Source organism: Reyranella sp. (assembly GCF_004296935.1).
Taxonomy (GTDB): domain Bacteria; phylum Pseudomonadota; class Alphaproteobacteria; order Reyranellales; family Reyranellaceae; genus Reyranella.
Map to the genome: position 1 here is coordinate 1 of NZ_SCVH01000147.1, position 51,647 is coordinate 51,647.

General features: G+C 66.6%; 45 protein-coding genes. 12 read left to right on the top strand and 33 right to left on the bottom strand.

What is annotated here, in order from left to right; all coding sequences use genetic code 11:
- Nucleotides 1–986: 986 nt before the first annotated feature.
- Both EPO55_RS21050 and EPO55_RS21055 read right to left on the bottom strand, forming a co-directional pair.
- On the bottom strand, nucleotides 987–1,943 hold the full coding sequence (locus EPO55_RS21050) for an aldo/keto reductase (protein WP_296339226.1): 957 nt from the start codon (nucleotides 1,941–1,943) through the stop codon (nucleotides 987–989).
- 173 nt (nucleotides 1,944–2,116) lie between these two features.
- Nucleotides 2,117–2,428: a monooxygenase gene (locus EPO55_RS21055; RefSeq protein ID WP_296339227.1), complete on the bottom strand. Its 312-nt coding sequence runs from the start codon at nucleotides 2,426–2,428 to the stop codon at nucleotides 2,117–2,119.
- 39 nt (nucleotides 2,429–2,467) lie between these two features.
- Between EPO55_RS21055 and EPO55_RS21060 the strand changes: the two genes are divergently transcribed.
- From EPO55_RS21060 to EPO55_RS21070, 3 genes are read left to right on the top strand one after another with little or no spacing between them, the layout of a single operon-like run.
- The gene (locus EPO55_RS21060) at nucleotides 2,468–3,154 is read left to right on the top strand and encodes a haloacid dehalogenase type II (RefSeq protein WP_296339228.1); all 687 of its coding nucleotides are present in this window, start codon (nucleotides 2,468–2,470) and stop codon (nucleotides 3,152–3,154) included.
- Nucleotides 3,154–4,140 (top strand): threonine/serine dehydratase, encoded by a 987-nt coding sequence (locus EPO55_RS21065; protein ID WP_296339230.1) that lies wholly within the window; start codon nucleotides 3,154–3,156, stop codon nucleotides 4,138–4,140. The genes EPO55_RS21060 and EPO55_RS21065 overlap by 1 nt, the downstream gene beginning before the upstream one ends.
- A complete protein-coding gene (locus tag EPO55_RS21070) occupies nucleotides 4,137–5,165 on the top strand; it encodes an adenylate/guanylate cyclase domain-containing protein (RefSeq protein ID WP_296339231.1) in 1,029 nt (342 codons plus the stop codon). Before EPO55_RS21065 ends, EPO55_RS21070 begins: the two co-directional genes overlap by 4 nt.
- 151 nt (nucleotides 5,166–5,316) lie before the next feature.
- Here EPO55_RS21070 and EPO55_RS21075 read toward each other — a convergent pair whose 3' ends face one another.
- From EPO55_RS21075 to EPO55_RS21115, 9 genes are all read right to left on the bottom strand, one after another.
- On the bottom strand, nucleotides 5,317–6,915 hold the full coding sequence (locus EPO55_RS21075) for a GMC family oxidoreductase N-terminal domain-containing protein (RefSeq protein WP_296339232.1): 1,599 nt from the start codon (nucleotides 6,913–6,915) through the stop codon (nucleotides 5,317–5,319).
- Nucleotide 6,916: 1 nt separating this feature from the next.
- Nucleotides 6,917–7,792, bottom strand: a complete 876-nt coding sequence (locus EPO55_RS21080; RefSeq protein WP_296339274.1) for a branched-chain amino acid ABC transporter permease — start codon at nucleotides 7,790–7,792, stop codon at nucleotides 6,917–6,919.
- A gap of 86 nt (nucleotides 7,793–7,878) precedes the next feature.
- Nucleotides 7,879–8,751, bottom strand: coding sequence for a branched-chain amino acid ABC transporter permease (locus tag EPO55_RS21085; RefSeq protein ID WP_296339233.1), 873 nt, complete (start codon nucleotides 8,749–8,751; stop codon nucleotides 7,879–7,881).
- Between the two features lie 12 nt (nucleotides 8,752–8,763).
- Nucleotides 8,764–9,468 carry an ABC transporter ATP-binding protein gene (locus EPO55_RS21090; RefSeq protein WP_296339275.1) on the bottom strand — a complete coding sequence of 235 codons (705 nt, stop codon included), beginning with the start codon at nucleotides 9,466–9,468 and terminating at the stop codon, nucleotides 8,764–8,766.
- Nucleotides 9,469–9,507: 39 nt separating this feature from the next.
- On the bottom strand, nucleotides 9,508–10,275 hold the full coding sequence (locus tag EPO55_RS21095) for an ABC transporter ATP-binding protein (protein ID WP_296339234.1): 768 nt from the start codon (nucleotides 10,273–10,275) through the stop codon (nucleotides 9,508–9,510).
- 27 nt (nucleotides 10,276–10,302) lie between these two features.
- Nucleotides 10,303–11,616 (bottom strand): ABC transporter substrate-binding protein, encoded by a 1,314-nt coding sequence (locus EPO55_RS21100; protein ID WP_296339236.1) that lies wholly within the window; start codon nucleotides 11,614–11,616, stop codon nucleotides 10,303–10,305.
- A gap of 91 nt (nucleotides 11,617–11,707) precedes the next feature.
- The gene (locus tag EPO55_RS21105) at nucleotides 11,708–13,663 is read right to left on the bottom strand and encodes an alkyl sulfatase dimerization domain-containing protein (RefSeq protein ID WP_296339237.1); all 1,956 of its coding nucleotides are present in this window, start codon (nucleotides 13,661–13,663) and stop codon (nucleotides 11,708–11,710) included.
- Between the two features lie 10 nt (nucleotides 13,664–13,673).
- On the bottom strand, nucleotides 13,674–14,648 hold the full coding sequence (locus tag EPO55_RS21110; protein WP_296339238.1) for a tripartite tricarboxylate transporter substrate binding protein: 975 nt from the start codon (nucleotides 14,646–14,648) through the stop codon (nucleotides 13,674–13,676).
- 79 nt (nucleotides 14,649–14,727) lie between these two features.
- Nucleotides 14,728–15,915, bottom strand: a complete 1,188-nt coding sequence (locus tag EPO55_RS21115) for an MFS transporter (protein ID WP_296339239.1) — start codon at nucleotides 15,913–15,915, stop codon at nucleotides 14,728–14,730.
- Nucleotides 15,916–15,986: 71 nt separating this feature from the next.
- Between EPO55_RS21115 and EPO55_RS21120 the strand changes: the two genes are divergently transcribed.
- The 6 genes from EPO55_RS21120 to EPO55_RS21145 all read left to right on the top strand — a co-directional run bounded on the left by EPO55_RS21120 (nucleotide 15,987) and on the right by EPO55_RS21145 (nucleotide 22,805).
- On the top strand, nucleotides 15,987–16,802 hold the full coding sequence (locus tag EPO55_RS21120) for a helix-turn-helix transcriptional regulator (protein ID WP_296339240.1): 816 nt from the start codon (nucleotides 15,987–15,989) through the stop codon (nucleotides 16,800–16,802).
- A gap of 171 nt (nucleotides 16,803–16,973) precedes the next feature.
- Nucleotides 16,974–18,788, top strand: a complete 1,815-nt coding sequence (locus EPO55_RS21125; RefSeq protein ID WP_296339241.1) for an FAD-dependent oxidoreductase — start codon at nucleotides 16,974–16,976, stop codon at nucleotides 18,786–18,788.
- Entirely contained in the window at nucleotides 18,773–20,617 is a 1,845-nt protein-coding gene (locus tag EPO55_RS21130; protein ID WP_296339242.1) for a 2-oxoacid:acceptor oxidoreductase subunit alpha, read from the top strand. The genes EPO55_RS21125 and EPO55_RS21130 overlap by 16 nt, the downstream gene beginning before the upstream one ends.
- Nucleotides 20,614–21,669: a 2-oxoacid:ferredoxin oxidoreductase subunit beta gene (locus EPO55_RS21135; RefSeq protein ID WP_296339243.1), complete on the top strand. Its 1,056-nt coding sequence runs from the start codon at nucleotides 20,614–20,616 to the stop codon at nucleotides 21,667–21,669. Before EPO55_RS21130 ends, EPO55_RS21135 begins: the two co-directional genes overlap by 4 nt.
- Before the next feature lie 68 nt (nucleotides 21,670–21,737).
- Complete coding sequence (locus EPO55_RS21140; RefSeq protein ID WP_296339244.1) at nucleotides 21,738–21,899, top strand: hypothetical protein; 162 nt, start codon at nucleotides 21,738–21,740, stop codon at nucleotides 21,897–21,899.
- A 9-nt stretch (nucleotides 21,900–21,908) separates the two neighbouring features.
- The gene (locus EPO55_RS21145; RefSeq protein ID WP_296339245.1) at nucleotides 21,909–22,805 is read left to right on the top strand and encodes a hypothetical protein; all 897 of its coding nucleotides are present in this window, start codon (nucleotides 21,909–21,911) and stop codon (nucleotides 22,803–22,805) included.
- A gap of 13 nt (nucleotides 22,806–22,818) precedes the next feature.
- Here EPO55_RS21145 and EPO55_RS21150 read toward each other — a convergent pair whose 3' ends face one another.
- Nucleotides 22,819–24,150, bottom strand: coding sequence for a toll/interleukin-1 receptor domain-containing protein (locus EPO55_RS21150; RefSeq protein WP_296339246.1), 1,332 nt, complete (start codon nucleotides 24,148–24,150; stop codon nucleotides 22,819–22,821).
- A 9-nt stretch (nucleotides 24,151–24,159) separates the two neighbouring features.
- On the bottom strand, nucleotides 24,160–25,884 hold the full coding sequence (locus EPO55_RS21155) for an ABC transporter ATP-binding protein/permease (protein ID WP_296339248.1): 1,725 nt from the start codon (nucleotides 25,882–25,884) through the stop codon (nucleotides 24,160–24,162).
- A 79-nt stretch (nucleotides 25,885–25,963) separates the two neighbouring features.
- Between EPO55_RS21155 and EPO55_RS21160 the strand changes: the two genes are divergently transcribed.
- The gene (locus EPO55_RS21160) at nucleotides 25,964–27,253 is read left to right on the top strand and encodes a transcription antitermination factor NusB (protein WP_296339249.1); all 1,290 of its coding nucleotides are present in this window, start codon (nucleotides 25,964–25,966) and stop codon (nucleotides 27,251–27,253) included.
- Here the strand turns inward: EPO55_RS21160 and EPO55_RS21165 are convergent.
- From EPO55_RS21165 to EPO55_RS21200, 8 genes are all read right to left on the bottom strand, one after another.
- The gene (locus EPO55_RS21165; protein WP_296339250.1) at nucleotides 27,250–28,791 is read right to left on the bottom strand and encodes an amidohydrolase family protein; all 1,542 of its coding nucleotides are present in this window, start codon (nucleotides 28,789–28,791) and stop codon (nucleotides 27,250–27,252) included. The genes EPO55_RS21160 and EPO55_RS21165 overlap by 4 nt on opposite strands.
- A 35-nt stretch (nucleotides 28,792–28,826) precedes the next feature.
- A complete protein-coding gene (locus EPO55_RS21170; RefSeq protein ID WP_296339251.1) occupies nucleotides 28,827–29,654 on the bottom strand; it encodes an ABC transporter ATP-binding protein in 828 nt (275 codons plus the stop codon).
- Nucleotides 29,644–30,591, bottom strand: a complete 948-nt coding sequence (locus EPO55_RS21175) for an ABC transporter permease (protein ID WP_363719531.1) — start codon at nucleotides 30,589–30,591, stop codon at nucleotides 29,644–29,646. The genes EPO55_RS21170 and EPO55_RS21175 overlap by 11 nt, the downstream gene beginning before the upstream one ends.
- Complete coding sequence (locus EPO55_RS21180) at nucleotides 30,591–31,631, bottom strand: ABC transporter substrate-binding protein (RefSeq protein ID WP_363719543.1); 1,041 nt, start codon at nucleotides 31,629–31,631, stop codon at nucleotides 30,591–30,593. The genes EPO55_RS21175 and EPO55_RS21180 overlap by 1 nt, the downstream gene beginning before the upstream one ends.
- 441 nt (nucleotides 31,632–32,072) lie before the next feature.
- A complete protein-coding gene (locus EPO55_RS21185) occupies nucleotides 32,073–32,993 on the bottom strand; it encodes a DMT family transporter (RefSeq protein ID WP_296339253.1) in 921 nt (306 codons plus the stop codon).
- A gap of 115 nt (nucleotides 32,994–33,108) precedes the next feature.
- Nucleotides 33,109–34,245: an FUSC family protein gene (locus tag EPO55_RS21190; RefSeq protein ID WP_296339254.1), complete on the bottom strand. Its 1,137-nt coding sequence runs from the start codon at nucleotides 34,243–34,245 to the stop codon at nucleotides 33,109–33,111.
- Nucleotides 34,242–35,396 carry an HlyD family secretion protein gene (locus tag EPO55_RS21195; protein ID WP_296339256.1) on the bottom strand — a complete coding sequence of 385 codons (1,155 nt, stop codon included), beginning with the start codon at nucleotides 35,394–35,396 and terminating at the stop codon, nucleotides 34,242–34,244. The genes EPO55_RS21190 and EPO55_RS21195 overlap by 4 nt, the downstream gene beginning before the upstream one ends.
- Before the next feature lie 86 nt (nucleotides 35,397–35,482).
- Entirely contained in the window at nucleotides 35,483–36,382 is a 900-nt protein-coding gene (locus EPO55_RS21200) for a hypothetical protein (protein ID WP_296339257.1), read from the bottom strand.
- A 114-nt stretch (nucleotides 36,383–36,496) separates the two neighbouring features.
- Here EPO55_RS21200 and EPO55_RS21205 point away from each other — a divergent pair, with 114 nt between their 5' ends.
- Complete coding sequence (locus tag EPO55_RS21205) at nucleotides 36,497–36,871, top strand: hypothetical protein (RefSeq protein WP_296339258.1); 375 nt, start codon at nucleotides 36,497–36,499, stop codon at nucleotides 36,869–36,871.
- A gap of 23 nt (nucleotides 36,872–36,894) precedes the next feature.
- Here the strand turns inward: EPO55_RS21205 and EPO55_RS21210 are convergent, their stop codons facing one another.
- From EPO55_RS21210 to EPO55_RS21230, 5 genes are read right to left on the bottom strand one after another with little or no spacing between them, the layout of a single operon-like run.
- A complete protein-coding gene (locus EPO55_RS21210) occupies nucleotides 36,895–38,031 on the bottom strand; it encodes an NADH:flavin oxidoreductase/NADH oxidase (RefSeq protein ID WP_296339259.1) in 1,137 nt (378 codons plus the stop codon).
- 21 nt (nucleotides 38,032–38,052) lie between these two features.
- Entirely contained in the window at nucleotides 38,053–38,982 is a 930-nt protein-coding gene (gene nudC / locus EPO55_RS21215; RefSeq protein WP_296339260.1) for an NAD(+) diphosphatase, read from the bottom strand.
- Between the two features lie 60 nt (nucleotides 38,983–39,042).
- Nucleotides 39,043–42,006 carry an FAD-binding and (Fe-S)-binding domain-containing protein gene (locus tag EPO55_RS21220; RefSeq protein WP_296339261.1) on the bottom strand — a complete coding sequence of 988 codons (2,964 nt, stop codon included), beginning with the start codon at nucleotides 42,004–42,006 and terminating at the stop codon, nucleotides 39,043–39,045.
- The gene (locus EPO55_RS21225) at nucleotides 41,964–42,953 is read right to left on the bottom strand and encodes a tripartite tricarboxylate transporter substrate binding protein (RefSeq protein WP_296339262.1); all 990 of its coding nucleotides are present in this window, start codon (nucleotides 42,951–42,953) and stop codon (nucleotides 41,964–41,966) included. Before EPO55_RS21225 ends, EPO55_RS21220 begins: the two co-directional genes overlap by 43 nt.
- A gap of 2 nt (nucleotides 42,954–42,955) precedes the next feature.
- Nucleotides 42,956–43,639 (bottom strand): GntR family transcriptional regulator, encoded by a 684-nt coding sequence (locus EPO55_RS21230; protein ID WP_296339263.1) that lies wholly within the window; start codon nucleotides 43,637–43,639, stop codon nucleotides 42,956–42,958.
- A gap of 61 nt (nucleotides 43,640–43,700) precedes the next feature.
- Here EPO55_RS21230 and EPO55_RS21235 point away from each other — a divergent pair, with 61 nt between their 5' ends.
- On the top strand, nucleotides 43,701–44,894 hold the full coding sequence (locus tag EPO55_RS21235) for an aminotransferase class V-fold PLP-dependent enzyme (RefSeq protein WP_296339264.1): 1,194 nt from the start codon (nucleotides 43,701–43,703) through the stop codon (nucleotides 44,892–44,894).
- A 143-nt stretch (nucleotides 44,895–45,037) separates the two neighbouring features.
- On the opposite strand, the gene EPO55_RS21240 is transcribed toward EPO55_RS21235, so the two are convergent.
- The 7 genes from EPO55_RS21240 to EPO55_RS21270 form a co-directional block, all read right to left on the bottom strand.
- Nucleotides 45,038–45,484: a hypothetical protein gene (locus EPO55_RS21240; RefSeq protein ID WP_296339265.1), complete on the bottom strand. Its 447-nt coding sequence runs from the start codon at nucleotides 45,482–45,484 to the stop codon at nucleotides 45,038–45,040.
- A 47-nt stretch (nucleotides 45,485–45,531) separates the two neighbouring features.
- Entirely contained in the window at nucleotides 45,532–46,539 is a 1,008-nt protein-coding gene (locus tag EPO55_RS21245) for an ABC transporter ATP-binding protein (protein WP_296339266.1), read from the bottom strand.
- Nucleotides 46,536–47,552: an ABC transporter ATP-binding protein gene (locus tag EPO55_RS21250; RefSeq protein WP_296339267.1), complete on the bottom strand. Its 1,017-nt coding sequence runs from the start codon at nucleotides 47,550–47,552 to the stop codon at nucleotides 46,536–46,538. Before EPO55_RS21250 ends, EPO55_RS21245 begins: the two co-directional genes overlap by 4 nt.
- Entirely contained in the window at nucleotides 47,549–48,421 is an 873-nt protein-coding gene (locus EPO55_RS21255) for an ABC transporter permease (RefSeq protein WP_296339269.1), read from the bottom strand. Before EPO55_RS21255 ends, EPO55_RS21250 begins: the two co-directional genes overlap by 4 nt.
- 1 nt (nucleotide 48,422) lies before the next feature.
- Entirely contained in the window at nucleotides 48,423–49,364 is a 942-nt protein-coding gene (locus EPO55_RS21260) for an ABC transporter permease (protein WP_296339270.1), read from the bottom strand.
- Nucleotides 49,365–49,386: 22 nt separating this feature from the next.
- Nucleotides 49,387–50,973 (bottom strand): ABC transporter substrate-binding protein, encoded by a 1,587-nt coding sequence (locus tag EPO55_RS21265; protein WP_296339271.1) that lies wholly within the window; start codon nucleotides 50,971–50,973, stop codon nucleotides 49,387–49,389.
- A gap of 79 nt (nucleotides 50,974–51,052) precedes the next feature.
- Nucleotides 51,053–51,647: MlrC C-terminal domain-containing protein (locus EPO55_RS21270; RefSeq protein WP_296339272.1), on the bottom strand; the 595-nt coding region annotated here is incomplete at its 5' end.

A 51,647-nucleotide genomic window follows, 5' to 3' on the forward strand; every position in this document is an offset into this window, starting at 1 on the left:
GGGCCCAACTTTTGAAATTTGGCCCAACTCGGCATACAAAAATTCGGCTCTCCAGTCGCCTGGAAGCCAGCAAATCCAACCTTTCCGCGCGCTCGGCGGGCCCACCTGAAACGTGGGAGTGTTGGGCCCGAAGTTGGGCCCGGAGTCCCCCTCCGCCCCCTCCGGGGGCACCTCCCCCGAGACGGGGGAGGAGGAAGAGGTCGCAGTCATTTCCTCCCCCGTCTCGGGGGAGGTGCCCCGTCTTACGGGGCGGAGGGGGTCAAACCCCTGTGCCGGCCGTCGGTCTCCACATGCCCGTTGCGCTCGCTTGAAGCAGCGTCATTCAGTGCCTCGCCGACGGCCGTCGGAAAAGCGGGCTTGTTCTTATGTCTGTCCACGGGTCAGGACCCGCGGCGGCGACCTTGTGCTTCGAGCACGAACCCGCGGGCGGCCGCGGGCAGGTCTTTGCCGGAATGAAAAAGGCCGGCGCAAGAAGCACCAGCCTATCTAAAATTTGTAGCAGAACCTGCTGAACTTGTCGAACTTTCGTGGCACCTCACCATGCCAGCAGTGCTAGCGCATGACGACCGGCGAGGCGCGATGGACGGCGCCTTAGAGGTCCCGTCGCTCGATACTGGGCGGTGCCGGTAAGGATCGCAGTCTCTTGATCATCGCCGGAATGGATGTGGCAGCCGGGTAGATCGTCATCACGTCGCCGGAGCGGACGATCACGAGTTCCACGTCTTTACCAAAAGCGATGGCCTTCGGCAGGCGTATCGTCTCGCTGTTACCGCTCCTGAAGGTGCGCGTTCGGAAGACTGGCATGTTGCCCTCGGAGCAAATACGCCCCTGTAGTCAAAGTTCCCGATCCAGGCCGCTGCGTGCCGACTTTCCCCGACACCTGGATCAGGTCTGTTCGACCACTGATATCGTCATTAGCAACGTTCTGAGCATGCTCTCCCGAGTCGCAGTGGAGGACGCCGAATTTCATGTGCCTAATCGCGCCTCTACCCCATCCGCTTCAACACCGCCTCCGGCAGCGGCCCCTTGTTCACCGCGGCAATCGCCTCATCGAGATGTTGCAGCGTCGAATAGCCGATCAGCATCGTCGAGACGGCGGGATGGGAGATCACGAAGCGCTCGCCCAACTCGGTGAGGCTCGCGGCCACGCCTTCGCGCACCAGCGGCTCGAGCTGTTTTGCGCGCGCCACGTCGCCCGCGAAGTCCGGCGCTGAGCCGATCGGCGGGACGTCCTGCATGGCCAGCGGATGGCGGTCGGTGGTGCCGGAAAGCGCGCCGCCGGCCAGGGCGCGGATGATGATGGTGCCCATGTCGGCTGCCTTCGCCCTGTCGAGCAGGCGGCCATAGTCGAGGCCGGGCATGCCCTTGGGCGGCGGCCCGCCGGCGCTGGGGTTGAGCGCGTTGTAGACGACCTGGACGGTGTCGAAGAGCTTCGAGTCGACGGCGCGCAGGAGCATCGCGGGCTCGCCGACGCCGCTGAAGCCGATGAAGCGCGTCTTGCCGGCCTTCCTGAGTTTCTCCAGCGCCGGCACGACTTCGTTCAGCGCGATTTCGATGGCGAGCTTGTCGCCGGCATCGATGGCGGCCAGCGGATTGTGCAACTGCAGGAGATCGACATGGTCGCGGCCCATGCGCTTCAGGCTGTCTTCGAGCGATTGTGCAACGAAGCTCGCGACGTCGGCGCGGTGCTGGGCGGCCAGCCGGACTTTCGTGCCGACGATCACCTTGGCCTTCAGGCTGTTGAGCGCGCGGCCGAGGTTGCGCTCGGACTCGCCGTTGCCGTAGATCGAGGCGGTGTCGAAGTAGTTGATGCCGGCTTCGACGGCGCGCGCCGCGGCGCGCTCCTGGTCGGCCGCGGTGCCCTTGGTGAAGAGCCCACCGACCGCGCCGGCGCCGTAGCCGAGGACCGATACTTCCAGGCCGGTGCGGCCCAGTCTACGCATCTGCATCTCAGTTCCTTCCAGCTTGCTTTCATCTCCTCCCCAGCTTCGCTGGGGAGGTGTCAGCGTCTTACGCTGACGGAGGGGTCGGAAGCCTCAGTCGCGACTCACGACCCCTCCGTCGACGTAAGACGTCGACACCTCCCCTGCGCGGACTCCGCGCAGGGGAGGAGAAGCTAATCTTCTACCCGGACCTGGTCCGCTTCATTGTCCACGACGACGTGGTTGTCATAGTAGGTCACGGTCGGCCTGGCGCCGAACGCCGCTTCCATGCGCTTCTCCCAGTCGGGCGTGTACCAGGCGCGGGCCGCGGCTTCCGAGCTCCAGAGATAGACTCCGCCGCCGCCGGCGTCGCCGTTGAGGTAATACTTGCGCACCAGCCCCTTGGCGCCGAGCGCGGTGTAGGTCGGCGCCGATTTCGCGGCGGCCTCCACGGCGGCGTCGCGCGGCCGCCTGGCCATGGGGATTTGAACGATGGCGATGAACATGCTTGTTAGACTACGGTCTTCGATCCTTTGGAGCAATTCATGAGCGGAGCTTTTGCCGGCACCGAGATGTGCGTGTTCGACGCCTACGGCACGCTGTTCGACTTCAATTCCGCGGTCGCCCGCCACCGCACCGCGATCGGGCCCAAGGCCGACGCGCTGGCCGACCTGTGGCGCGCCAAGCAGATCCAGTACACATGGCTGCGCAACGGCATGGGCGCCTACGCCCCGTTCTGGCAGGTGACGGGCGAGGCGCTCGATCATTGCCTGGCCGCGCAGGGCATCACCGATGCCGGCGCGCGCGACAAATTGATGGGCGCCTATCTCGCCCTCGATCCCTTCCCCGAGGTGCCGGCGATGCTCGATCGGCTGCAGCGCGCCGGCCTGCGGCTCGCCATCCTGTCCAACGGCAATCCCGGGATGCTGGATCCCATGGTGGCGGCGTCGGGATTGGCGGACCGCTTCGAGGCGGTGCTGAGCGTCGATCCGGTCGGCGTCTTCAAGCCCGACGCCAGGGTCTACCGTCTGGTCGAACAGCGCTGCGGCGTGAAACCGGACAAGGTCTGCTTTCTGTCGTCGAACTGCTGGGACGCCCATGGCGCGGCGCATTTCGGCTTCCGCACCGTCTGGATCAACCGCGCCGGCGCGCCGGACGACGGTCTGCCCGGCGCGCTCGCGGGCGAGCTCCGCGATCTCTCTCAACTTCCATCGCTTCTTGGTGTTGCGTAATGACTTCGCTTCCGACTTTTGCCGATGTCCAGGCGGCGGCTCGCCGACTGGAAGGGATCACGCTCCGCACCCCGCTGCTCGAGAACGCGCGGGTCAATGCGATGCTCGGCGGACGACTGTTCCTGAAAGCCGAGTGCCTGCAGCGCACCGGCTCGTTCAAGCTGCGCGGCGCCTACAATTTCCTGGCGTCGATGAGCGAGGCCGACCGCAGGAAGGGCGTCGTCGGCTGGTCGTCGGGCAATCATGCGCAAGGCCTGGCCGAGGCCGCCCGCCTGCTGGGCACCAAGGCCACCATCGTCATGCCGGCCGATGCGCCGGCACTGAAAGTCGCCAACACGCGCGCATCGGGCGCCGAGATCGTGCTCTACGATCGCGTGAAAGACAGCCGCGAGGAGATCGGCCTCGGCATCGCCCGGAAGACCGGCGCCACGGTCGTGCCGCCCTACGATCATGCCTGGATCCTGACCGGCCAGGGCACGGCGGGCCTCGAGATCGTCGAGCAGGCCAAGGCGCTCGGCGTCACGCTCGATGCGGTGGCCGCGCCGTGCTCCGGCGGCGGCCTGTCGACCGGCATTGCGCTCGCCGTAAAAGGCCTCAGCCCGACGACGACCGTTCATGCGGGCGAGCCGGCGGGCTTCGACGACCTCGCGCGCTCGCTCAGGAGCGGCAAAAAGGAGACGAACGACAAGCTCACCGGCTCGATCTGCGACGCCCTGCTGGCGCCGACGCCGGGCGACATCACTTTCGCACTGGCCAAGACGCTGCTGGGGCCAGGACTCGTCGTCACCGACGAGGAGGTGCTCGATGCCATGGAAACGGCCTTCCGCGAGTTCAAACTGGTGGTCGAACCGGGCGGCGCCGTGGCCCTGGCAGCGGCGCTCACGGGCAAGCTGCCGGTGAAGGGCCGCACCGTCGCCGTGGTCTGCTCGGGCGGCAACGTCGACCACGCGACCTTCGCCCGCGCGCTGGCGCGCCACACCGCATGAAATTCACGCGGCGCGACCGCCGCGACCTGCGGCTCTTCCTCTGGCTCAGCCTGGGCGCTTCTGTGATCAGCGCCTGCTTCGGCTACGCGGTGTCGACCGCCGGCAATACGCCACGGCCGCCACTGAGCGGCGCGTTCCACGGCGTCCTCACGTCGCTGATGATCGCCACGCCGATCATCCTCTTCGAGCTCAGAAGCCGGCGCCCCGGGTTCCTGCGGCGGCTGCGCCGATTGCCGTTGGTCGCCTATTTCAGCCTGAAGGTGCTGTTCTACTCCGTTGTCATCATCGGCAGCCTGCTGGTGATGCGGCCGTCGATCGACGTCGTCTTTCGCAGTTCGCTGGTCTTCTCGATCGCCATGGCGGTCTTCGTCAACCTGGTCATCGAGATGGGTGGCTTGCTGGGCTACGGTACCCTGAAGGGCCTGCTGACCGGCCGCTACGTGCAGCCCAAGCGCGAGCAGAGAGTGTTCCTGCTGATCGACATGAAGGATTCGACCGGCCTGGCCGAGCGGCTGGGGCCGATCCGCTTCCACGAGCTGCTGAACGAATTCTTCCGCGACGTGTCCGACGCGGCGTTCGAAACCCGGGCGGAGATCCACAAGTATGTGGGCGACGAGGCGATCCTGACCTGGATTGCCGCGAAGGCGCTGGCCGATGGCGACTGCCTCACCTGCCCCTTCATCGCCCGCGATGTCATCGCCGCCAACGGCGAACGCTACCGACGGCGCTTCGGCGTCGTGCCTGCGTTCCGGGCCTCGCTTCATTGCGGCGAGATCGTCGCCGGCGAAATCGGCGATGTGCGGCGCGAGATCGCCTATGTCGGCGACACGCTGAACGTGGCGGCGCGCCTGCTCGACGCGGCCAAGGCGCGGAGCCGAGATATTCTCGTCTCCGCCGATCTGCTGAAGTTGATGGCGTTGCCGTCCGACCTTCGCGCCGAGCCGCTGCCCACGCTCACCGTCCGCGGACGCAACGCGCCGCTCGAGATCTTTTCGCTGGAGCGCGCCTCTTCTCCTCCCCCGTGAAGCGTAGGGCTGTCCGGGGAAAACGACGCACCATGTTGGTTGCGGAAAAACTGTCATCTCGGGCGGGGTAACCCCCGCCCTGGAACGAAGCGAGGGATCCTTAAATCATATGCGATAGCCCCACCCTAGCGGGGGAGGAGAAGGTGGCGATCTATCGCGCGTCGGCCAGGATCAGGTCGGCGGCCTTCTCGCCGATCATCATGCAAGCGGCATTGGTGTTGCCCGACACCAGGGTCGGCATGATCGAGGCATCGGCGACGCGGAGGCCTTCGATGCCCTGCACGCGCAGCCGCGCATCGACCACGGCGGCGGGATCGCTGCCCATGCGGCAGGTGCCGACGGGATGGTAGGCCGACTGGCCTTCCTTGCGGGCATGGTCGAGGAAATCCTGGTCGCTCCACGCCTCGACACCCGGCACGAGCTCTTCCGTGATGATCCGCGACAGTGCGGTCGTCCGGGCGAGGAGGCGCACGAACTTGACCGCCGCGACGGTCGCGCGGCGGTCGAGGTCCGACGACAGGTAGTTGGCGACGATCGCCGGTGGCGCCGCGGGGTCCGGCGACGAGATCCGCACGTGGCCCCGGCTTTCCGGCCGCGACTGGTTGGCGAGGATCGTGAAGCCCGAGAACTTGTGCGGGCCCAGGTCGATCCGGTCGGTCGACCAGGGGAAGAAATGCAGCTGGGTGTCGGGCTCGTCCGACTGCGGCATCAGGCGCACGAACGCCCCGGCGAAGGCCGGATTGGCGGTCAGCGGCCCGGTGCGCAGCAGTGCGTACTCGACCACGGCGCTCAGCCGGCGATGAAGCATATTGATGTCGTCGTTCACCGTGAGACGCCACCACGTCTTGTAGGTCGACCGCACGCCCCAATGATCCTGCAGGTTCTCGCCGACCCCGGCCAGGTCGCGGACGACCGGGATGCCGAGACCGCCCAGCAGCGGCGCCGGCCCGATCCCCGAAAGCTGCAGCAGTTGCGGCGAACCGACGGCGCCGGCGGAGAGCACGACCTCGCAGCGTGCCCGTGCCGTCACTGTCCGGCCGTCCTTGCGATAGGTCACGCCGGTGGCGCGCCCATCCGTGATCTCGATGCGCTCGACCAGCGCGCCCGTGACGACGTGGCAATTGGACCGGAGGCGCGCCGGCGCGAGATAGGCGCGGCCGGTCGAATTGCGGCGGCCGTCGCTGATGGTCGCGTGATAGAGGCCCGAACCTTCCTGACCGCGGTCGTTGAAGTCGGAAAGCGACGGCAGGCCGACTTCGGCGCAGGCGTCCAGGAAGGCCTCGCCGATCTCGTTGGTATACTCGTCCTGGGTGATCTTCACCGGACCGGCGCCGCCGTGAAGCTCCGACTCGCCGCCGGGATAGGCCTCGAGGCGCTTGAAATACGGCAGGCAGTCGTCGAACGACCAGCCCGGGTTGCCCATCTGGCGCCAGCGATCGTAGTCCGAGGGCAGGCCGCGGACGTAGACCATGCCGTTGATGGCGCTCGATCCGCCGATGACCTTGCCGCGCGGCCAGTAGATGCGGCGACCACCGAGCTCGGCTTCCGGCTCGGTGGCGAACTTCCAGTTCACGTCGGGGTCGAGAAAGGTCTTGGCGAAACCCAGCGGGATGGAGAGCCAGCGGTTGCTGTCGTCGTCCGGTCCGGCCTCGAGCAGCAGGACGCTATAACGCCCGGACGCCGTCAGGCGATCGACGATCGGCGCGCCGGCGGACCCGGATCCGACGACGACAAAATCAAACTCATCCATCTTATCGCTTGCTTGACGACTTCATGCGCTCCAGCAAGCTACCAAGAATGCCCTTGGGAAGGAAGATGATGAAAACGACCAGCAGGACGCCGTAGACGAGGTTGTCCCAGCCCACGGCCTTGGTGCCGAAGCCGATCCGCAGCCCCTCCGCCAGCAGGATGGTGATGATGGCGCCCACCGTCGGACCGAGGGCCACATAGATGCCGCCGACCACGGCGGCGAACACCATCTGCAGCGACACCGAAATGCCGCTCACCGTGTCGGGCGAGATGAACATCTGATACTGGCAGTAGAGCGCGCCGGCCAGCGCCGTCATCACCGCGCTCAACACGGTGATCTTGAGCTTCTCGGCGGTGACGTTGATGCCGGCCGCGGCGGCCGCGTCCTCGTCCTCGGAGATCGCCTCCATGGCGTAGCGGATCATGCTGCGGTCGATCCAGTACCAGATCGCGATCCCGGCCGCCCAGACCGCGAGCGCGATCAGGTACCAGGTCTCCTTCTCGACGAACTGCAGGGCGGCGATCGCATTGCCCTTGGTCCGCTCGGGCGTGTAGCCGAGCGAGCCGCCGGTCCAGTCGCGGGTCGCCGTGATGACCTGCAGCACGATGCCCGACAGCGCGAGCGTCACCAGCGCGAAGTAGTGGCCGGTGATGCGGAAGCGAAAGCACGGATAGGCGACGATCAGCGCCAGCGCGCCGGCGCAGACCAGGGCGATCGGGATGCCGAACCACGGCGACAGGCCGAGATGGTTCCACAGGAGCGCCGTGACGTAGGCGCCGACGCCCATGAAACCGCCATGGCCCAGCGACACCAGCCCGAAGCGGCCCATCACCGACCACGAGGTGTAGGCGAAGGACCAGATCAGGATCAGCACCATCACATGCAGGTGATAGGGCTGGTTGTAGACGACCGGCACCGAGATCAGCGCCGCCGCGACGAGCCAGTAGACAAGGTGGCGCGGGTTCACGAGCGTCTCGCCAGCAGTCCGGCGGGCCGGATGAACATCATGACGATGAAGAAGGCGAAGGCCAGCACGTAGCCCCATTCGAGGTCGGAGTAGAGGCCGCCCAGCGAGATGATCTGCGCGAACAGGAAGGCGGCGACGAAGCCGCCGATGAAGTTGCCGAGGCCGCCCAGCACGCAGATCAGGAAGGTGATCGGCCCGAACGACAGGCCGACGAAGGGATGGACGTCGTACTGCAGGACCAGAAGGCAGGCCGCGAGGCCGGCCAGCGCCCCGCCGATCGCCGAGGTGACGAGATAGAGCCGCCGGGTGTCGACGCCCATCAGCGCCATGATCTGGCGGTCCTGCGAGATGGCGCGGATCGCCGTGCCGATGTAGGTCCGGGTCATGAACAGATAGACCACCACCATGCCGGCCAGCGCCGCGCCGAAGGCAAGCAGGCGGGCGTAGCTGAAGTGCATCTCGCCCAGCGCCAGCACCGGCAGGCGGATACCGAGATTGCGGAAGTCGATGCCGAACGCCACGGTGGCGAAGCTCTGCAGGAAGAACAGCACGCCGCCGGTCGCTAGCAGCTGGTTGATCGGCGGCGCGTCGAGCAGCGGTGCGATGACGATGTAGTGCAGGAGCAGGCCCAGCACCGCCACAACCAGAATGCAGGCCGGCGCCGCGACCCACATCGGCAGGCCGTAGACGGAATAGAAATAGTAGAGCGCGTACATGCCCAGCATGATCAGCTCGGCGTAGCAGATCCAGGTCACGTCGATGACGCCGAAGATCAGGTTGAGGCCGAGCGCCAGCAGCGCCAGCACGCCGCCCAGCAGGATCCCGCTGATGATCGCCTCGGCCAGGTAAACGTCGAATATGTCCGCCATCTTGAACCCGCCCTAGACGCCGAGATACGCCTGTTTGATCGTGTCGCTCGCCAGCAGTTCGGCCGACGTGCCGGAAATACGGAGGCTGCCGGCCTCGAGCAGATAGGCGCGGTCGACCACGCGCAGCACCTGCTTCACGTTCTGCTCGACGATCAGCACGGTCAGTCCGCTGGCGCGGATCCGCTTGACCAGTTCGAAGACCTGCTGGACCACGACCGGCGCCAGGCCAGCCGACGGCTCGTCGAGCAGCAGCAGCTTGGGGTCCGACATCAGCGCGCGCCCGATGGCGCACATCTGCTGCTCGCCGCCCGACATCGTGCCGGCGAGCTGGCCGCGTCGTTCCTTGAGGCGCGGGAACAGGTCGAAGACGAATTCCAGCCGTTGCGCGAATTTCGGCCGCGCGGCGCGCGTGAAGGCGCCCATGCGCAGATTGTCCTCGACCGTCAGGCGGGGAAACAGCCGGCGGTTCTCCGGCACGTGCGCAATGCCGAGATCGATGATCTTGTGCGGCGCCGTCGCCAGCACATTGGCGCCTTCCATCGCGATCGAACCCTTGGTCGGGCGGATCAGCCCGGAGATCACCCGCATCAGCGTCGTCTTGCCGGCGCCGTTGGGGCCGATCACGCCCACCGCCTCGCCGGCCTTGACCTCGAGGCTGACGCCGAACAGCGCCTGGAAGCTGCCGTAGCCCGCGTCGACCGACTTGAGTTCGAGCATGTCGCCTGTCTTGCTCATTGGTTCCTGCCCATGGCGCCCTCAGCGACGCGCTTCGGCCGCGGCGGCCTGGGTGTCCTGGGCGTCGGTGCCGAGATAGACCTCGATGACGCGCGGGTCGCTCGACACCTGGCTCGGCAGGCCCTCGGAAATCTTCTCGCCGTGATCGAGCACCATGACGCGGTCGACCACGCGCATCAGCACGCCCATGATGTGCTCGACCCAGATGATGGTGATGCCGAGGTCGTCGCGGATGCGGCGCAGCATGTCGGCGGCCTGGTCCATCTCGTGCTCGTCGAGGCCACCCAGGCTTTCGTCGGCCAGCAGCAGCTTGGGCTCGGTCGCCAGCGCCTTGGCGAGTTCGAGCTTCTTCAGGCCGGCGGCGCCCAAGCCGTCGACGCTGGCCTTGCGGTCGGCCGGCAGCCCGACCGCGGCCAGCGCCCGCTCGGCCGACTCGTCGGCCTTGCCGCGGCTGTGGCTGCCACTCCCCCCACCTTGGCCGTAGTAGCCGGCCAGGGCCACGTTCTCGAAGATCGACAGGCGACGAAACGGCCGCGGGATCTGGAAGGTCCGTCCGATTCCGCGGTTGATGATCTTGTGCGGCGGCAGGCCGGCGAGTTCGCCGCCCTCGAACCTGATCGATCCCGCGCTCGGGGGAAACGTCCCCGAGAGCATGTTGAAGATCGTGCTCTTGCCCGATCCGTTGGGGCCGATCAGGCCGAGAATCTCGCCCTTCTCGACCTTGAACGACACATTGTTTACGGCTGTGAACCCGCCGAAACGCTTGAACAAACCCTCGACGACGAGCACCGGCGCACAGCCCCTTCGAACGCTTTGCTACTTGGGCGAGTAGACGGTGCCGGCCGGGAAGGGAATCACGGCGTCGCGCTGGGCCTGGCTCTTGGGCCACACCACGTAGGACTTGTCGTCGACGTACTGCACGACGACCGGACTGGCGCGCAGGTTCTGGCCGGCGATCGGCGAGCCTTCGCCCGCGTACTTCACGCCGAAGCCCAGCATGGTGCCGCCTTCCGGCAGGTCGACCTCGAGGGCTGCCTTGCGCAGCGCCTCGGCATCGATGCCGCCGTACTTCTTGATCGCCCGCGGCAGCACCTCGGTGAAGAAGACGTAGGTGTTGGAGGCGGCCATGCCGACATGCGCCGAGCGGATCGTCGTGCCGGGCTTGGCCTTGTCGTATTCATCGCCGACCATCTTGATGAGCGGCGGCAGCTTCTGGTCGAGCGCCTTCTGGTTGGTGTCCCAGATCGAGATCGGGTCGACGTTGAAGAAGTAGTTGACGTCCTTGCCCAGGCCTTCCTTCAGCTTGGTGTAGACGCCGTAGCCGGCGCCGTGGCCGATCAGGGCGCTGAACTTGAGACCACCCTCGCGCGCCTGGCGATGGAACAGCGTGATGTCCGGGTTGTAGCCGGTGTGGAAGATCACGTCCGGCCGGGCACGCTTGAGCTTGGTGACCAGGGCCGAGAGGTCGGGCGCCGTGGCGGCGTAGCCTTCCTTGAGCGCGATGTTGAAGCCGGCCTTCTTGGCGCCGGCCTCGTTGCCCTTGGCGACGTCGACGCCGTAGGCGCCGTCCTCGTGGATGATCGCCACGCGCACGTCCTTGGCATCCTTGCCGAGCTTGGCCTTGGCGTTCTGGGCGATGAAGTCCATCGACAGTTCGCCGAACTGCGCGCCCGACGGCTGGGTGCGGAAAACATACTTGAGGTTGCGGTTCTCGAGCACCGCCGAGGAAATGCAGGTGGTGATCCACATGAACTTCTTGAGCTGCTCGACCCGGGCCGCCACCGGCACGCACTGCGCCGACGAGAAGAAGCCCAGCACCATGTCGACCTTTTCCTGCTCGATCAGGCGCACGGCTTCGTTGATGGCGACGTCGGGCTTGCTCTGGGCGTCGGCGTAGACCGCCTCGATCTTGTAGCCTTCGACGCCACCCTGCTTGATGAAGTTGTCGATCATGATCTTGGCGCCGAGATGGTGCAGTTCCGAGCCGCCGCCCGCCAGCGGGCCGGTCAGGTCGTAGATCACGCCGATCTTGATCTTCTTCTCCTGGGCCGCGGCAATGCCCGCGAAACCCAATGCCGTCGCCGCAGCGATCACGCCGCCCAACAGGCGACGCCCGATATGCATGGTCATTCTGTTCCTCCCAAATTACGGCACGCTGTCGCGTTTTCTTGTCGTGCATCACAGAGGCCGGGCCGTCCGATGTCAAGCGTCTCGCGACGATCTAGGACCGGCCCTCGCCTGGCGTGAGGATGTCGAACATGAAGCCGGTGGGTTCTTCGAGCATGGCGAACAGCAACGCGAACCTCGAGGGATCGCCGTCGATCCTGAGCGCACCCGACATCATCGCCTCCTGCGCGGTGGTCCTGCGCAGCACGACGGCATCGAGTGTGGCGCGCGTCGTCGTCACCGAGGCGGCGGCCTCGGCCGACCACTCCCCCATGCGATGCGTGAGCGTGCAGTGCTGGAGCGTCAGCGCCAGTTTCTCGGAGCGGTCGGTGAAGTGCCAGTTCAACACCATCGACTGCCCAGCGGCCTTGGCCGGATCGAGCCGGATCGCCATCAGGTCGAAGAACACGTCGGTGGCGAGACCGGCCAGCGTGTCGGCGCCCATGGTCGCGCGCGCCGGCATCTGGAACACGCCGTGCCGCAGTTCCTGCGCGCCATAGAGGAAGGCGTTGCGCCAGGTGGCCGACTCGGCCTGGTAGCCCATCTGCTCCAGCGCGTCGGCACAGAGCGCGCGGGCTTCCTTGTTCGTGGGCTCGGCGTAGACGACTTCCTTCATCACCTGAGCCACCCAGCGAAACTCGCCCTTGGCGAAATCAGCGCGCGCCCGGGCGATGACCGCCGGCGCACCGCCCATGTACTCGACGAACTTGGCGGCGGCGGGTGCCGGCGGCAGCGGATGGAGATTGCACGGGTTGCCGTCGTACCAGCTGAGATAGCGCTGATAGACCGCCTTCACGTTGTGATTGACGGTGCCGTAGTAGCCACGCGCCGACCAGCGCTCGGCAAGCCCCGGTGGCAGGTCGATCGCCTCGGCGATCTCGGCCGGCCGCCAGCCCTTGTTCATGTAGCGCAGCGTCTGGTCGTGAATATGCTTGTAGAGATCGCGCTGCGCCTCGAGATAGTCGGCCACCGCCGCCTTGCCCCATACCGGCCAGTGATGCTGACCGATCAGGATCTCGGTGCCTGGGCCGTACATCCGGATCGCCTCGCCGATATACTTCGCCCAGATGCGCGGATCGCGCGCCACCGCGCCGCGCAGCGGGATGAAGTTGTGCAGCAGCGGACAGGCGTTCTCGGCCATGTTGAGGACGCCGAGCTCGGGATAGAACATGTGCATCTCGGCCGGCGCCTCGGTCTCGGGCGCCAGCTGGAACACGATCCGGACGCCGTCGACCTTATGCTCCTCGACGGCCTGCTCGATCGATTGTGTCGGCGCGATCAGGCCGGGCGTGCCGCGCGCCACGCCCTTGCCCAAGCCGGCATCGACCTGGCCGCGCGGCCCACGCGGCAGCATCGAGCCGAACTGGAACTGGGCGCGGCGGATCATCGGCGGACCGGCCAGCACGTTCTCGCCCGACACCGCCTCCATGAAGCCCGCCGGTGCAATCACCCTGACCTTGCCCGCCTTCACGTCGGCCTCGTCGACGACGCCGCGCACGCCACCGTAATGGTCGACATGGCTGTGGGTGTAGATCACGGCCACGACCGGCTTCTTCGGCCGATGCGCCCAGTAATGCTCGAGAGCGGCCTTCGCGACCTCCGCCGTCGTCAGCGGATCGATCAGGATCAGCCCGCTCGCGCCCTCGATCACCGTCATGTTGGCGATGTCGAAGCCGCGCAGCTGATAGAGACGGTCCGTGACCTTGAACAGGCCGTTGGCCATGTTGAGCCGGGCCATGCGCCACAGGCTCGGATTGACGGTGGCCGGCGCCAGTTCGCCATTGATGAAAGCGTATTCGCCGAGATTCCACAGCACGGTGCCGCTGGACGAACGCACCATCCCGTCCGGCACCGGCGCGATCAGCCCGCGTTTGGCTGCCTCGAAGTCGGCGAGGTCGGCGAACGGCAGCGGCGCCGCCATGGCGGCATTGGCGGCCTTCGTCGCGGGCTCGGCGTCCCGCGCCGCATCGAGATGCGACGCGGGAACCGGAACGGCGGACGCTACAGCCATCTTGCGCGGCCTAGCCTTCGATCTTGATGCCGTTGTCCTTCACCACCTTGGTCCAGCGCTCGGTCTCGAACTTGAGCTTCTCGAGATAGGCCTCGGGTGTCGAGCCGGTGGTGACGTAGCCGAGATCGGCGAACTTCTTCTCGACCTCAGGCTGCTTGATGATCTGGCGTACGAGTCCGTTCAGCCTGTCGAGTACGGGACGCGGAATGCCGGCCGGGCCGACCACGCCGAAGAACACCGCGCTCACCATGTCGGGCATGCCCAGCTCGACCACCGTCGGCACGTCGGGACAGACCGGCGAGCGCTTCTCGGACGACACGACGAGGCCAGTGAGCTTGCCCTGCGTGGCAAGGACGCCGGCCGGCATGACGACGTCGATGACGATCGGCACGTGGCCGCCCATGACATCGCGCAACGCGTCGGCCGCATTCTTGTAAGCGATATTCTCGAGGTTGAGCTTGTTGCGGGCACGGAACAGCTCGGCCCAGAGATGCGGCTGATTGCCGAGGCCCGACGTGGCGTAGCGCACCCTCTGCGGCTGCTTGGCGGACCACTCGACAAAGCTCTTGTAGTCCTTGACCGGCAGGTCCTTGTTGACGGCGATGAAGTCGGGAATGTCGGCCAGGGTCGAGATCGGCTGGAAGTCCTTCAGCGGATCGTAGGGCTGCTTCAGGCCGAGCGCGGCGTTGGTTGCCAGCGTCGTCGTGCCGAGCAGCAGCGTGTAGCCGTCGGGCTTCGACTTGGCGACCAGCTCCATGCCGATGATGGTGTTGCCGCCGCCCTTGTTCTCGACGATGACCTGCTGGCCGATCAGCGGCGTCATCTTCTCGGCGAGCAGACGACCCGCCGTGTCGGTGGCGCCGCCTGGGCCGTAGGGAACGACGATCTTGATCGGCTGGGCGGGCCAGGCCTGCGCCCTGACGGTGGAAGCGCCAACGATGGTCCAGCCAGCGGTTGCCGCCAGAATGCCGCGTCGCTTGATCATTGCAACCTCCCTACCCTGTTTCTGGCGGGAGGATCGCAAGCCTCCGCCCGCCGCGCAATGCGCGGCAGCCGGGGACGTTCTACTCTGCGGGCTTGAGCGCGGCCTTGTGCACGTCCTGCTCGCTGGGCAGGAACGAGAGCGCGAGGAATGAGGAAAACGCCACGCCTGCCAGCACCATCAGCAGCACCGGGAAGCCGGCATCCTTCACCGCCGGCCCGATCAGCGCCACCACGAAGGAACTGACGCCGAAGCCGATGGCCAGCCGCACGCCGGTCACCCGGCTGCGCATGCGGTCGTCGATGTAGCGCACGATCATGGCGTCGGTGAACGGAATGGCGCCGAACACCAGCAGCATGAAGCCGACAGCCGTCGCGAACAGGGCCCAGCCCTCGGCCTGCGAGGCGATCAGGAACAGCGGCACCTGCAGCAGCACGATCGGCAGGTAGATGTTCTTCAGCGGATAGCGGTCGATCAGCTTGCCGACGACGAGCTGCGCCAGCGAGGCCAGCGAGAAGATGACGAACAGCATCGTAGCCAGCATCACCGGATCCTGGGCGATGCTCTTGGCGCGGATGCTGAGCAGCTCGCCGTTTCCGTTGGTCGTGAAGTTGAAGATGATGCTGCCGGTGACGGCGGTGAAGGTCATGATCGCAAACACGCGCGCCATCACCGACGGCGGCAGGTCGAGCATCTTGGCCTTGCGCTTGGCCGGCGCCTCTTCCTCGCGCGGCACCAGGATCACGAAGGCCACGGCACAGACGAGGCAGATCACGCCGGGAATGACGAAGGCCATCTGCCAGCCGAAGCGCTGGGCGATGTAGACCGAGAGGCCGGAGGCGATGGCGATGCCCATGTTGCCGGCGAGCCCGTTGACGCCGATCGTGAAGCCCGGGTTCTTGGCCTTCTGTACCAGCATCGGAATGCCGACCGGATGGTAGATCGAGGCGAAGGCGCCCATCAGGGTAAGCGCCGCGCCGATCTGCCATTTGTTGCTGCAGAGCGCGATCACCAGCGCCGAGACGCCCATGCCGGCGAAGAAGATCACCATCATCACCCAGCGGCCCCACAGATCGCCGAGGCGGCCGCTCACGATCGAGCCGGCGCCGAACATGAAGAGCGCGCCGTAGTTGAAAGGCGTGAGTTCCGTCCATTCCACGCCCCAGACGCCGGCGATCACGCCCCAGCTGTAGGCGAACACCACCAGGATCCAGTGATCCATGGCGTGGCCAATGTTGAGCAGGACGGCGCTGGGGCTGCTGTGGTTCATGTCGTGCGTTTCCTCCGACATATTAAAGTAGGCATGGCGGTTCTGGCTGTCTTGCGCTAGATTGCCAACTTATGTCGAGAAAGAGACAGCAGGCTCCGCCGCTCACCGAACGGTCGACCGATCCGGCCGACTATCAGCGCGTGCCGCGGGCGGTGGCGGCGATGCCCAAGGACTTTGCCAACGGCTTCGAGATCGCCCCGCACAGCCACGAGCGGGCGCAGCTGATCTACGCCACGGCCGGCACGATGCGGGTCGCCACCAGCGACGGCATGTGGATGGTTCCGCCGCAACGCGCGGTGTGGATGCCGGCCCATGTGCGCCACGGCATCGTCATGTCGAGCGACGTCACCATGCGCACGCTCTATCTGCGCGAGGACGCGGCCCGGTTCATGCCCGACGCCTGCCGGGTGCTGCCGGTGTCGCCGCTACTGCGCGAATTGATCGTGCGCGCCACCGAGTTGCCGATGCACTACGACGAAGACGGTCCCGCCGGCCATGTCGTGGCGCTGATCCTGACCGAGCTGCGCGGGCTGCAATCCCTGCCGTTGCAACTACCGATGCCGAGCGACCTCAGGCTGCGCGGTCTGTGCGAAAGACTGCTGGCCACACCGGGCGATCAGCGCACACTGGGGGCCTGGGCACGTACCATCAACGCCAGTGCCCGCACGCTTGCCCGCCATTTCCAGAACGAGACCGGCCTCAGTTTCGGCGCCTGGCGGCAGCAGGCCCGCGTGCTCGAGGCCATGGGCCGCCTGGGCGGCGGCGCGCCGGTCACCGAGGTGGCGCTCGATCTCGGCTACGACAGCGTCAGCGCCTTTAGTGCCATGTTCCGCCGCGCCGCCGGTGCATCCCCCAGCCACTACCGCCCCCGGTCGCAGGGCGAGTGAAAGGCCCTTGCGCCGATGTGGGATTCCCGGCCTTTGCAATCACTTAGCCAACAGAAGCCTTGACGTCGTGATCGCAAATATCCCCAATGCGCGACCTATTTGCGGTACTCTAAACCGTCATTTACCCCAGATCGGCTGCTCCGCCGCCGCTTGGAGTCTCTGGAGTCTCTGTTGAAGCCGACCGACATCGCGAACCCCGATTATTTTCACAAGGTCGTAGACTGCCAGTGGGCCTGCCCCGCTCATACGCCAGTCCCGGAGTACATCCGGCTGATTGCACATGGCCGCTACTCCGACGCCTACATGATCAACTGGAAGTCGAACGTCTTCCCGGGGATCCTGGGCCGGACCTGCGACAGACCTTGTGAACCGGCCTGCCGGCGCAGCCGCGTCGAGGACGAGAACCTGGTCAAGGGCAAGAAGGAGCCGGTGGCGATCTGCCGGCTGAAGCGCGTCGCCGCGGACTACAAGGACGACGACGACATCAACGCCAAGATGCCGAAGGCGCCGAAAAAGAACGGCAAGCGCATCGCCTGCATCGGCGGCGGCCCCGCCTCTCTCACCGTGGCGCGCGACCTCGCGGTGCTGGGCTACGAGATCGTGATCTACGACCAGGATCCCAAGCTCGGCGGTTTCATCCGCACCCAGATCCCGCACTTCCGACTCCCTGAGTCGGTGATCGACGAGGAAGTGGGCTACATCACCGGCATCGGCAACATCGAGTTCCGCCACAAGCGCGTCGACTCGATGAAGGCCATCCTGGCAGAGGGCTTCGACGCCGTGTTCGTGGGCTCCGGCGCGCCGCGCGGCCGCGATCTCGACGTGCCCGGCCGCAAGGAAGCCGCCGCCAACATCCACATCGGCCTCGACTGGCTGTCGTCGGTCTCGTTCGGCCACATCAGCAAGGTGGGCAAGCGCGTCATCGTGCTGGGCGGCGGCAACACCGCGATGGACTGCTGCCGCACAGCCCGCCGCCTCGGCGGCGACGACGTGAAGGTCATCGTCCGCTCCGGCTTCGAGGAAATGAAGGCGTCGCCCTGGGAAAAGGAAGACGCGATAGGCGAGGACATCCCCATCCTGAACATGCTCGTTCCCAAGGAAGTCACGCACAAGAACGGCAAGATCACCGGCGTCACCTTCGAGAAGGCGAAGGCCGAGTACGACGCCAAGGGCCGCCGCTCGCTGGTGCCGTCGGGCGAGCCCGACGAGCATCACGAATGCGACGATGTCCTGGTCGCGATCGGCCAGGAGAACTCCTTCCCGTGGATCGAGAAGGACGCCGGCATCGAGTTCGACAAGTGGGGCCTGCCCAAGCTCAACGAGAAGACCTTCGGCAGCAGCCATCCCAAGGTCTTCTTCGGCGGCGACGCCGCCTTCGGCCCCAAGAACATCATCTGGGCCGCCGCCCACGGCCACGACGCGGCCATCTCCATCCACAAGATGCTGATCGACGAGAACCCCGAGGAACGGCCCGCGCCCGGCGTCAACATCGCCAGTCAGAAGATGGGCATCCACGAGTGGAGCTACGACAACGCGCCCACCATCGACCATCGCCTGAAGGTCCCGCACCGCCCCAAGAAGGAGGCGCTGAAGGACATCATGGCCGAGGTCGAGCTGGGCTTCGATCCGGCGCTCGCCTTCAAGGAGGCACAGCGCTGCCTGAACTGCGACGTGCAGACGGTGTTCACCGGCACGCTCTGCATCGAGTGCGACGCCTGCGTCGACATCTGCCCGATGGACTGCATCACCTTCACCGACAACGGTGAGGAAAAGGATCTGCGCACACGGCTCATCGCTCCGGCCATGAATCCGACGCAGGACCTCTACATCGGCAACGATCTCAAGACCGGCCGGGTCATGGTCAAGGACGAGGACGTCTGCCTGCATTGCGGCCTGTGCGCCGAGCGCTGCCCGACCGGCGCCTGGGACATGCGCAAGTACTACATGGAAATGACCCAAGCGGAGCACGCATGCCGCAAGCAATAACCGCCGTTAACGATTTCGTCGTCAAGTTCGCGAACGTCAACGGCTCCGGATCGGCCTCCGCCAACGAACTGTTTGCGCGTTCGATCCTGCGCATGGGCGTGCCCGTCAGCCCGCGCAACATCTTCCCCTCCAACATCCAGGGCCTGCCGACCTGGTACGAGGTCCGCGTCACCGAGAAGGGCCATCTCGGCCGCCGCGGCGGCGTCGACATGATGGTCGCGATGAACCCGCAGACCTGGGCCGAGGACGTGAAGGAGATCGAGCCCGGCGGCTATCTCTTCTACGACAGCACCAAGCCGATGCCGTCCTCGATGTTCCGCGAGGACATCAACATCATTGGCGTGCCGCTGACGGCCATCACCAACGCCACCTACACCGACGCCCGCCAGCGTCAGCTGTTCAAGAACATCATCTATGTCGGCGCACTCTCGGTGCTGCTCGACATCGACGACAACGAGATCAAGAAGTTGTTCGGCGAGCAGTTCAAGGGCAAGGAGAAGCTGCTCGATTCCAACGTCAAGGCGCTCAACCTCGGCCGCGACTGGGTCAAGCAGCATGTCGATCCGGAACAGGTGAAGCTCAAGGTCCGGCGCGCCGACAACGTCGGTGACCGCATCTTCGTCGAAGGCAACAATGCCGCGGCCCTGGGCGCCGTCTATGGCGGCGCCACCGTGTGCGCCTGGTATCCGATCACCCCGTCGTCGTCGCTGGCCGAGGCCTTCCAGGCCCACTGCAAGAAACTCCGCCACGACAAGGACAGCGGCAAGGCCAAATACGCCATCGTCCAGGCCGAGGACGAGCTTGCCTCGATCGGCATCGTCATCGGCGCCGCCTGGAACGGCTCGCGCGCCTTCACCTCGACGTCGGGGCCCGGCATCTCGCTGATGACCGAGTTCATCGGCCTCGCCTCCTTCGCTGAGGTTCCGGCGGTGATCGTGAACGTGCAGCGCGGCGGGCCGTCGACCGGCATGCCGACGCGCACGCAGCAGTCCGACCTGCTCTCCTGTGCCTACGCCTCCAACGGCGACACCAAGCACGTCCTCTTGTTCCCCGAGGACCCCAAGGAGTGCTTCGACTTCACCGCCGACGCCCTCGACCTCGCCGACCGCCTGCAGACACCGGTGTTCGTCATGACCGACCTCGACATCGGCATGAATCATCGCCTCTGCCAGCCATTCCACTGGGACGAGCAGCGCGTCATCGACCGCGGCAAGGTGATGACGGCGGCCGACCTCGACGCCGGCAAGACCTTCGGCCGCTATCTCGACGTCGACGGCGACGGCATCCCCTTCCGTACCTATCCCAGCACGCACCCGACCAAGGGCGCCTATTTCACCCGCGGCACCACCAAGGACGAATACGCGCGCTACTCCGAGGAAGGTGCGGTCTACGTCCGCAACATGGAACGGCTGCAGAAGAAGTTCGGCACCGCCGCCAAGATCGCGCCGCAGCCGATCCGCTACTCTTCGCCCAAACCGACGCGCTTCGGCGTCATCTACTTCGGCTCGACCCACCCCTCGATGGTCGAATCGCTCGAGCAGCTCGAGGCCGGTGGCAACCATGTGAACGCGCTGCGCGTCCGCTCCTTCCCGTTCGCGCAATCGGTCGAGGATTTCATCCACGAGCACGACCGCGTGTTCATCGTCGAGCAGAACCGCGATGCCCAGCTCCGCACCATGCTGATGAGCGAGTTCGTGCTCGACGGGCGCAAGCTGGTGCCGGTGCTGCACTACGACGGCACGCCGATCACGGCACGCTTCATCACGGCCGACATCGAGAAGAAGCTCGGCCAGCTCAAGGTTGTCTCCTTCGAAAAGGCGGCGTCATGACCTACATCGCCAAGCCCCGGCTGCATCATCCCTCGCTGGTCAAGAACAAGGCCGGCTACACCAGGCGCGACTACGAAGGCGCGGTCTCGACGCTCTGCGCCGGCTGCGGCCACGACTCGATCAGCGCCGCCATCATCCAGGCGAGCTACGAGCTCGACGTGCTGCCGCACCAGATCGCCAAGCTCTCGGGCATCGGCTGCTCGTCCAAGGCGCCGACCTACTTCCTGGGCGCCAGCCACGGCTTCAACACCGTGCACGGCCGCATGCCGTCGGTGATGACCGGCGCCAACCTCGCCAACAAGAACCTGGTCTACATGGGCGTGTCGGGCGACGGCGATTCGGCCTCGATCGGGCTTGGCCAGTTCGCCCACATCATGCGCCGTGGCGTCAACATGACCTACATCGTCATGAACAACGGCGTCTATGGCCTCACCAAGGGCCAGTTCTCGGCCACCGCCGACAAGGGTTCGATCAGCAAGAAGGGCGTGGCCAACTCCGACGAATCGATCGACCTGGTCTCGCTCGCCATCCTGATGGGCGCCACCTTCGTCGGCCGCTCGTTCTCGGGCGACAAGCACCAGCTGGTGCCGCTGATCAAGGCGGCGATGGACCACAAGGGTGCGGCCTTCCTCGACGTCATCAGCCCCTGCGTGGCCTTCAACAACCATCCCGGCTCGACCAAGAGCTACGACTACGTGCGCGAGCACAACGAGGCGCTGAACCGCATCGACTTCATCGAGAGCCGCGACGAGATCACGACCTCCTACGACCCCGGCAGCGTCACCACGGTGCAGCAGCACGACGGTTCGCTGCTCCGTCTGCGCAAGCTCGGCGAGGAGTACGATCCGTCCGACAAGGTGGCGGCCATGAAGCGCGTCCAGGAAGGCATGCAGGAGGGCGAGGTCGTGACCGGCCTGCTCTACGTCAATGCCAGCCCGAAGGACCTGCACCACCACCTGAACACCGTCGACGTCCCGCTCAACACGCTGGGCGATGCCGAGCTCTGCCCCGGCGGGGCGGCGCTCGACCGCATCAACGCGAGCCTGCGCTGATCCTTCGCTACGTCATTGCCCTGCTGGCCGCCGCCGTCGGCGCGCTGATCGGGGCCGGCCTGCTGGCGATGATCCTCGCCATTGTCTTCACCGCCATCTGGGGCGCCTTCGAAGGCTCGGCCGCCATGGGCGGTGTCACCGTCGGCCTGCCGCTGGGCGGCATCATCGGGTTCATCCTCGGCGGCTGGTTGGTCCTGCATTTCTGGCGGCCGGCCGGGACGCCGCAATAGGCTGCCGCCGTGGACGACACCGCGCAGGGCTTTCGCATCGGTGACGCCTTCCATCCCTGGGGCACCCTGTTCGAGACCGTCGCGCCCGGCGCCGTCGACGACGGCTACGCCAGCACCCGACTCCCCTGCCCCTCCGCCTACGGCTTCGCCACCGTCCATGCCGAGATCACCGCGCCCCGGCCCGACCGGCCGGTCATGGGCCTCGCCTATGAACTGGCGGCCACAGGCGCGACGGCCAAGAAAATCTTCGCCCAGCTCGTCATCCGGCTGGGCGCCCCGATCGGGGTCGATCGCGAGGAAGGGAACGCCGGAAATTCGGACTCGGTCGTTCTCCACGCCCAATGGTCGCGGGGTGACGTCGCCATCGCCCTCTCGCTCTACGGCGCGCCGCGGCCGTCCGACCACGGCGACGGGTTGGGCAAGCTCTATCTCTCGTGGGCCGACATCGATGCCGCGTCGGCGCCCTTCCTCCGCGCCTGGCGCGCGGCCAACGCCGATCTGGCGCGTGCCGCCGAGTCAGCTGCCACCGTGCACACTTTCTCCGTCGCCTACGAGATCAATCCCCTACTCGAACCGCGCTGCCTGCACCATCCGGAGATCCTCGAGACGCCGCCGTCGATCGCCGCGCGTCTCGGGCCTACCGGCTTTGCGCTATGGAGCGACGCCGCCGGCACGCGCTGGCACCTGTCGACAGCCAGCGACAGCATCGTGCTGGGCGGGCCCACCAGCTCGGCCGTGCAGGTAATGGAGATCGAGCCGGCGAAAGGCGGCGGCTTCGCCGCCCTCGAGGTCGGCCCGTGGTCGGTGCGCAGCGCCTTTCGCTCGCGCGCCATCGCCGATGCCGCGCGCGAACTCGAGAAGCTGCCGGGTCTCACCGTCACCCGGCACGCCGGCTACGACGTCTGAGCGGCGGCCGCGTTCAGACCTTCTCGAGCGCGCGCATCAGCATCGTCCGCGGATCGCCCGCCAGTGCGTGGCGCTGGAACGGCGCCAGGATGTAGGCCAGTTCGTCCGGCAGATCGGCGGGCTCGAGCTCGATCGGTACGATGATCTTCTTGCTGCCCATGGCGAGGTAGAGTTCGCGCACCACCTGATCGGAGGCATAGGCGCTGGGCGACGCCATCAGCACCACCGCGCGGCTGCCCTTGATCGCGCGCGCGATCTGCCCCGCCCAGCCCGGACCGCCGGTCATGCCGGTGCGGTCGATCCACACCGCGCGCCCCAGGCCCTCGATCTCATGCACCAGCGGATCGACCAGCAGGCGATCGTGATGGGCGTAGGAGACGAACAGCGATTCGCCGGCCGCGTCGGGCGGCAATGCCGCCGCAGGGACGGGCTTGGCGGCCGGCATGCTGGCAATCCCGACGACCGACGGGCGCCGCTGTCGCTGGAACAGCAGAAGCAGGATCGCCGTCACCGCAGCGCCGCCAGCGCCGGCTGCCCACACCACCCAGGAAAGCCCCTCCGAGGTCCCGGCGGCCCGCTCGCGCGACAGGGCGGCGATCTGGCGTTCGAGATCGGCGATGCGGGCATCATCGGTCGGCTGGGCCGACGACAAGGGCGGTGGTGGTGGTGGTGGTGCCGCCGTTGGCCGCGGCTGTTCGCGTGCGGCACGCTCCGCGACAAGGCGGCTATCGCGCTCCTCGCCAGACCGCTGCTCTCGCTGGCTGAGGGCCTCCCGCATGCGCGTCTCAGCTTCGATACGGCGCAGCGCCGCCTCTTCAGGGCCGGCGGATTTCGCCATCGGAAGCGGCGCGGCAAGCTGCATCCAGGACGCGAGACCGCCCGCCACGACCAGCAGCAGCACGGCCACCGCCGCCACGATCGGCCAGCGTCGTTTTGGACGCACCACCGCCACGGGCTCGGGAGTGGGCGCTTCGAGCGGAGGTGCCGGCGGTGACCCGGACGCCTCGGCGGCATCGCCCGGCGCCAGCGTCGCGTGCAGGAGCTTGAACGCCGTCTCGCGCGCCGGCGCGCCGGCCGGCACGGTTTCCAGATCGCCCAGTCCCAGCGGCAGGGGCGTGTCGTCGCGGCGGGAGATGACCAGGCGGCCCTGGGACCAGAGCTCGATCAGCGTCGGCACGTCCGCGACGGTCGCGGGCTGGGCGGCGCTCCAGACCAGCAGCACGGTGCGCTGCTCCCCGGCCGGCAGCGCGCGCGCGATCTCGATGTCGAGGCCGCGCGTCGTTTTGCGCACCTCCTCGGCGAAATCCGCATCGGCCACGCCGGCGACGATCAGCACCCCACTCATGGTTCCACCCTAGGCCGGCGCCGCCCCCTCGACCAGCCGTCCGGCCTCGCCCGGCGTGCGCTGCAGTTCGAGGCGCCGGTCGTGCCACTGGCGCAGCGACGGCCGGTGGCCGATCGACACCAGGGTCGTGCCGGGCAGCTGCCGCTTCAGTGCGTCGTAGACCGCCGCCTCGTTGACCTCGTCGAGCGAGGCCGTGGCCTCGTCGAGGAACAGCCAGTCGGGCTTGAACACCAGCGCACGCGCGATCGCGAGGCGCTGCTGCTCGCCGCCCGAGAGTATGTTGGTCCAGTGCGTGTCCTCGTCGAGCCGGCCGGCGAGATGGCCGAGCCGCGCCGTCTCCAGGGCCGCCACGATCTCGCCGTCGCTCGCCGCGGAATGCTCGTCGGGATACTTCACCGCATCGCGGAGCGTGCCGATCGGGATGTAGGGCTTCTGCGGCAGGAACAGCACGCGGGCGCCGGCGGGCACGTGCACGCGACCGCTGCCGAACGGCCAGATGCCAGCCAGCGCGCGGAACAGCGTGCTCTTGCCCGAGCCGCTCGTTCCCGAGATCAGGGTCGACGTGCCGCGCGACAACACCAGCGTCGTGTCGGCCAGCAGCGTCTGCCCGTGGGGCAGCGCCAGCGTCATCGCCTCGACCGCGATGTCGCGCCCACCCGGCTGCGGCTCGACGGCAATGGCGGTCGCCGGCTTCTTGTCGGACGCCTCCTGCAAGCCCTGCAGGCGATCCATCACCGCGCGCAGCTCGGCCACCGCGGTGTAGTTGTTCACGAAGAACGACAGCGCGGTATAGACCTGCCCGAACGCCGAGGCGGTCTGCATCATGACGCCCAGCGTGATCGCGCCGGCGAAGAAGCGCGGCGCCGTCACCAGGTAGGGAAAGATGATCGCCATCTGGGCATAGCCCGCCTGGTAGAGCGTGAGCTGCGCCTCGGTGAACAGCACGCGCCAGCCGTTGCGAAAGACGTCGGCGAAACGCAGGTTGAGCATGTCCATCTCGCGCTGCTCGCCGCCGTACAAGGCGATGCCCTCGGAATTCTCGCGCACGCGCACCAGGCCGAAGCGGAAATTGGCCTCGTAGCGCTGCTTCATGAAATTGAGCGAGATCAGCCGGCGTCCCACCACGTTGGCCAGGAACGTGCCGACGATGGCGTACAGCAGGGCGGCAATCGCCATGTAGCCCGGTATTTCGACATCGATGCCGATGAACTTGAGCGACAACGGGCCCGACAGCTGCCACAGGATGAACAGGAACGAGATCAGCGTCGCCACGGCGCTGATGAATCCCAGGAGCAGCTGCATGGTGTATTCGCCGAGCTGGCGCAGGTCCTCGGCGATGCGCTGGTCGGCGTTGTCGATGGTGCGCTCCAGCTCGATGCGATAGTAGCCACGGCTGTCGAGCCAGTGCGCCAGGTAGCGGCCCGTCAGCCAGCGCCGCCAGCGCAGGCGCAGATAGGGGCTGACGATGTAGCGCGTCACGGCGGCGGCGATGAACAGCGCGGCGAGCCATGAGAAGGTCATGATCTCGCGCCAGAAGGCCGCCTCGTCCTTCTTTTCGAGCGCATCGTAGAAGCGGCGGCTCCAATCGTTGAACAGGACTTCGAGGCCCACAGATCCGAGGGTCAGCGCGATCGCCCCGATCAGCAGCGGAATGGCATAGGGCCACTCCTCCGAGCGGAAGTAAGGGCTGACCAGGCGCCACCAGTCGCCGACGAACGAGCCTACTTTTTTCATTGGGAAATCCTTTCGCGCCGCACACTAGCCACCGAACAAGCGATGACAAGGGCCGCGCCGGGGGCTATAGCGCCGCGCAATGGAGTACACCCCGCTCGCCTCCCGGCAGGCTGCCGTCGAAATCCTGGTCTCCTGTCTCGACAAGGGCCAGCCGCTCGACGAGGCCCTCGCGCGCCATGCCGGCTTCGCCGGCCTCGACCCGCGCGACCGTGCCTTCGTCCGCCTGCTGCTGGCCACGACGCTCCGCCGCCTGGGCGAGATCGACGTCGTGCTGGCGGCCCTGGTTGAGCGTCCCTTGGAAGGCCCAAACGCCACCGGCCGCCAGGTGCTGCGGCTGGGCACCGCCCAGCTCCTGCTCCTCGGCACCGCGCCCCATGCCGCCGTCGACACCTCGGTGCGGCTGATCGAGGATGCCCACCTGCCGCATCTGAAAGGTCTCGCCAACGCCGTGCTGCGCCGCATCAGCCGCGAGGGTGCCGCGATCCTGGGCGACCGGGATCCCGCCCGCCTCAACACGCCGCAATGGCTGTGGGCGAGCTGGGCCGAGGCCTTTGGCGAGGCGACGACGCGCGCCATTGCCGCAGCCCATCTGATCGAAGCACCGCTCGACCTGACGCCGCGCAGCAACACCGATTTCTGGGCGGGCCAGCTCGAGGCCGAGGTATTGCCGACCGGCACGTTGCGGCGGACCGGCGGCGGCCATATCGCCGAGCTGCCGGGCTTCGCAGAAGGTGCGTGGTGGGTGCAGGATGCCGCCGCCACGCTCCCCGTGCGCCTGCTGGGCGAGGTCGCCGGCAAGCGCGTGGCCGATCTCTGCACCGCCCCCGGCGGCAAGCTCATGCAGCTCTGCGCCGCCGGTGCTGCCGTCACCGCGGTCGACATCTCGGCCCGGCGCATGGCCCGGGTTGGCGAGAATCTGGCGCGGGCCGGACTCGCGGCCGAGCTCGTGACCGCCGACGCCAGCAAGTGGACCGCATCGGAGCCCTTCGACGCCATCCTGCTCGACGCCCCCTGCTCCGGCACCGGCACCTTGCGCCGCCATCCCGACATCGCCTGGCTGAAGGACGAGGAGGACGTAGGCCGCCTCACCCTCACGCAGGACCGCCTGCTGCTGCACGCCGTCGAGCAACTCAAGCCCGGTGGCACGCTGGTCTATGCCGTCTGCTCGCTGCAGGAGGACGAAGGCCCGGCGCGGATCGAAGCCCTTCTCGCGCGCGATCAGCGTCTGCGCCGAGTCCCCGTCCAGCCGGCCGAGTTGCCCGGCCTGGAAGATGCCCTCACCAAGGATGGCGACGTCCGCACGCTGCCCTCGATGTGGCCCGAGCGCGGCGGCCTCGACGGCTTCTATATTGCGAGACTGACGCTCTAGACCATCGAACTCGGCCGATAGAACGGCTGGTGCTTCGAAGGGTCCATGTAGTTCCGGTAGAACTTCCGCGCGTGCGGCAGCAGCGCCACCGAGAGCTTGCGCCGCTCGACCTCGTCGTCGGCCAGCGCCTTGGTGAGGTCGTCGTGCAGCGCTTTTAGCGCCGCGGTGCGATCGACCTTGGTGAACTTGCCGTCCTTGTAGATCACCTCGCCGTCGCAGATCGTCGTGGTGACGGCCTGCTGCTTGGCGCGCTGGACCACGGCATCGAGCGTCGGCGTCATCTCGTCGAGATAGGGATAGGCCACGCTGTCCCATTCGATCAGCACCATGTCGGCGCCCTTGCCGACTTCGAGCGTGCCGATCGAGTCGCCGTAGGGCGTCGTCCTGGCCCCACCGACCGTCGCCATGCGCAAGACCTGGGACATGGTCGGCACGTCGGCTTCGACCATGCCGGGCACGCGATGGGCGCGCAGCACCAGCTTCAGCTCCTGCAGCATGTCGCGGTCGTCGTTGATGCCGGCCTCGTCGAGGCCGATCGCGGTGTTGATGCCCTTCTTCTCGAAGTGATTGAGCGCGGCGACACCGGAGCGCAGGCGGAAGTTGGACGAGCAGTTGTGACAGACGCAGCCGCCCGCCTCGGCCAGGCGATCGATGTCCTTCTCGTTCAGCCACACGCCGTGGCCCAAGGTCAGGCGCTTGTTCACCATGCCGAAGCGGTCGATGTATTCCAGCGCCGTGCACTTGCCGCGCCGCCAGGCGTATTCCTTCTGGTAGGCGGTCTCGAGCAGGTGCATGTGCATCGGCGCGTCGTACTTGGCCGAAGCATCGGAGAGCTTCGTCAACGCCGGATCCGAGCACCAGTGCAGGTTGGCCGGCGCCAGCTGGATCTTTACCCGTCGCTTGTTGTGATGCTGCGAATGGAACGACTTGAACATGTCCATCGCGTCGTCGAGGCCCATCTTGAAGCGGTCGAACCAGCGCTGCATCGGCCCCTTGAGCTCGGCCGGGAGGCTGGCCAGGAACTCCTCGTCGGCCTGGTAGACCAGCCGGTTCTGGTCGCGCACGGCGTAGCAGTAGGACACGCGCATGCCGATGTCCTCGTAGGCGCGGATGGTCTCGGTCGCCCGCTTCTCGACGTCCGGCAGCGTTCCCGGCATCCAGCCCTGGATATGCTGCACCGTGGTGATGCCGGAGGAGATCATCTCGAAGGCCGAGTAGAGCGTGTCGAGATAGAGATCGAGATTGCGGATCACCATGCGGGTGATGAACCAGAGTTCCAGCGGCATATCGGGCGAACCGAGCTGCACCGGCGTCAGGCCGACATGGTGGTGGCCGTTGACGAATCCCGGCAGCAGGATCTCCTTGCCCGTCCCCACCACCGGCACCGTCGGGTGCTTGGCGTGCAGGTCATCGTAGGTGCCGACCGCCACAATGACGCCGTCCTCCTGCAGGACGGCGCCGTCCTTGACCTCGTTCCAGGTGAAGCGGTCCCTGGTGCCGGTGATGGCGGCGCGGCTGCGGACGAGACTGGTGGCCATGTGCGGCTTCTCCTGTAGGATTTCTTGATAGCGGTTCAGGCCGGGACGGCGAAGGCTTCCTGCTCGGCGAAGGCGCGGTCGACCTCGTCGCGCAGCAGCTCGGTGAGCTGGATGCGCATGGTCTCGGCCTCGCGCGAGAAGAGATTGCGCGGCCGGGGCAGGTCGATGGGATAGATCGTCTTGATGCGGCCCGGGCGCGACGTGAACACCACCACGCGGTCGGCCAGCGCCACCGCCTCGTCGATATGATGGGTGACGAACAGCACCGAGGCGCCAGAATCGCGCCATACGTCGAGCAGGAAATCCTGCATGCGAGCGCGGGTCTGCACGTCGAGCGCCGCGAAGGGCTCGTCCATCAGCAGGACCTTGGGCCGCATGGCGAGCGCGCGGGCGACCGCCACCCTCTGGCGCATGCCGCCCGACAGCTCGTCCGGCCGCTTGTCCATGGCGGCGATCAGGCCGACCCGCTGCAGCGCTTCGGCGGCGACGGCCCGGCGTTCCTCCTGCGAGGCGCCGCGGATGGCGAGGCCAAAACTCACGTTCTGCCATACCGTGAGCCAGGGAAAGAGCGACGTCTCCTGGAAGATCAGGCTGCGCTCGGGCGACGGCGTCTCGACCTTGTCGCTGAACGACCAGATCTGGCCCGCGGTCGCATCCTCGAGGCCGGCGATCAGGTAGAGCAAGGTGCTCTTGCCGCAGCCCGAGGGGCCGAGGAAGACCACGAACTCGCCGGGCTTGATGTCGAGGTCGATGTCGCGCAACGCCTCGTGCGCCCGCTTGGTGCCGGCCGCCCAGGTCTTGCCGACGCCGCGGCAGACGACCGCGTCCCTGGAGGAAAAATGAGGGGCGTTCTCAGAGGACACGCAATCTCTCCGCGGTATCTGGCAGCCAATAGAGGATGCGGCGCTGCGCGAGGCGCAGCAGCCAGTCGAAGGTGAAGCCGAGCACGCCGATCACGGCGATGGTGAAGAACACCAGCGACGGATTGAAGGTGTTGCGCGCCAGCATGATGACTTGGCCCATGCCGTAGCCGACGCCGGTCGATTCGGCCACCAGCACCACCATCCAGGCGCCGAATAGGTTCATGCGCAGCACCTGGAGCATGCCGGGCAGGATGGCGGGAACGATGACGCGGGCGTAGATCTGCGGCTTGGAGGCGCCCATGGTGCGCGCCACATTGATCAGGTTGGTGTTGACGGTGTCGATCTGGTTGATGGTCGCCAGCACCATATGGAAGAACAGCGCCACCACCACCATGAAGATGGCCGGCGCATTGCCGATGCCGAACAGGAAGATCGCCACCGGCAGCCAGGCAATCGGCGACACCGGCGACAGCAGGGTGATGGTGGGCAGCACCAGCCGGTCGAAGAAGCGGTAGTAGCGGACCAGCACGCCGACCGCGATCGCCAGCACCGAGGCCAGCACGAGGCCCACGAACACGCGCATCGTGGTGGCGGCGCCGGTGATCAGCACCGATTCGAAGGCCGACGGACCTTCGCCCATGGACTGGCCAACCTGCCAGCGCGTGGCGGTGTTGAAGTACTTGCCCTGCTCTCCGATATTGTCGAGGAAGATGTGCGGCGGCGGCAGCAGCTTCTCGTCCGCCCAGCCCATCGCCCAGCACAACTCCCACATGCCCGCGAACAGGCTGATCGACAGGCAGGTCCACCAGACCTTGGCCAGCCAGTCGAGCCCTGCCATCGATGCGAGCAGACGGGGGGCGAGTTGGCGGGTTGCCGCCGCCGGGCGGGATGCTCCGGCGGCGGCGCCCGTTTCGCCGTCGCGTGTGACGACGGCCATCAGGCCGACTTGTACTTCAGCTTGCCGTAGAGGTCGGGATTTTCCTTGATCACCGCCTCGAGCATGGTCCAGTCGATGGCATCGCGGCCGGGCTTCTTCTTGATGTAGCCCATCTCCATGACGCTGTCGGTGCGCTGCAGGATGAAGTCGGTCTGGCTCCGCGCATCGACCACCGCCGGCTGCTTGCCCTGGGCGATCTTGGCGTTCTCCATCGAGGTCTTGTAGTACTTGCCGACCAGCTCCTTGAGCACTGCCTCGGTCTGGGTCTCGGCATCGAGCTGGGCCTGCATCATGCCCTTGATGATCGCCTTCAGCCCGGCCGGATTGTCCTTGATCAGGCTCGACCGCGCGGCCAGCACGCAGTCGGTGTAGCCCTTGCCGTAGAGATCGATGCCGTTGGTCAGCATGACCGCGCCCTTGACGTCGGCCACCAGCGCCGAGGCATAGGGCTCGATGGTGCAGATCCAGTCGATGGCGCCCGCCTTGAAGGCTTCTACGGCCTCGGGCGTATTGCCCATGTAGCGGACTTTTACGTCCTTGAAGGAGATCTTGTTCTTCTTCAGGTAGTCGTAGGGCATGACTTCCAGCGTATCCATCTGGAAGGTGCCGAGCGTCTTGCCCTTGAGCTTCTCCGGCGTATCGAGACCGGGACGCGCGACGATGGCGCAGCCTTCGACGCCGCCTCCGGCCACGATCTTGACCGGCGCGCCCTTGTCGTGGAGCGCCATGAAGCTGGTGTAGGGCATCAGACCGATGTCGACCTGGCCCATGCCGAGGAAGGTCACCATCTCGGCCGAGGTCGGCGTGTTGATGAAGATCAGCTCGGTGCCGGCGGCCTTGGAGTATTGCCGCGAATGGGCGAGGAAGAGGTTGAGGTTGCAGAAGCCCGAGCCGTGCGTCGACTTGAGGCCGGCGGCTGCGTGTGCCGGTCCGCCCATGAACATGCCGGGCCCGGCCGCCATGGTGATGGCGCCGGCGGCGGCGGCGCCCTTCAGGAAGCCGCGCCGCGACGGCACGGCGGCGGCGCCCGAGAAATCCATCTCGGAAAGCTTGGGAAAAATATGCATACAGCCAATTCGGTCACACATGACGTGTCCTCCTCGATCAGCACAGGGGTGCAGCAGATTGATGGCGGTGGGGTTTCGGCCTTGTCGGTGTCTGGCCCAGACGACTCCTCGACAGCCGTCGCGAACGACAGCCGTCATCGAAATTGCCGGCACGCCAACCGAGAAAGAATCGCAAGGTGCGATTCTGCGCTGTCAGATTTGAAGCAAGGGGTGTGCCACCTGACGGAACGGCAGGGCACAAGGCGCCACCTCACCCTGAGGAGGCGCGTAGCGCCGTCTCGAAGGGTGGGAACCAGTCATGCTGCTGCCCATGCTTCGAGACGGCCACTACCTGGCCTCCTCAGCATGAGGTCTACTTGCTCGTCGAAAAGGAGGTAGGGCCGAGGGCGTCGCGCCTAAAACTTGGTCAGATGATCAATTCTTGTTCGGCCTGACCATCGCCAGATACCTGAGCCGCTCCTGGTGGCCGAGGTAGAGGCCGGAGCAGACGATGACGGCGGCGCCGACCCAGGTCCAGAAATCGGGGAAATTGTCGAAGATCAGATAGCCCAGGAGCGCCGCCCCCAGGAGCTGGGTGTAATTGAACGGCGCCACCACGGCGGCGGGCGCCTGGCTGTAGGCGATGGTGAGGAAATAGTGGCCGATGGCGGCCATGGCGCCCAACCCCAGGAACAGCACCAGGTCCCAGCCGATCGCAGGCGTCACCCAGGCGAAGGGCAGGAAAGGCACCGCCGCCACAGTGCCGACGATGGTGGCCATGGTTGCCGAGGCGTCGGGCCGCTCGGTCTGGCCGTAGCGCCGCGAATAGAGCTGGTAGAGTGCGCTGCTGACGGTGCTGGCCACGATCAGGAGCGCGTACCAGTTGAAGTTGGCGGCCCCCGGCCGCACCACGATCAGTGCGCCGGCGAAGCCGATGCAGACGGCGATCCAGCGCTTGGCCCCCACCGGTTCGTCGAGGAAGCGCGCCGACAGCGCCGTCACGATCAGCGGCGAGCACAGCGAGATCGACGCCGCCGAGGCCAGCGGCATGTGGACCAGCCCGTGGAAGTAGAGGAACGACGAGCAGAACAGCAGCGAGCCTCGGATGATCTGGCTGCCGACGTTGCGCCAGCGGAAGAGATTGAGGCCGCTCCTCGGCAGGAACAGCACCAGCATGAAGCCGAAGGCCACGACATAGCGGGCCCACACGACCTCGGCCGCGGGATAGGTCTGCATCAGCGTCTTGGAGATCGCGTTGAGCACCGAGAAGCACGACACCGAGAAGACGATGGCCAGAATGGCGCGCAGCACGCGGTCGGTCTGAGGCGGCGCCGATGCCGGCGCATTTGCGGTCATGGCGCGGAACCTAGCGTCCCTTCCGCGCCGGACAAGCGCGCTGCAGGGCGATGCCTCCGCGCGATTTGCATGGATACCGACATGGATACCGATGGCATCGACGACGCCCCGCGTCTCAAGACGTCTGTTCCGCCTTCCGCTCGGCCTCGTTGGGCCACATCATGAGCGAAATGATCAGCAGGATCGCCATGCCGCCGCTGATGCCGACGAAGCGGTCGATGCCCGGCATGATGCTGGAGGGCGGCGCCGGCCCCTGGATCAGCGTGACGATGAAGACGAAGGCGGCCTGGGTACCGAGATAGCCGACTCCGTGGCGGCCGTTCTGGATGTGCATGCCCACCCACACGCTGCCCGCGATCAGGGCGAGCCACCAGATGAACGACTCGACCTGCAGCGCCAGGCAGCCGAGAGCCGCGATGCCGCCCAGGAAGCAGCCGAGAATGCGGTGCAGCGACCGTTCGGCAACGGCATGCCTTGTGCCGAGCGAGCCGTCACCGATCACCGGCGCCGACATCACAACGGCGATGCTGATGGCCATCTCGGTGACCTGGGGAAGGTCCATCCAGATCCAGACCTGCATCATGACGATGACGGCGATCGCGGCGCGCATGCCGTGCAGCATCGCCGGCCACTGCGGGCCGAGCAGATGGCGCCATCCCGGCGACGTCGGCGGCGGATCGGCATGCCAGTGCATGAGGAGGTTGGCGACAATGGCCGAAGCCGTGACGCCGATGCCGACTTCGAAGATGCGATAGAAGGCGATGTAGGGAACCTTGAGGGGATCGTTCAGCCCCTCCAACAACACCAGGATCGAGGTGATGGTGGCGAAAAGCCAGGCGAGCCCGTGCGGGCTTACCTGCATGGCGACCACGCCCAGCATCGTCGCCGCGCCGAGGAACAGGCTGAGGGCGAAGTGATCGTAGGGCAGCCATCGCGCCACGATGAATCCCACCGCCGCACCGCCGATCGTTCCGGCGAGACGCAACAGGCCCTTGCGGATCGAGGCTGCCCCCGACGCCATGATCGTCATGTAGCCGCTGATCGCCGCCCACCACACCGACTCGACCTCGAGCCACAGCGCCATCGTGGTGGCGAGCGGTACCGTGATGGCCGCGACCAGGCAGAGCCGCGTCCGCGCCGGATCGGTCCCCAGTTCGCCCAGTTCCTTCCACCAGCCCCGGAGTGCGCCGTCGACCATGCGTCCGGCCTCGGCGAAATCCTCGATCACCGAGCGGACGATCGACTCCTTCATGGGAAGATGATCGTCCGGGCATCGGCGCCCATGTAGAGCTTGAGGCCGGGCGGCGGATCGACCAGCGTGATGGTCACGGGAATGCGCCGCTGCAGGCGGATCCAGTCGGTGGTCGGCGCCACGTAGGGCAGCAGCTTCTCCTGCCCCACTTCGCGGCTGAAGCCGCGGGCAATGCCGTCGATGCGCGCGCGGTGGAGATGGAACGGCTGGCTGTCGAGCCACACCCAGGCCTCGCCGCCGATGGTGAAGGAGCGGATGTAGTCCTGCTTGTAGTTGGCCATGATGCGCCAGGCGTGGGCATCGACGATGCCGATGATCGGCACGTTGGCGTTGGCCGTGTCGCCCTTGCGCACCGTGAGGTTGGTGATCGATCCGTCGGTCGGCGACAGGACCTGCGTCTTGCCGAGCGCCCATTGCGCCGTCGCCATCTCGGCCATCGCCAGGTTGAGCGCGGCCTGGTGCGCCACGATGCCGTTCCGCGCCTTCTCGATCGCGAACTCGGAGATCCGCATCTCGGCCGCCGTGCGGCGCAGATCGTCGTTGGCCTTGTCGAGTTCGGCGCGCGGCGCGTACTCGCTCTTCGCCAGGTCGGCATAGCGATGCTGCTGCTGCTGCGCATAGGTGTGGGCCGAGGTCGACGCCGCCAGCGCCGCCTGCGACGAGGAGAGCTCCTCCTGTGACACCTTCAGGAGCGCCCGCTGCTCTTCGATCTGGGCCTGGCGCTGGTTGACGATGAGCTGGAAGGGCTGGGGATCGATAGTGAAGAGCGGGTCGCCCTTCTTGATGTCCTGGTTGTCGACGACGTGCACCTGCAGGATCGGGCCCGTCACCTCCGAGGCAACGGCCACGAGGTCCGACCGCACATAGGCGTCGTCGGTGTAGGCCACGAAATAGACCAGGATCTGGTAGACCACGAACAGGCCGAGCAACGTGCCCCCGACGGTGAGCAGGCGCCTGAGCCGGCTGGTCTCGCGCTCCGGCCGGGGTGTCTCCGCTGCAGCCGGAGCCGACGCAGGTACAGGCGACGGCGCCGGTTCGGCCGCGGGAGCTTCCGGCGACACCGTGGGCGCCGGCTCGACGATGCGCACGGCCGGCGGCTCGGGCTTGGTACCCGGCGGCGGTGGGTCGGAAGAGGGCGCGGTGACACTCATATCAAGAAATTAGCGTCTCCACTGCGGCGGGCAAGCGGTGAGCGATGCGCCCGCAACTATGCCCGGGCCGGACCGGCCGGTGGACATCACGGATCGGCGGAAGGCGTGCTGTGACGTCGGCGCCACCACTCGATGATCCTTCGCCGGCAGAGGCGCGCCATGGCGAGCAGTTCCTTGCCGGCGAGGCCCAGGATTCCGGCACCGATGAGCCCCCACAGCCACGGCCCGGTCAGCAGACCGAAGGCCCACCTCCTGACGCTGGCATACCACGCCACAGCCTCCACCGTGATCGGTATGGGCTGGCGGAAGACGTTCTGGACGGCGTCCGGGCCCCCGCGGGGCTTCACTACAGCGTAGAGTTCGAGCAAGAGCTTCTGAGCACCCTCCTGCTTCGGCGTGACGTCCAGTGACCAGCGCATGTCGCCAGCAACACCTATCGTCTGAGGATCGTCCTTTTCGGGTACGACCGAGAACACCGACCGCGGCTGGCCGTGCAGGCGCGCCACGAGCACATCGGGCACGTCCACCTCCTTGGCGTCCACAGAGCCGCTGCCGCCCATCGTTTGCGCCAACCCCTTGAGGTCGAACGTCTTGGCACCGCTCACCACGACGACCATCGAATAGGGCTGATCGACCGTCATGGTCCGCTCGAGCTGCCACGCCACGCTCCCCTTCCAGAAACCCGCCGTTGTCGCGGCCGGCACCGGTTCCAGGGCGGGAACAAGAATAAACGGCACGGTGGCAAACCCGGAGAGAGCTACGCCAGCGCCGGCCCCGGCGTTGGTGGCCGTCGACCGTGCCTGATAGGCGGCGAAGAACAACGCGATGACCACCAAGCCGATCGCCACCTTCGGCGAGCGCAGAACTGGCGTGGCGAACACGTCAACACCGATGGCGATCAGGAGTTCGGTCAGGCCAACCGCGAGAAGGACGCCAAGGACGACGATCCTCGCCGTCCGCCACACCCATCTCCACCATTCCACCATGGCTGCCCCCTCACTTGAAGCTAGGGGGCGCTCGTCCCGATTGTCCATCGCCCCAGCGGGACACACGCCCAATCCGACATTGACTATCCTATCCTTTTGCCTATAATCCTATCCATGACCACTCCCCGCCTGATCCATGCCCTGCCCGGCGAGCGTCTGTCGCCGGAGCGCCGCCGCCTCGCTTTCCTGCGTGCCTTCTTCGCCACCGGCTCGGCGAGCTATGCCGCCGCCTGCGCCGGCGTCGACCGCACCACGCCCTATCTGTGGCGCGCCCAGGATCCGGAATTCGCAGCAGCCTGGGAGGTTGGGCGCTCGGCCCGCCGCACCCACGCGTCCGATCGTCTGACGCAACCGATCGGGCGGATGAACGACAAGATGTTGATGTATGCGATCCGCCGCACGGCGGGGAAGCGTGCGCGAATCTCGACACCCGACACGACAACACGACATGAGGAAATGCCGCCGGGGCAAGGCTCCGATCGATTGTGACAGTATCGTTGCCGAGTCCGATCCTATTCGGCGGCCTTGGCCATCCCTTGAGACGGCTTGAACGCCAGGATCGAGCCGCCACGGGCCGCCGGCAGCGGCAACGGCGGCGTCTCGACGCCAAGCGCGCGGGCGGCATTCCAGGCCCAGCGCGGATCGACCAGGAAGGAGCGCGCATGCACGGTGCAGTCGGCCTCGCCCGAGGCGATGATGCGATCGGCCTGTTCCGGCTCGGTGATGACGCCCACGGCCCAGGTCTTGATGCCGGCTTCGCGGCGGATGCGGGCGGCGAACGGGACCTGATATCCGGGACCGACCTGGATCTTCTGGGCCGGCGAGTTGCCGCCCGAGCTCACATCGACGAAGTCGCAGCCCAGCGCCTTCAGCTGCTTCGCCGTCTCGATCGTATCCTCGAGCGTGAGGCCGCCCTCGACCCAGTCGGTGGCCGAGAGGCGAATGCCCATCGCCTTGTCCCGCGGCCACAGCTTGCGGCAGGCCTCGAAGACCTCGAGCGGAAAGCGTCGGCGCTTTTCCATGGTGCCGCCGTACTCGTCGGTGCGGTGGTTGCTGAGCGGCGAGAGGAACTGATGCAGGCAGTAGCCGTGTGCGCCATGCATCTCGACCACGTCGAAGCCCAGCCTGAGACTGCGCTCGGTCGCGTCGACGAAGGCCTGCTTCACGCGCTTCAACCCAACGGCATCAAGCGCGACAGGCGTATGCCACTTGACGGCCGGATCGTAGGGGATGGCCGACGCAGAGAAAGTCGTCCACGGCAGGTCGGGCGCATCGGCCAGCGTGAGCGGCCCGCCACCCTTCCACGGCCGCTGCGCCGAGGCCTTGCGGCCGGCGTGGGCGAGCTGGATGCCGAGTTTCACATGGGGCATCCAGCCCCTCACCCATTCGACGACGGGCTTCAGCGCCACCTCGTTCTCGTCGCTATAGAGGCCGAGGCAACCCTGGGTGATGCGACCCTCGCGCTCGACGTGCGTGGCCTCGAGGCAGAGCAGGCCGGCGCCCGACATGGCGAGCATGCCGTAATGCACCTGGTGCCAGGGCTGGGCGCTGCCGTCGACGGCGGCGTACTGGCACATCGGCGAGACGACGATGCGGTTGGGCAGCGTGACGCCGCCGACCTCGACGGGCGTGAAGAGCTGGGCGGTCATCGTCGTCCTTGTTCCTGTCTGTCAGCCGTTGATCGACGCGCCGGCCTCGTGGCCCAGCCATTCCTCGATCAGGCGGCGGGCAATGGAATCGCGGCGCGGCATGAAGAACGAGCCGTCCTTGGGCATGTTCTCTGGCCGGAGCTCCTCGCGCGAAAGCCAGCGCGCGCTCTCAAGCTCGGATTCGTTGACACTGAATTCCATGGACTCCGCTTCGGCGTGGAAGCCGATCATCACCGAGGCCGGGAACGGCCAGGGCTGCGAGGAGCGGTAGATGACGTTGTTCACGCGCACCTTCACCTCTTCGTAGACCTCGCGCGCGACGGCGTCCTCGAAGCTCTCGCCGGGCTCGACGAAGCCCGCCAGGGTCGAATGCATACCGCGCGGGAAATGCTTGCCGCGTCCCAGCAGGCACTTGTCGCCGTGATGGACCAGCATGATCACCGCAGGATCGGTCCGGGGAAAATGCTCGGTCTTGCAGCTCTCGTTGGTGCACATGCGGACATGGCCGCCGCGCGTGATCTTGGTCGAGGCGCCGCAGACGCCGCAGTAGCGGTGGCGGCGATGCCAGTAGGTCATGCCGCGGGCATAGGCCAGCACCGAGCCCTCGCGCGCGAACAGGAGCGGGCCTACCTGGCGCAGGTCGACGAACTCGCCCAGTTCACCGAGCGGCGTCTCCTTACCGGTGACGTCGACCGCGAAATAGGGCGTGCCCTCGACATAGCCCAGGAAGATCTGGGTGTCGGCGGCGCTCGCCACCGCGCGGGCCATCATGCCCTGCAGGAACACCGCCTCGGGATTGCCGCCGGTCTTGACCAGGTTCTTTTCGGAGTCGATGGGAACGAACCGCGCCTCGCCCGACGAGGCGAGTTCGATCATCCGTTCTTCGTCTTCGCGTTCGTGGCTGGCGCGGTCGATGTCCGCGGAGGAGTAGGGATTTCTGGGTCTTTGCATGTGCCGGCGACGGTGCCACAGCGCGTGCGTGGCTGCAAACCCCGCCCTGCGCGCCGCCGATCAGACCAACGCGCGCTCGAGTACCTGAGCGACGTGTATCGCCTGTCGATCCGTGCCATCGGCGATCTGATGGCGGCACGAAGTGCCGTCGGCGACGACGAGCGCGTTGGCATCGGCCTTGCGCACCGCCGGCAGCAGCGAGAGCTCGGCCATCGCGATCGACGTCTCATAGTGCTCGGCCTCGTAGCCGAAGCTGCCGGCCATGCCGCAGCAGCTCGATTCGATCGGGCTCACGGCAAGCTCGGGCACCAGCGACAGCGCCTCCTGAACGGCGCTCATCGCACCGAACGCTTTCTGGTGGCAGTGGCCGTGCAGCAGCGCGCTCTTCTCGGGCAGCGGCTTGAGGGTGAGCGCGAGCCGGCCGGCCTTCTTCTCGCGGACGAGGAACTCCTCGAACAGGAAGGCGTTCTTCGCCACCGCCTCGGCTTCTTCGCCGAGGCCTATCGCCAGGAACTCGTCGCGCAAGGTGAACAGGCAGGACGGTTCGAGGCCGATCACCGGCACGCCCTTGACCACGAACGGCACCAGCGCCTGCAAGAGCCGCATCGCCTCCTGCTTCGCCTGCTCGACCTGACCGGTTGCCAGATAGGTGCGGCCGCAGCAGAGCGCGCGCGCGCCAATGGTCGGCCAGGCGACGGCGACGCGATGGCCCGCCGCCTCCAGCACCCGCCGCGCGGCATGCAGGATCTCGGGCTCGAAATTGTTGGAGAAGGTATCGGCGAAGATCACCACCGTGGCGTCGGCCGCATCGACGTCGGTCGTGGTGAGGAAGGTGTCGCGCCGCCACTGTGGCAGCCTGCGCTGCTTGGCGAAGCCCAGGTAGGACTGCACGAACCAGGCGGCATTGAACAGCCACGGCAGGCGCCGCGCCCACGGCGCCGTTCCCGGCAGGTCGCCGATCAGCCGGTCGCGCAACCTGAGGCCCTTGGCCATTCGGCGCGCCGACTTGGCCTCGATCTTCATGCGCGCCATGTCGACGCCGGTCGGGCAGTCGCGCTTGCACCCCTTGCAGCTCACGCAAAGGTCCATCGCCGCCGCCACCGTATCGGAGCTGAGCGCGGCGACGCCGAGCTGTCCCGAGAGCGCAAGACGCAAGGTGTTGGCGCGGCCCCGGGTGAGGTGCTTCTCATCCCGCGTGACGCGGAAGCTGGGGCACATGGTGCCGGCGTCGAACTTCCGGCAATGGCCGTTGTTGTTGCACATCTCGGCGGCCTTCGCGAAGCCGCCGGTCGGATCGCCGCCGGTGCCGGGCGCCGTCGTCACCTCGGTCATCGGATCGATCTGGACGTCCCACGCCGACCAGTCGAGCGCCGGCTTGTAGTCGATGCCGGCATAGTCCGGCTTGAAGCGGAATAGCGAGCGATCGTCCATGCGCGAGGGCCGCACGATCTTGCCGGGATTCATAATTCCCGCCGGATCGAACAGGTCCTTCACCGCCTCGAAGGCCTTGGTGAGCCGCGGGCCGAACTGCCAGCCCACCCACTCCGAGCGCACCAGCCCGTCGCCGTGCTCGCCCGAGAAGGCGCCCTTGTATTCGCGCACCAGTGCCGAGGCCTCCTCGGCGATCGCCCGCATCTTGGCCGCACCCTCGCGGCGCATATCGAGGATCGGCCGCACATGCAGCGTGCCGACCGAGGCATGGGCGTACCAGGTGCCGCGCGTGCCGTGCTTGGTGAAGACATCGGTGAGGCGCTGCGTGTAGTCCGCGAGGTGTTCGAGCGGCACGGCGCAGTCCTCGATGAAGGACACGGGCTTTCCGTCGCCCTTCATCGACATCATGATGTTGAGGCCGGCCTTTCGGACCTCCCACAATGCCGACTGCGGCCCGGGCTCGGGCATCTCGACGACGCTGCCGGGCAGGCCGAGATCGCCCATCAGTTCGACCAGGCGCGCGAGATCGCGAAGCTGATCTTCGCGCGTCTCGCCGGCGAACTCGACCAGCAGGATCGCCTCGGGCTGACCGATCAGGGCCCGCTCGATCACTGGCCGGAACGCCGGATTGGCGCGTGCCAGCTCGATCATGGTGCGGTCGACCAGCTCGACGGCCGTGGGCTTCAGCTTCACGATGTGCTGGGCGCTGTCCATCGCCTTGTGGAAGCTCGCGAAGTTCACCACGCCCAGGGTCTTGTGCTTCGGGACTGGCGCCAGCTTCAGCGTGAGCCGCTGGGTCACCGCCAGCGTGCCTTCGCTGCCGACCAGCAGATGCGCCAGGTTCACGGAATTGTCGGTCGTGTAGGGCCGCTCCGACTGCGGAAAGAAGATGTCGAGGTTGTAGCCGCCGACCCGGCGCAGCACCTTGGGGTACATGCGTTCGATCTCGGCCCTCTCGGCAAAGGCCAGCGCCGCCACCTTGTCGGCGATCTCGCGCACACCGGCCGGCATGTCCTCGGGCCGGGCCGAGCCGAAGCGCGCCCGCTGGCCGTTGGCCAGGATGGCGTCGATCGAGGCGACGTTATGGACCATGTTGCCGTAGCGGATCGACCGCGAGCCGCAGGAATTGTTGCCCGCCATGCCGCCCAGCGTGCATTGCGCCGAGGTCGACACGTCGACCGGGTACCAGAGGCCGTGCGGTCTCAGCCACGCATTGAGCTGGTCGAGCACGACGCCCGGCTGCACCGTGACCTCGGCCTTGCCCTTATCGAAGCCCACGACCTCGCGCAGGTACTTCGAGACATCGACGACCAGCGCCTCGCCCACCGTCTGGCCGCACTGCGACGTGCCCGCGCCGCGCGGCAGGATTGCGGCCTTGGCGTCGCGCGCGACGTCGATGACGAGGCCGAGATCGATCTCGTCACGCGGCACGACCACGCCCACCGGCTCGATCTGGTAGATCGAGGCGTCGGTCGAGTAGCGTCCGCGCGAGGCCTTGTCGAAAAGGACCTCGCCCTTGATCGTGCGGCGCAGGGTTTCTTCGAGCTGGGTCAGTCGAGCTTCACCCCGGCCGCGGTGACGACCTTCTGCCATTTCTCGATTTCGGCGCGGATGCGCTTGGCGAAGTCGGCGGGCTGCTCGCCGCCGACCTGCGCCGTCTGGTCCAGCCAGATCTTCTGCAGCTTGGGATTGGCCATCGCCTTCACCACCTCGGCGTACATGCGGTCGACGATCGGCTTGGGCGTGCCCTTGATGGCCCACAGGCCGTACCAGGTCGATACGATCCAGTTGGGCACGCCGACTTCGGCGGCTGCCGGAATGTCCGGGAACTCCGTGGTGCGCTTGGGCGTGGCGACGGCCAGTCCGATCAGCTTGCCCGCCTTGATCTGCTGTGCCGAGGTGCCCATGCCGTCGAACATCATGTCGACATTGCCGGCGAGCAGATCCTGCATCGCCGGGCCGGCGCCGCGGTAGGGCACATGGGTGATCTCGGTCTTGGTCTCGAGTTTGTAGAGCTCGCCCGCCAGGTGATGCGCCGTGCCGGCGCCCGGCGAGGCGTAGTTCACCTTGCCGGGGTTGGCCTTCACGTAGGCCAGGAATTCGGCATAGGTCTTCGCCGGAATCTTTGTCGGATTGATCGAGATCACCTGCGGTACCAGCGCGATCATGGTGATCGGCTCGAAGTTCTTCTCGAGGTCGTAGTCGAGGTTCTTGTAGATCGAGGGCGCGATGGTGTGATGGATGGCGCCGACGAAGAACACCGAGCCGTCGGGCTTCATCTTGGCGGCCTGCGAGGCACCAACCGTGCCGCCCGCGCCACCCTTGTTGTCGATGATGATCTGGCAGCCGAGCTGCTCGCCGACCTGCGCCGCCAGCGGCCGCGCGAAAGTGTCTGTGCCGCCGCCGGCCGGGAACGGGTTGATCCAGGTGATGGTGCCCGGCGGCCACGCCTGGGCGCGCGCAATCGAGGGTGCCGCGAGCGAGGCCGCGAGACCCAGCTTGAGGGCGCGGCGGCGCGAGGTGGTGGACGTGAGCTTCATGGTCAATTGCCTCCCGGCATCTTTTCGTTGTTCATCGTTTCCAGCACCGCCTGCTGCTTGGCACGCAGGTGCTTGATCAGGACGTCACGTAGCGCAGGCCCGTCGCGCGCGGCAAGCGCCGCGATCATGTCGCGATGTTCGGCCACGGCCTGGTTCCATTTCGCGATATTGAGGTTGGACCGGAATCTGAGGGCATGCAGGCGCGTGTTCAAGGTCCGGTAGGTATGGGTGAGCACCGGATTCGCGGCAATGGCGTTCAGCCGATCGTGGATGACGCGATTGATCTGGTAGTAGGCCGGCAGATCGTGGCGCGAATGGGCCGCCTCCATTTCGGCCTGCAGGGCACGGAGGTCGGCGATGTCGCCGTCGGTCACGCGGGAGACGGCGAGTTCGCCGGCAAATGCCTCGAGCGCGCCCATCACCTCGAAGGCGTGCTGCACGTCCTCGCGCGACATTGCCACGACCTGGGTGCCGCGGTTGGGCAACTGCACCAGCAGTCCGTCGCCCGCCAGCATGCGGAAGGCCTCGCGCAGCGGCGTGCGCGACACGCCCAACTGCTCGCTGAGTTCCCGCTCGTTCAGTTTGGCGCCAGGCGCCAGCGCCCCTTCGATGATCAGGGTGCGCAGCCGCTCCGCCGCTGCTTCGGGCAACGTGAGGCGGGCGATAGGGATGTTTGAGCCGTCCACTGGACTCAGTTTGGCATATTGTATACAAAATGCAAGACGGCAGATCGAAAAGGACAGACAGATGCGCCTGAACTCACATCCCAGCGGACGCCACTTCCTCCAGATTCCCGGACCGACCAACGTTCCCGACCGGATCCTGAGGGCGATGGATCATCCGACGATCGATCACCGCGGGCCCGAGTTCAACGCGCTGGCCAAGAAGGTGCTGCGCAGCGTCCGCCAGGTTTTCCAGACCAAGCAGCCGGTCATCATCTACCCCGCCTCCGGCACCGGCGCCTGGGAAGCCGCCCTCGTCAATACGCTGTCGGCGGGCGACACGGTGCTGATGTGGGAGACCGGCCACTTCGCCTCACTGTGGAAGAAGATGGCCGACAAGCTCGGCATCAAGTCGGAGTTCATGGGCGGCGACTGGCGCAAACCCGCCGATCCAGCGGCGATCGAGAAGCGCCTGAAAGAAGACAAGGGCCACGCCATCAAGGCCGTGTGCATCGTCCACAACGAAACCTCGACCGGCGTGGTGACCGACGTGAGCGCGGTGCGCCAGGCCATCGATGCGGCGAAACATCCGGCGCTGCTCCTGGTCGACACGATCTCTTCACTCGGTTCGATCGACTATCGCCATGACGCCTGGGGCGTCGACGTGACGGTGGCGGGATCGCAAAAGGGCCTGATGCTGCCGCCCGGCCTCTCCTTCAACGCCATCAGCGAGAAGGCACTGGCCGCGTCGAAGAGCGCCAATACCCCGCGCGCCTTCTGGAACTGGGAGGAGATGCTGACCGCCAACGCCAACGGCTGGTTCCCCTACACGCCGGCCACCAACCTGCTCTATGGCCTCAACGAAGCCTGCGACATGCTGTTGGAGGAGGGCCTCGACTCCGTCTTTGCCCGCCACGCGCGCCACGCCGAAGCCACGCGCGCCGCCGTCACGGCCTGGGGTCTCGAAATCCTGTGCAGCGACGCCAAGGCCTGCTCAGGCTCGCTGACCGCCATCATGATGCCCGAGGGCCACGATGCCGACGCCTTCCGCAAGGTGGCGCTGGAGAACTTCAACCTGTCGCTCGGCCAGGGCCTCAGCAAGGTCGCGGGCAAGGTGTTCCGCATCGGCCATCTCGGTGACTTCAACGATTTGATGCTAATGGGGGCGCTCTCCGGCGTCGAGATGGCGCTTGGCCTTGCCAAGGTGCCGCACAAGGCAGGCGGCGTTCAGGCCGCCCTCACCTATCTCCGCGACACGGCGCCGGGGGCTAGGCGATAGTCATAGCGCTCAAATCGCATCACCGTCGTTGAGCGCCTTTGTCACCCTTTCCGTGGCACCTTCCTCATTCATCGCGCCAATCCCCTGGGCGGCCTTGCGGCGTACCCAAAAGCCGACGAGAACCATGAACGACCCGATGCCCGTCAGCGCCAGCGCAAACGAACTCGGCCCCGGTTCCAGATAGGCGGTAGCGGGATTGCCTGGATCGTAGGCGACTTCGGCGTCGTTCCGACGGGATGGCGCTCCTTCATCTTCGCCGCGCCGGCGGAGTTCTGCATGCCGAGGTCGTAAGGCTCGACGCCGCCCGCCACATATTCGCGGTCTGCGACACGGTAGCGGAAGAGCACGTGAAAGCTGTTCCAGCTCTCTTCCTGCGCTCCGCCGGTCCGGCGAGTGGCCGACGCGCTTTGCCGTAGCAGTTCGGCGCTGGTGATCGTGGCGGAAACACGCGGCCATTTCAGGGTCATCGCGCCCATGAAAGCCGCATAGGCGCCGATCCCGAAGATCACCGTCCCGAGCACCATCAGGTTGCGCCCGAACGCCATTCCGCCCTTGTTTGCTGCGCTTCCTCGCGATTTCCTTCGCGCCATGGCTTTCGCTCCTCAACGGCAGATCGCCGGCTTTCCGGGTTCCTTCGCTACCGCACGGACAGCGGCCCCGGATCGCCGCCGACGGGGCGGCGCAGGCAAGCGACGTGGTGGCCTTCCGCCACCTCGATCAGCGGCGGCGCCGTGACCTTGCATTCGGGCATCGCATAGGGACAGCGCGTGTGGAAGTGGCAGCCGGGCGGCGGATTGGCCGGGCTCGGCACGTCGCCCTGGACGATGCGCTTCCTCTGCCGGCGCCGCTTGGGATCGGGTGCGGTGGCCGCCGACAGGAGCGCCTCGGTGTAGGGATGCAGCGGCTTCATGAACAGCGTGCGCTTGTCCGTGAGCTCGACGATGCGGCCGAGATACATCACCGCGATGCGGTGGCTGATGTGGCGCATCACCGCCAGATCGTGGCTGATGAAGAGATAGGCGAGCCGGAATTCCTCCTGCAGGTCGATCAGCAGGTTGAGCACCTGCGCCTGCACCGACACGTCGAGTGCCGAGACCGGCTCGTCGGCCACGATCACGTCCGGATTGACCGCCAGCGCCTTGGCGATGCCCAACCGCTGGCGCTGGCCGCCGGAGAATTCGTGGGCGTACTTGCGCATGGCGTCGGGCCTCAGTCCCACGCGCTCGAACAGGCGGGCGACGCGCTCGTCGGTATCGCGGCCGCTCGAGAGGCCGAAATTCTCCAGCGGCTCGCCCACGATCGTGCCCGAGGGCAGGCGCGGGTTCATCGACGAGTAAGGATCCTGGAAGATCGTCTGGATGCGGCGGCGATGCGCCCACATGGCACCGGGCTTCAGTGCCGAGATGTCCTCGCCGGCCAGCACGATGCGCCCGGCGGTGGGTTCGATCAGCTTCAGCACCGTCTTGCCGATGGTCGACTTGCCGCAGCCCGATTCGCCCACCAGGCCCAACGTCTCGCCGCGGGCGATCGAGAAGGAGACGCCGTCGACCGCCCTCACCTCGCCGACGCGCCGCTGCAGCAGCCCGCCATGGATGGGGAAATGTTTTACGAGGCCTTCAACCTCGAGGACCGGCGGCTCGCTCATGGTGTGCTTGCCCGGACGCGATCGACTTCCCAGCAGACCACGGTGTGACCGGCGCCGACGTCGACGAGCGGCGGTGGCTCGACGTGGCATCGTTCGGTCGCGAAGCCGCAACGCGGCGCAAAGGCGCAACCGGGAATGGGCTGCGTGAGCCGCGGCACGAGCCCTGGAATCTCCTGCAGCCTGGGCCGCGTGCCGGCGGCGTCGGCCTCGATGTCGAGCCGCGGGATCGCCCGCATCAGGCCGCGCGTGTAGGGGTGCAGAGGCTGCCCGAACAGCGCCTCGACCGGCGCCTCCTCGACCTTGCGGCCGGCGTACATCACCACGACGCGCTCGGTGGTCTCGGCCACGACGCCGAGATCGTGAGTGATCAGCACGATGGCGGTGCCGGTCTTTTCCTTGAGCTCGAGCATCAGCTGGAGGATCTGGGCCTGGATGGTGACGTCGAGCGCGGTGGTGGGCTCGTCGGCGATCAGCACCTGCGGATCGCAGCTGAGTGCCATGGCGATCATGACGCGCTGGCGCATGCCGCCCGAGAGCTGGTGCGGATATTCGTCGAGCCGGCGCCTGGCGTCGGCGATGCGCACCAGGTCGAGCATCTCGAATGACCGCTCGCGCGCCGCCCGCCACGACACACCCATATGGCGCACGACGTTCTCGGCGATCTGCGTGCCGACCGTCAGCACCGGATTGAGGCTGGTCATCGGCTCCTGGAAGATCATGGAGATGCGATGGCCGCGCAGGCCCTTCATCGCCTCCTCGCCCAGCGTCGTGAGCTCCTCGCCCTCGAACTTGATCGAGCCCGCCGCGATGCGTCCCGTCTCGGGCGGGATCAGGCGCAGGATCGAGAGCGCCGTCACCGACTTGCCGCAGCCCGACTCGCCCACGATGCCGAGCGTCTCGCCACGCGCCAGGTCGAACGACACGCCGTCGACAGCGCGGACCACGCCGTCCAGGGTGTTGAACTGGGTCTGGAGGTCGCGGACCTCGAGGATGTTGCCGGCGGTGGCGCTCACAGGCGCCTCGCCAGGCGCGGATCGAGCCGGTCGCGCAAGCCGTCGCCCAACAGATTCACCGCCAGCACGGTGATGGCGAGGAACGTGCCGGGGATCAGGATCGTCCAGGGTGCGATCTGGAAGAAGGTTCGACCCTGGGCGATGATGTTGCCCCAGCTCGGCACCTCGGGTGGCACGCCGGCGCCCAGGAACGAGAGCCCCGCCTCGATCAGCATCGCCGAGGCGCAGACATAGGTCGATTGCACGATCAGCGGCGCCAGCGTGTTGGGCAGGACATGGCGCAGCAGCAGCTTGGTATTCTTGGTGCCGCCGGCGATGGCGCTTTCGATATAGGGCTGACTGCGGATCGACAGCACGACGGCACGCACGACGCGCACGATGCGCGGGACCTCGGGAATGACGATGGCCAGGATCACGATGCCGAGGCTGGGACGCGTCAGCGTGATCAGCGCGATGGCGAGCAGGATCGAAGGGATCGCCATCAGCCCGTCCATGACGCGCATGACGATGCCGTCGACCTTGCGGAAATAGCCGCACAGCAGGCCGAGACCGAGGCCGACCGCACTGGAAAACAGCGCGACCGAGAGACCGACGATCAGCGACACGCGCGCGCCATAGACGGTGCGGGAAAAGACGTCGCGCCCGAACTGGTCGGTGCCGAACCACCAGCGCTCCGACGGCGGGCGCAGACGGTTGACCGGCGCGATCTTGAAGGGGTCGCTGTAGGCGATGTAGGGCGCGAAGATGGCCACGATGATCAGCGCCGCCAGCAGGACGGCGCCGAAGGTGATCGTGGGATTGCGCCGGATGGCGGTCGCCAGCGAGAAGCGGCGCGGCGGCAGGACGAGGTCGTCGGTGATCGCGGTCATGTCAGTAGCGGATGCGCGGATCGAGGAATGCGTAGGAGATGTCGATGATCAGGTTCACCAGCACCTTGGCGGCCGCGAACACCAGGATCAGCCCCTGCACCACCGGATAGTCACGCTTCAGCACGGCATCGACAGTGAGACGGCCGAGGCCGGGGATGTTGAACACCGTCTCGGTGATGACCACGCCGGAGATCAGCAGCGCAATGCCGATGCCGATCACGGTGACGATCGGCACGGCGGCGTTCTTGAGCGCATGCAGCAGCAGCACGCGGTCGGTGGCCAGTCCCTTGGCATTGGCGGTGCGGATGTAATCCTGCGCCAGGACCTCGAGCATCGAGGCCCGCGTAATGCGGGCAATCAGCGCCATGTAGGTCACGCCCAGCGCCACCGACGGCAGGATCAGGCACTCGACGAACGGCCACAGGCCCTCGGCGATCGGGCGATAACCCTGCACCGGGAGGAGCTGCCACTGCACGGCGAAGAAATAGATCAGGATATAGGCCAGCACGAACACCGGCATGGCAAAGCCCAGCACGGCGAAGCCCATGACCAGGCGGTCGACCAGTTTGCGGGCCTTCCACGCCGCCACGACACCGATGGGAATGGCCAGCGCCACGGCCACGAACAGGGTGGACAGCGTGAGCGCCACAGTAGGTTCGAGACGCTGCGAGATCAGGCGCGTGACGGCCAGGTTGGAGAAGATCGACACGCCCATGTCGCCCTGCAGCAGTTGCAGGATCCACACAAAGAACTGCTCGACCATCGGCCGGTCGAGTCCAAGCTTGGCGCGGACAGCCGCGATCGCCTCGGCCGTGGCGTCCTCGCCGGCGATGATCGCGGCCGGATCGCCCGGCGCAAACCGCAGGAGGAAGAACACGAACAGCGCCACCACTGCCATCACGGGCAGGGTGGCGAACAGTCGGCGCACGATATAGGCGGTCATGCGCGCCGCCTCGGAAGAAGCATCACTTCTTGGTAATGCCCCACAGAACCGCAAGGCCGGTGTTGGGCACGACCCCGTCGATCTTGTCGGCGCGGAAGGCGAGCGGCGTGTTCCATTGCCCGAATGGGATGTAGACAACCTGCTCCATCGCCTTCGTCTGAAGATCGGTCGCGATCTTCTTGCGCTCTTCATCGGTCTGGGCAAACGCAAAGGCGTTGCGCAGCTTCTCGATCTCCGGATCGCACGGCCAGCCGAACAGGCCCTTGTCGCAGGCAGCACCTATCCAAGTGTGCAACACCGGATTTGACGCGCCGACACCGCCGGTCGTGGTGACGAAGATGTTCCAGCCGCCCTGGGCCGGCGGATCCTTCTTGGCGCGGCGCGAGACGACCGAGCCCCAGTCCATCGACTGGGCATCGACGTTCAGGCCCGCCTCGCGCATCGCCTGCACCAGCACCTGGGTTGCCGGCGTGATGGTGTTGTGGTCGGTGGTGAACAGCACGGTGATCGGCTCACCCTTGTAGCCGGCCTCCTTCATGAGCTGCAGCGCCTTCTTGGGATTGTAGTCCTTCAGGAAAGCGGAGCCGCCGGTGTTCTCGTAGGGGCCACCGCAGGTCAGCAGGCCGTGGCAGACCCGGTAGAATTCCGGATTGCCGACGATGGCGCGCAGGAAATCCTCCTGGTTGATCAGGTGGTACATCGCCTGCCGCGCCTTGACGTTGTTGAACGGCGGATGGAGATGGTTGAGCCGGATCATGCCCTGCGTGCCGTCGATCTTGCCGGTCATCATCAGCTTGACGCCCTTGGCCTTGGCCAGGATCGGCAGGAAGTCGTTGTTGGGCGCCTCGTAGAAGTCGATCTCGCCGTTGACCAGGGCCGACATCGCCGTCTGCGGATCGGAGATCCACACCAGCTCGATGCGGTCGACACCCGGGATCTTGCTGCCGGCGAAGGACGACGGCGGCTCGTTGCCGGGGCGCGGCACATAATCCTTGTTCTTGAGATAGACGGCCTTGCTGCCGGGAACCCACTGCTCCTTGGCGAACTTGTAGGGGCCGGAGCCGATCGCCTCCTTGACCTGCTGCTGCGGGTCGGTGAGCGCCTCCTGCTCGCGCATGATGACGGCGACCGAACTGCCGCTCTTGCCGAGCGACTCCAGCACCATGCCGTAGGGTTCCTTCAGGATCATCTTGAAGGTCTTGTCGTCGACCGCCTCCTGTTTGACCACATAGGAGAACAACCGGATGCCGACACCGTCCTTGGAGCCCCAGCGCTTGAGCGAGGCCATGACGTCCTTGGTGGTGACGGGCGTGCCGTCATGGAACTTGAGACCGTCGCGCAAGGTGAAGGTGTAGGTGAGCCGGTCCGGGCTCACCTCGTACTTGCCGACCATCTGCGGCTGCGGCTTCAGGTTGGCGTCATTTCCGAACAGCGTGTCGTAGATCAGCATGCCGTGGATGCTGGCAATGGTCTGGGTGGTCCAGATCGGATCGATGACACGCACGTCGGCATGCATCACCGCCCGCAGGACTTTCTCCTGGGCCTGCCCATGGGCCGCCGCAAACGGAACGACCAGCGCCACGGCGCCCGCGAGAATACGTTTCAACATGCGATCGTCTCCCTAAGCTCCCCGCAGCGAGTATGCTAAGCGCTGCTCATGATTGTCCAGCACGACGCCCAACACGACACTAGGAAATGAGCCCACGCGGCCTTGCATCGGGATCGAGCGGCCAGATCGGCCGTTGCACCTTCGTATAGGGCACCTTGCGGTGGTCGCGCCTGAGCGGACCACTGGATTCGACATAAATCACCTTCTTGGCGATCGGTCCGTAAGCCGCCATGAAGTGATTGGTCGACTTCACAACGACGATCTTCCTTTGTGCAGGATCGATGCCAAGATTCGTGAAGAGTTCCAACCCGGTCGCCTGGGTGCGCTTGGTGATCAGCACGACATCGACACCATCGACTCGCACTGCGGCACAATCGCCAACCGGCACCTGCGTCGGTCCAAACCGCTGCCAGGCGTCACGCTTGAGGCCGATGATCTCGACCACGGCATCCACCGGCTGTCCCGAGGACGGCGCGATCTTGCCGCCGAAGCGCAGGCCGATCTTCGCGCCAAGACCGGCGTCGAAGCAGATGCGGACGGCGATCGGATCCCAGATCGGCCCGAGGCAGGCGTTCTCGACCTTGTTCGCGATCAGGTGGCGCAGGATGTCGGTGTTGTCCGAGGGCGCGCCACCGCCGGCGTTGTCGGCGGGATCGGCGATCATCACCGGCAGG

Coding starts and splice junctions, on each gene's coding strand:
- EPO55_RS21050 (WP_296339226.1), bottom strand. CDS start 1,943: ATGCGTAGACTGGGCCGCACCGGCCTGGAAGTATCGGTCCTCGGCTAC.
- EPO55_RS21055 (WP_296339227.1), bottom strand. CDS start 2,428: ATGTTCATCGCCATCGTTCAAATCCCCATGGCCAGGCGGCCGCGCGAC.
- EPO55_RS21060 (WP_296339228.1), top strand. CDS start 2,468: ATGAGCGGAGCTTTTGCCGGCACCGAGATGTGCGTGTTCGACGCCTAC.
- EPO55_RS21065 (WP_296339230.1), top strand. CDS start 3,154: ATGACTTCGCTTCCGACTTTTGCCGATGTCCAGGCGGCGGCTCGCCGA.
- EPO55_RS21070 (WP_296339231.1), top strand. CDS start 4,137: ATGAAATTCACGCGGCGCGACCGCCGCGACCTGCGGCTCTTCCTCTGG.
- EPO55_RS21075 (WP_296339232.1), bottom strand. CDS start 6,915: ATGGATGAGTTTGATTTTGTCGTCGTCGGATCCGGGTCCGCCGGCGCG.
- EPO55_RS21080 (WP_296339274.1), bottom strand. CDS start 7,792: ATGGTGCTGATCCTGATCTGGTCCTTCGCCTACACCTCGTGGTCGGTG.
- EPO55_RS21085 (WP_296339233.1), bottom strand. CDS start 8,751: ATGGCGGACATATTCGACGTTTACCTGGCCGAGGCGATCATCAGCGGG.
- EPO55_RS21090 (WP_296339275.1), bottom strand. CDS start 9,468: ATGCTCGAACTCAAGTCGGTCGACGCGGGCTACGGCAGCTTCCAGGCG.
- EPO55_RS21100 (WP_296339236.1), bottom strand. CDS start 11,616: ATGACCATGCATATCGGGCGTCGCCTGTTGGGCGGCGTGATCGCTGCG.
- EPO55_RS21105 (WP_296339237.1), bottom strand. CDS start 13,663: ATGGCTGTAGCGTCCGCCGTTCCGGTTCCCGCGTCGCATCTCGATGCG.
- EPO55_RS21110 (WP_296339238.1), bottom strand. CDS start 14,648: ATGATCAAGCGACGCGGCATTCTGGCGGCAACCGCTGGCTGGACCATC.
- EPO55_RS21115 (WP_296339239.1), bottom strand. CDS start 15,915: ATGAACCACAGCAGCCCCAGCGCCGTCCTGCTCAACATTGGCCACGCC.
- EPO55_RS21120 (WP_296339240.1), top strand. CDS start 15,987: ATGTCGAGAAAGAGACAGCAGGCTCCGCCGCTCACCGAACGGTCGACC.
- EPO55_RS21130 (WP_296339242.1), top strand. CDS start 18,773: ATGCCGCAAGCAATAACCGCCGTTAACGATTTCGTCGTCAAGTTCGCG.
- EPO55_RS21135 (WP_296339243.1), top strand. CDS start 20,614: ATGACCTACATCGCCAAGCCCCGGCTGCATCATCCCTCGCTGGTCAAG.
- EPO55_RS21140 (WP_296339244.1), top strand. CDS start 21,738: ATGATCCTCGCCATTGTCTTCACCGCCATCTGGGGCGCCTTCGAAGGC.
- EPO55_RS21150 (WP_296339246.1), bottom strand. CDS start 24,150: ATGAGTGGGGTGCTGATCGTCGCCGGCGTGGCCGATGCGGATTTCGCC.
- EPO55_RS21155 (WP_296339248.1), bottom strand. CDS start 25,884: ATGAAAAAAGTAGGCTCGTTCGTCGGCGACTGGTGGCGCCTGGTCAGC.
- EPO55_RS21160 (WP_296339249.1), top strand. CDS start 25,964: ATGGAGTACACCCCGCTCGCCTCCCGGCAGGCTGCCGTCGAAATCCTG.
- EPO55_RS21165 (WP_296339250.1), bottom strand. CDS start 28,791: ATGGCCACCAGTCTCGTCCGCAGCCGCGCCGCCATCACCGGCACCAGG.
- EPO55_RS21175 (WP_363719531.1), bottom strand. CDS start 30,591: ATGGCCGTCGTCACACGCGACGGCGAAACGGGCGCCGCCGCCGGAGCA.
- EPO55_RS21180 (WP_363719543.1), bottom strand. CDS start 31,631: ATGGATTTCTCGGGCGCCGCCGCCGTGCCGTCGCGGCGCGGCTTCCTG.
- EPO55_RS21185 (WP_296339253.1), bottom strand. CDS start 32,993: ATGACCGCAAATGCGCCGGCATCGGCGCCGCCTCAGACCGACCGCGTG.
- EPO55_RS21190 (WP_296339254.1), bottom strand. CDS start 34,245: ATGAAGGAGTCGATCGTCCGCTCGGTGATCGAGGATTTCGCCGAGGCC.
- EPO55_RS21195 (WP_296339256.1), bottom strand. CDS start 35,396: ATGAGTGTCACCGCGCCCTCTTCCGACCCACCGCCGCCGGGTACCAAG.
- EPO55_RS21200 (WP_296339257.1), bottom strand. CDS start 36,382: ATGGTGGAATGGTGGAGATGGGTGTGGCGGACGGCGAGGATCGTCGTC.
- EPO55_RS21205 (WP_296339258.1), top strand. CDS start 36,497: ATGACCACTCCCCGCCTGATCCATGCCCTGCCCGGCGAGCGTCTGTCG.
- EPO55_RS21210 (WP_296339259.1), bottom strand. CDS start 38,031: ATGACCGCCCAGCTCTTCACGCCCGTCGAGGTCGGCGGCGTCACGCTG.
- nudC (WP_296339260.1), bottom strand. CDS start 38,982: ATGCAAAGACCCAGAAATCCCTACTCCTCCGCGGACATCGACCGCGCC.
- EPO55_RS21220 (WP_296339261.1), bottom strand. CDS start 42,006: ATGGCAGAAGGTCGTCACCGCGGCCGGGGTGAAGCTCGACTGACCCAG.
- EPO55_RS21225 (WP_296339262.1), bottom strand. CDS start 42,953: ATGAAGCTCACGTCCACCACCTCGCGCCGCCGCGCCCTCAAGCTGGGT.
- EPO55_RS21235 (WP_296339264.1), top strand. CDS start 43,701: ATGCGCCTGAACTCACATCCCAGCGGACGCCACTTCCTCCAGATTCCC.
- EPO55_RS21240 (WP_296339265.1), bottom strand. CDS start 45,484: ATGGCGCGAAGGAAATCGCGAGGAAGCGCAGCAAACAAGGGCGGAATG.
- EPO55_RS21245 (WP_296339266.1), bottom strand. CDS start 46,539: ATGAGCGAGCCGCCGGTCCTCGAGGTTGAAGGCCTCGTAAAACATTTC.
- EPO55_RS21255 (WP_296339269.1), bottom strand. CDS start 48,421: ATGACCGCGATCACCGACGACCTCGTCCTGCCGCCGCGCCGCTTCTCG.
- EPO55_RS21260 (WP_296339270.1), bottom strand. CDS start 49,364: ATGACCGCCTATATCGTGCGCCGACTGTTCGCCACCCTGCCCGTGATG.
- EPO55_RS21265 (WP_296339271.1), bottom strand. CDS start 50,973: ATGTTGAAACGTATTCTCGCGGGCGCCGTGGCGCTGGTCGTTCCGTTT.